Annotated in this window: 54 protein-coding genes (2 of these 54 only partly in view); 9 read left to right on the forward strand and 45 right to left on the reverse strand. The window is 65.4% G+C overall.

Annotated features, from left to right (window positions below; translation table 11 throughout):
• Positions 1–851 carry the 5' portion of a glycerol-3-phosphate dehydrogenase gene (locus BLT60_RS09465; protein WP_090876170.1) on the reverse strand. 661 nt of this gene lie to the left of the window's left edge, so 851 of the gene's 1,512 nt are visible here — the first part of the coding sequence; the start codon lies at positions 849–851; the stop codon falls past the left edge of the window.
• A 14-nt stretch (positions 852–865) separates the two neighbouring features.
• Positions 866–2,446 (reverse strand): FGGY-family carbohydrate kinase, encoded by a 1,581-nt coding sequence (locus BLT60_RS09470; protein WP_090876171.1) that lies wholly within the window; start codon positions 2,444–2,446, stop codon positions 866–868.
• A 452-nt stretch (positions 2,447–2,898) separates the two neighbouring features.
• Between BLT60_RS09470 and BLT60_RS09475 the strand changes: the two genes are divergently transcribed.
• From BLT60_RS09475 to BLT60_RS09490, 4 genes are all read left to right on the forward strand, one after another.
• Entirely contained in the window at positions 2,899–3,552 is a 654-nt protein-coding gene (locus tag BLT60_RS09475) for a DUF2291 family protein (RefSeq protein WP_090876172.1), read from the forward strand.
• Positions 3,552–5,105 carry a sugar ABC transporter ATP-binding protein gene (locus BLT60_RS09480; RefSeq protein ID WP_090876173.1) on the forward strand — a complete coding sequence of 518 codons (1,554 nt, stop codon included), beginning with the start codon at positions 3,552–3,554 and terminating at the stop codon, positions 5,103–5,105. The genes BLT60_RS09475 and BLT60_RS09480 overlap by 1 nt, the downstream gene beginning before the upstream one ends.
• Before the next feature lie 22 nt (positions 5,106–5,127).
• Positions 5,128–6,174, forward strand: coding sequence for an ABC transporter permease (locus BLT60_RS09485; protein ID WP_090876174.1), 1,047 nt, complete (start codon positions 5,128–5,130; stop codon positions 6,172–6,174).
• Positions 6,175–6,269: 95 nt separating this feature from the next.
• Positions 6,270–7,217 carry a D-ribose ABC transporter substrate-binding protein gene (locus tag BLT60_RS09490; protein ID WP_090876175.1) on the forward strand — a complete coding sequence of 316 codons (948 nt, stop codon included), beginning with the start codon at positions 6,270–6,272 and terminating at the stop codon, positions 7,215–7,217.
• Positions 7,218–7,352: 135 nt separating this feature from the next.
• Here the strand turns inward: BLT60_RS09490 and hydA are convergent, their stop codons facing one another.
• The 19 genes from hydA to BLT60_RS09585 form a co-directional block, all read right to left on the reverse strand.
• On the reverse strand, positions 7,353–8,810 hold the full coding sequence (gene hydA, locus BLT60_RS09495; protein WP_090876176.1) for a dihydropyrimidinase: 1,458 nt from the start codon (positions 8,808–8,810) through the stop codon (positions 7,353–7,355).
• Positions 8,811–8,852: 42 nt separating this feature from the next.
• Positions 8,853–9,698, reverse strand: coding sequence for an NHL repeat-containing protein (locus tag BLT60_RS09500; protein WP_090876344.1), 846 nt, complete (start codon positions 9,696–9,698; stop codon positions 8,853–8,855).
• Between the two features lie 14 nt (positions 9,699–9,712).
• On the reverse strand, positions 9,713–10,573 hold the full coding sequence (locus BLT60_RS09505) for an ABC transporter permease (RefSeq protein WP_090876177.1): 861 nt from the start codon (positions 10,571–10,573) through the stop codon (positions 9,713–9,715).
• On the reverse strand, positions 10,570–11,382 hold the full coding sequence (locus tag BLT60_RS09510) for an ABC transporter ATP-binding protein (RefSeq protein WP_090876178.1): 813 nt from the start codon (positions 11,380–11,382) through the stop codon (positions 10,570–10,572). Before BLT60_RS09510 ends, BLT60_RS09505 begins: the two co-directional genes overlap by 4 nt.
• Positions 11,379–12,275, reverse strand: coding sequence for an ABC transporter permease (locus tag BLT60_RS09515; protein ID WP_090876179.1), 897 nt, complete (start codon positions 12,273–12,275; stop codon positions 11,379–11,381). Before BLT60_RS09515 ends, BLT60_RS09510 begins: the two co-directional genes overlap by 4 nt.
• A 24-nt stretch (positions 12,276–12,299) precedes the next feature.
• Positions 12,300–13,628 (reverse strand): ABC transporter substrate-binding protein, encoded by a 1,329-nt coding sequence (locus tag BLT60_RS09520; protein WP_090876180.1) that lies wholly within the window; start codon positions 13,626–13,628, stop codon positions 12,300–12,302.
• A gap of 187 nt (positions 13,629–13,815) precedes the next feature.
• Positions 13,816–14,676, reverse strand: a complete 861-nt coding sequence (locus BLT60_RS09525) for an IclR family transcriptional regulator (RefSeq protein ID WP_175478363.1) — start codon at positions 14,674–14,676, stop codon at positions 13,816–13,818.
• Between the two features lie 429 nt (positions 14,677–15,105).
• Complete coding sequence (locus BLT60_RS09530; RefSeq protein ID WP_090876182.1) at positions 15,106–16,176, reverse strand: ABC transporter ATP-binding protein; 1,071 nt, start codon at positions 16,174–16,176, stop codon at positions 15,106–15,108.
• A gap of 5 nt (positions 16,177–16,181) precedes the next feature.
• Positions 16,182–17,159 carry a glycoside hydrolase family protein gene (locus BLT60_RS09535; RefSeq protein WP_090876183.1) on the reverse strand — a complete coding sequence of 326 codons (978 nt, stop codon included), beginning with the start codon at positions 17,157–17,159 and terminating at the stop codon, positions 16,182–16,184.
• A 5-nt stretch (positions 17,160–17,164) separates the two neighbouring features.
• On the reverse strand, positions 17,165–18,046 hold the full coding sequence (locus tag BLT60_RS09540) for a carbohydrate ABC transporter permease (RefSeq protein WP_090876184.1): 882 nt from the start codon (positions 18,044–18,046) through the stop codon (positions 17,165–17,167).
• Positions 18,046–19,116 carry a carbohydrate ABC transporter permease gene (locus BLT60_RS09545; protein WP_090876185.1) on the reverse strand — a complete coding sequence of 357 codons (1,071 nt, stop codon included), beginning with the start codon at positions 19,114–19,116 and terminating at the stop codon, positions 18,046–18,048. The genes BLT60_RS09540 and BLT60_RS09545 overlap by 1 nt, the downstream gene beginning before the upstream one ends.
• Before the next feature lie 65 nt (positions 19,117–19,181).
• Positions 19,182–20,438, reverse strand: coding sequence for a sugar ABC transporter substrate-binding protein (locus tag BLT60_RS09550; protein ID WP_090876186.1), 1,257 nt, complete (start codon positions 20,436–20,438; stop codon positions 19,182–19,184).
• 28 nt (positions 20,439–20,466) lie between these two features.
• A complete protein-coding gene (locus tag BLT60_RS09555; protein WP_090876187.1) occupies positions 20,467–21,519 on the reverse strand; it encodes a LacI family DNA-binding transcriptional regulator in 1,053 nt (350 codons plus the stop codon).
• 207 nt (positions 21,520–21,726) lie between these two features.
• Positions 21,727–22,563 carry a BtpA/SgcQ family protein gene (locus BLT60_RS09560; RefSeq protein WP_090876188.1) on the reverse strand — a complete coding sequence of 279 codons (837 nt, stop codon included), beginning with the start codon at positions 22,561–22,563 and terminating at the stop codon, positions 21,727–21,729.
• A gap of 22 nt (positions 22,564–22,585) precedes the next feature.
• Positions 22,586–23,377, reverse strand: coding sequence for an amidohydrolase family protein (locus BLT60_RS09565; RefSeq protein ID WP_090876189.1), 792 nt, complete (start codon positions 23,375–23,377; stop codon positions 22,586–22,588).
• Positions 23,374–24,312 (reverse strand): carbohydrate kinase family protein, encoded by a 939-nt coding sequence (locus tag BLT60_RS09570; RefSeq protein ID WP_090876190.1) that lies wholly within the window; start codon positions 24,310–24,312, stop codon positions 23,374–23,376. The genes BLT60_RS09565 and BLT60_RS09570 overlap by 4 nt, the downstream gene beginning before the upstream one ends.
• Positions 24,309–25,175, reverse strand: coding sequence for a carbohydrate ABC transporter permease (locus tag BLT60_RS09575; RefSeq protein ID WP_090876191.1), 867 nt, complete (start codon positions 25,173–25,175; stop codon positions 24,309–24,311). The genes BLT60_RS09570 and BLT60_RS09575 overlap by 4 nt, the downstream gene beginning before the upstream one ends.
• Complete coding sequence (locus BLT60_RS09580) at positions 25,165–26,073, reverse strand: carbohydrate ABC transporter permease (protein ID WP_090876192.1); 909 nt, start codon at positions 26,071–26,073, stop codon at positions 25,165–25,167. Before BLT60_RS09580 ends, BLT60_RS09575 begins: the two co-directional genes overlap by 11 nt.
• 37 nt (positions 26,074–26,110) lie before the next feature.
• Positions 26,111–27,412: an ABC transporter substrate-binding protein gene (locus BLT60_RS09585; protein WP_175478364.1), complete on the reverse strand. Its 1,302-nt coding sequence runs from the start codon at positions 27,410–27,412 to the stop codon at positions 26,111–26,113.
• Between the two features lie 226 nt (positions 27,413–27,638).
• On the opposite strand from BLT60_RS09585, the gene BLT60_RS09590 reads away from it, so the two are divergent.
• On the forward strand, positions 27,639–28,619 hold the full coding sequence (locus BLT60_RS09590) for a sugar-binding transcriptional regulator (RefSeq protein ID WP_090876194.1): 981 nt from the start codon (positions 27,639–27,641) through the stop codon (positions 28,617–28,619).
• A 12-nt stretch (positions 28,620–28,631) separates the two neighbouring features.
• Here BLT60_RS09590 and BLT60_RS09595 read toward each other — a convergent pair whose 3' ends face one another.
• The 10 genes from BLT60_RS09595 to BLT60_RS09640 all read right to left on the reverse strand — a co-directional run bounded on the left by BLT60_RS09595 (position 28,632) and on the right by BLT60_RS09640 (position 38,057).
• Positions 28,632–29,516 (reverse strand): polysaccharide deacetylase family protein, encoded by an 885-nt coding sequence (locus BLT60_RS09595; RefSeq protein WP_090876195.1) that lies wholly within the window; start codon positions 29,514–29,516, stop codon positions 28,632–28,634.
• A 78-nt stretch (positions 29,517–29,594) separates the two neighbouring features.
• The gene (locus tag BLT60_RS09600) at positions 29,595–30,530 is read right to left on the reverse strand and encodes a serine hydrolase (RefSeq protein WP_175478365.1); all 936 of its coding nucleotides are present in this window, start codon (positions 30,528–30,530) and stop codon (positions 29,595–29,597) included.
• A complete protein-coding gene (locus BLT60_RS09605) occupies positions 30,523–31,284 on the reverse strand; it encodes an SDR family NAD(P)-dependent oxidoreductase (RefSeq protein WP_090876197.1) in 762 nt (253 codons plus the stop codon). The genes BLT60_RS09600 and BLT60_RS09605 overlap by 8 nt, the downstream gene beginning before the upstream one ends.
• 33 nt (positions 31,285–31,317) lie before the next feature.
• On the reverse strand, positions 31,318–32,292 hold the full coding sequence (locus tag BLT60_RS09610) for a branched-chain amino acid ABC transporter permease (RefSeq protein WP_090876198.1): 975 nt from the start codon (positions 32,290–32,292) through the stop codon (positions 31,318–31,320).
• Complete coding sequence (locus BLT60_RS09615; RefSeq protein WP_090876199.1) at positions 32,289–33,152, reverse strand: branched-chain amino acid ABC transporter permease; 864 nt, start codon at positions 33,150–33,152, stop codon at positions 32,289–32,291. The genes BLT60_RS09610 and BLT60_RS09615 overlap by 4 nt, the downstream gene beginning before the upstream one ends.
• A complete protein-coding gene (locus BLT60_RS09620; protein WP_244521199.1) occupies positions 33,152–33,865 on the reverse strand; it encodes an ABC transporter ATP-binding protein in 714 nt (237 codons plus the stop codon). The genes BLT60_RS09615 and BLT60_RS09620 overlap by 1 nt, the downstream gene beginning before the upstream one ends.
• Positions 33,855–34,610, reverse strand: coding sequence for an ABC transporter ATP-binding protein (locus BLT60_RS09625; RefSeq protein WP_244521200.1), 756 nt, complete (start codon positions 34,608–34,610; stop codon positions 33,855–33,857). Before BLT60_RS09625 ends, BLT60_RS09620 begins: the two co-directional genes overlap by 11 nt.
• 52 nt (positions 34,611–34,662) lie before the next feature.
• Positions 34,663–35,970, reverse strand: coding sequence for an ABC transporter substrate-binding protein (locus BLT60_RS09630; RefSeq protein ID WP_090876200.1), 1,308 nt, complete (start codon positions 35,968–35,970; stop codon positions 34,663–34,665).
• Between the two features lie 46 nt (positions 35,971–36,016).
• A complete protein-coding gene (locus BLT60_RS09635; protein WP_090876201.1) occupies positions 36,017–37,210 on the reverse strand; it encodes a M20 family metallopeptidase in 1,194 nt (397 codons plus the stop codon).
• Positions 37,203–38,057 (reverse strand): IclR family transcriptional regulator, encoded by an 855-nt coding sequence (locus BLT60_RS09640; RefSeq protein ID WP_090876202.1) that lies wholly within the window; start codon positions 38,055–38,057, stop codon positions 37,203–37,205. Before BLT60_RS09640 ends, BLT60_RS09635 begins: the two co-directional genes overlap by 8 nt.
• Positions 38,058–38,156: 99 nt before the next feature.
• Between BLT60_RS09640 and BLT60_RS09645 the strand changes: the two genes are divergently transcribed.
• On the forward strand, positions 38,157–38,882 hold the full coding sequence (locus BLT60_RS09645; RefSeq protein WP_090876203.1) for an SDR family NAD(P)-dependent oxidoreductase: 726 nt from the start codon (positions 38,157–38,159) through the stop codon (positions 38,880–38,882).
• An 82-nt stretch (positions 38,883–38,964) separates the two neighbouring features.
• Here the strand turns inward: BLT60_RS09645 and BLT60_RS09650 are convergent, their stop codons facing one another.
• On the reverse strand, positions 38,965–39,846 hold the full coding sequence (locus tag BLT60_RS09650; protein ID WP_090876204.1) for an MBL fold metallo-hydrolase: 882 nt from the start codon (positions 39,844–39,846) through the stop codon (positions 38,965–38,967).
• A 236-nt stretch (positions 39,847–40,082) separates the two neighbouring features.
• Here BLT60_RS09650 and BLT60_RS09655 point away from each other — a divergent pair, with 236 nt between their 5' ends.
• Complete coding sequence (locus tag BLT60_RS09655) at positions 40,083–41,009, forward strand: DUF6807 family protein (RefSeq protein WP_175478366.1); 927 nt, start codon at positions 40,083–40,085, stop codon at positions 41,007–41,009.
• A gap of 2 nt (positions 41,010–41,011) precedes the next feature.
• Here BLT60_RS09655 and BLT60_RS09660 read toward each other — a convergent pair whose 3' ends face one another.
• From BLT60_RS09660 to BLT60_RS09695, 8 genes are all read right to left on the reverse strand, one after another.
• Positions 41,012–41,854, reverse strand: coding sequence for a fumarylacetoacetate hydrolase family protein (locus BLT60_RS09660; protein WP_090876206.1), 843 nt, complete (start codon positions 41,852–41,854; stop codon positions 41,012–41,014).
• Entirely contained in the window at positions 41,854–42,663 is an 810-nt protein-coding gene (locus BLT60_RS09665) for a shikimate dehydrogenase family protein (protein WP_090876207.1), read from the reverse strand. The genes BLT60_RS09660 and BLT60_RS09665 overlap by 1 nt, the downstream gene beginning before the upstream one ends.
• Positions 42,664–42,675: 12 nt before the next feature.
• Entirely contained in the window at positions 42,676–43,443 is a 768-nt protein-coding gene (locus BLT60_RS09670; protein ID WP_090876208.1) for a 3-ketoacyl-ACP reductase, read from the reverse strand.
• 151 nt (positions 43,444–43,594) lie between these two features.
• On the reverse strand, positions 43,595–44,179 hold the full coding sequence (locus BLT60_RS09675) for a DUF1349 domain-containing protein (protein WP_090876347.1): 585 nt from the start codon (positions 44,177–44,179) through the stop codon (positions 43,595–43,597).
• A gap of 434 nt (positions 44,180–44,613) precedes the next feature.
• On the reverse strand, positions 44,614–45,075 hold the full coding sequence (locus BLT60_RS24000; protein ID WP_139167791.1) for a hypothetical protein: 462 nt from the start codon (positions 45,073–45,075) through the stop codon (positions 44,614–44,616).
• 102 nt (positions 45,076–45,177) lie between these two features.
• The gene (locus BLT60_RS09685; protein WP_090876210.1) at positions 45,178–45,870 is read right to left on the reverse strand and encodes a hypothetical protein; all 693 of its coding nucleotides are present in this window, start codon (positions 45,868–45,870) and stop codon (positions 45,178–45,180) included.
• Positions 45,777–46,565, reverse strand: coding sequence for a CsgG/HfaB family protein (locus BLT60_RS09690; protein ID WP_210185576.1), 789 nt, complete (start codon positions 46,563–46,565; stop codon positions 45,777–45,779). Before BLT60_RS09690 ends, BLT60_RS09685 begins: the two co-directional genes overlap by 94 nt.
• 412 nt (positions 46,566–46,977) lie before the next feature.
• Positions 46,978–47,625 carry a response regulator transcription factor gene (locus tag BLT60_RS09695; protein WP_090876212.1) on the reverse strand — a complete coding sequence of 216 codons (648 nt, stop codon included), beginning with the start codon at positions 47,623–47,625 and terminating at the stop codon, positions 46,978–46,980.
• Positions 47,626–47,814: 189 nt separating this feature from the next.
• On the opposite strand from BLT60_RS09695, the gene BLT60_RS09700 reads away from it, so the two are divergent.
• Positions 47,815–48,339, forward strand: a complete 525-nt coding sequence (locus BLT60_RS09700) for a putative pterin-binding protein (protein WP_210185577.1) — start codon at positions 47,815–47,817, stop codon at positions 48,337–48,339.
• A gap of 34 nt (positions 48,340–48,373) precedes the next feature.
• On the forward strand, positions 48,374–50,965 hold the full coding sequence (locus tag BLT60_RS09705) for a hybrid sensor histidine kinase/response regulator (protein ID WP_090876213.1): 2,592 nt from the start codon (positions 48,374–48,376) through the stop codon (positions 50,963–50,965).
• Between the two features lie 119 nt (positions 50,966–51,084).
• Here BLT60_RS09705 and BLT60_RS09710 read toward each other — a convergent pair whose 3' ends face one another.
• The 5 genes from BLT60_RS09710 to BLT60_RS09730 all read right to left on the reverse strand — a co-directional run.
• Positions 51,085–52,020: a DUF6963 family protein gene (locus tag BLT60_RS09710; RefSeq protein WP_090876214.1), complete on the reverse strand. Its 936-nt coding sequence runs from the start codon at positions 52,018–52,020 to the stop codon at positions 51,085–51,087.
• Positions 52,017–53,708: an ABC transporter ATP-binding protein gene (locus BLT60_RS09715; RefSeq protein ID WP_090876215.1), complete on the reverse strand. Its 1,692-nt coding sequence runs from the start codon at positions 53,706–53,708 to the stop codon at positions 52,017–52,019. The genes BLT60_RS09710 and BLT60_RS09715 overlap by 4 nt, the downstream gene beginning before the upstream one ends.
• Positions 53,705–54,598 carry an ABC transporter permease gene (locus BLT60_RS09720; RefSeq protein ID WP_090876216.1) on the reverse strand — a complete coding sequence of 298 codons (894 nt, stop codon included), beginning with the start codon at positions 54,596–54,598 and terminating at the stop codon, positions 53,705–53,707. Before BLT60_RS09720 ends, BLT60_RS09715 begins: the two co-directional genes overlap by 4 nt.
• A 1-nt stretch (position 54,599) precedes the next feature.
• Entirely contained in the window at positions 54,600–55,523 is a 924-nt protein-coding gene (locus tag BLT60_RS09725) for an ABC transporter permease (RefSeq protein ID WP_090876217.1), read from the reverse strand.
• A 70-nt stretch (positions 55,524–55,593) separates the two neighbouring features.
• Positions 55,594–57,127, reverse strand: the 3' portion of a protein-coding gene (locus BLT60_RS09730; protein WP_090876218.1) for an ABC transporter substrate-binding protein. Its footprint extends 26 nt past the window's final position; only the last 1,534 of its 1,560 coding nucleotides appear in the window; the start codon falls outside the window, past its right edge; its stop codon occupies positions 55,594–55,596.

The raw sequence follows: 57,127 nt of genomic DNA on the forward strand, positions 1-57,127 counted from the left end.
CGTCCCTCCCAGGGGATATCGGTGGTGCCGATCAGCGCCTTGTCGCGTTCGTAGGGGTTGATGAAGATCACCCGCTTGTCGTGGTTCTGGACCAGGTAGGCGTTGGTGCCGGCCCAGAATTTCGGCACGATGATGTGGGAGCCCTTGACCAGCCGGACGTTGCGGGTCGAGTTCGAGCCGGCGACGCGCGTCACCACGTCGCTGACCCATGGTCCGGCGGCGTTGATCAGGGCCTTCGCCTCGAAGTGTTGCGTCTCGCCGGTCGTCGCGCTGGTCGTGGTCACCCGCCAGACGCCATTCTCGCGTCGCGCGGCGGTGCAGGGCGAGCGGGTGAGGACGATCGCACCGTGTTCGGCGGCGTCGATGGCGTTGAGGATCACCAGTCGGGCGTCATCCACCCAGCAATCCGAGAATTCGAAGCCGCGGGTATACTTGTCGAGAAGCGGCGCGCCTTCCGGATCGCGGGCGAGATCGAGCGTCCGGGTGCCGGGCAGCTTCTTCCGCCCGCCGAGATGGTCGTAGAGAAACAGGCCGAGCCGGACGAGCCAGGCGGGCCGGTCCTCGGGGGAATGGGGCAGCACGAAGCGCATCGGCCAGATGATGTGCGGCGCGTTGGCCATCAGGACCTCGCGCTCGGCCAGAGCCTCGCGGACCAGCCGGAACTCGTAATATTCGAGATAGCGCAATCCGCCATGGACGAGCTTGCCCGAGCGGGACGAGGTGCCTTCGGCGAGATCATCCTTCTCGCACAGGACGACGCTCAGCCCCCGGCCGGCGGCGTCCCGGGCGATGCCGGCACCGTTGATGCCGCCGCCGATGACGAAAAGATCGACCTTGGGGATCTCGGTCACCTGTTTCCTCCCGCCTAGCCGGCCGTGTCGCGGGCCATGGCCGCGCGGTGGCTGGCCATCCCGTTCCAGACCGGGGTCAGGACCTCCCGTGCGAGCCGGTAGGATGCGAAGAGGCTGTCATAGACCCGCACCAGTTCCGGGTCCGGCGCCTCGGTGCGGCCGAGATGCGGGGTCGTCCATTCGGCGATGCAGGCGTCCATGTCGTCATAGGCGCCGATCGCCACCGCCGCCATCATCGCACAGCCCGCGGCGCCGGCCTCGTCGCGGGTGGAGACCCGGATCGGTGTGTTTAGCGTCGCAGCAAGAATCCGCCGCAACGCCACGGATCGGGCGGCGCCGCCGGTCAGGCGCAATTCCGTCGGCATGTCGCCCATGGCGGCGTAACAGTCCCGGGCGGCCATGCCGAGGCCCTCGACCACGGCGCGGATCAGGTCCGGGAAGCGGTGGCCGGTGCTCAGGCCGATGAAGCCAGCCCGCGCGTCGGCGTTGACGAAAGGGCCGCGTTCGCCGGCTTCGGAGATATAGGGATGATAGATCAGGGCGCCCGGCTCCGCGTGGTCAAGCCAGTTGTCCATCCGGGCGACAAGTTCGGCATGGGAGGGTGTCTCACCGCGTTCGGCCAGCAGGTCGCCGGCCAGCGACAGCGCCCAGTCGATGTTGAGGGTGGCCGCCATGTTGGTCTGCACCTGCGTTACCAGATTCGGCACCGGAAGGCAGATCACATAGCCGGTTCCCTCGGCATTGAGGTGGACCTTGTCGGAGGGGACCGCCCGCATGTGAACGCCGGTGGAGCCGATGGTCGAACAGGCGGCGCCGGCGTCTCCGGTATGGACCCCCGCGCCGAGCGCGGTCATCACCATGTCGACATAGCCGAGCGAAACCGGCGTACCGGCCAGCAGTCCGGTGGCTTCGGCCGCGTCGGCCGAAAGCGGCCGGGTTTCCTGCGCGCCGTCGATGATCTCCGGCAGCAGGTGCCGGCGGGCATCGAGACCGAGCGCGGCAATGACCGTGTCGCTGTAGCGACGGTCGCGGAAGTCGCCGAAGGTGAAGCTCGCTTCCGAGGGATCAGTGGCGCGGACCCCGGTGAGGTTGAGGAACAGCCAGTCCTTGCAATGCAGCGCCACCTCGGCGGCATCCAGCAGTTCGGGATAGCGGGCATCCATATGGGCCATCTGGCTGCCCTGCTGGCAGGTGTTGAGCCCGGTGCCGGTCGCCTCGAAACGGGTGCGCTCGTCCGCCCCGCGGGACAGCCGCGAGACCGTCGGGGCGGCGCGGGCGTCGAGCCAGATCCAGGCATCCGAGACGGCTTCGTTGCCCCGGCCGACAAGCCACGTCCCGTCGCCCTGGCCGGTCAATGCGACGGCGGCCGTTCGCACGGCGAGGTCGTCGACTTCTCCGGCAAGGCCACGCACCGCGGCCGCGCAGTCGGCCCAGGTCTGTGGCATCGACTGGGTGGCGGCGCCCTCGGCGCCCATGGTGTATTTGTTGCGGATCGCCGAAGAGGCGACCAGCCGGCCGGACAGATCGAAGGCGACGGCCTTGATCACGGATGTGCCGGCGTCGATCCCGATGATCAGGTCGCCCGTCGCCGTCACCTGCCTGCCCCTGTTTCCCCGGGCCGTCCTTGGCGCCTTCCCATCATTCCTCCCAGAGACCGCGGCGCGATTGTTGTTTGTTTTCAACGCCTAAGGGCTTCGCTCACCGCCTCTGGCAGCCGATTCTCGCCAGGGCGCCCTCATCCGTGGAACCCGCGTGTCTTAGCACAGACTGCTCCAAAGGACTGGATTTTTTTGCAGACAAAGTAATTCATTTCACCTATCATCGTGCTCATCAGTCGCGGCTCCGATCGCTGCGACATGACATTTCGCGGGTCGGGGGATGGAGGAGTCCCCACGCGAAATGCGCTGGGAGGAACCGTTTCATGCCAGCTCCTGAACACGATTCGTCCAGCGAAAACTGCCGTTTTTGACGCGGTAAAGTCATGCGGAGGCCGGCCTGCCGGCATCCGTTCGCTACACCGGCCCGCGGGAGGAGGGGCAACGTTTCGATGGTCACGACAGCCGCCAAGCCGTCCGTCATTGCCAAGCCCAAGCGAACGCGACTCATCGTTGCGCTCGTTGGCGTGGCGGTGCTGGCTGCGATCGCGGTCGACACCAAGGTCGTCCAAATCGGCTCGACCGACGATGTCCGGCAGCAGGCCTTCGATCCCGATGCCTTCGGTACGGCGGAATTCCCGCGGATCCGCGACATGGTCGTCGAGCGGGCACCGGAAGCCGCTGTGCTGGCGAGCGAACTGGCCGCCGACAAGAAAGCAGCAATCGCGAAACATGCGACGATGGCGGGAGCCTTCCCGGTCATTCCGGTGCAGCTGACCGGCGTCGTCGGCGACGGCAAGTCCGGGGTCTTCGAGGTCGCCGTCGATGGCCTGCCCGAGGGCACGCTGGTGCGGGTCCAGACCGGGCCGGCGATCAACGGCACCGAGTTGCGCGATGTCCCCGGCGACATCGAATTCGGCGCCTTCAAGAACCAGATCGAGTTCCAGGATGCCGGCTCGGGCATCAACCGGGCGATGGCGGCCGCGGTGCTGGGCGATCTCGATCGCGACTCGCTGACCGGCAAGACGATGTCGGTGGTCGGGGTCTTCAAGCTGATCAATCCCAAGAACTGGCTCGTCACGCCCGTCCGGCTGGAGGTGGAGTGATGGAGCCCGTCGGTTCGGTCGACATCCCGCAGAGCCATCCCGATACCGCCGAGGTCATCCTGGCGGCGCGCAACGTGTCGAAGTCCTTCGGCGCGGTCCAGGCGCTCAAGGGCGTGGACCTCGACGTTCACCGCGGCCAGGTGACGGCACTGTTCGGCGAGAACGGCGCCGGCAAGTCGACCCTGATGAAGATCCTTTCCGGCGTCATTCGCCCGACCTCCGGCGAGATCCTGCTCGAGGGAGAGCCGGTTTCCATCGGCTCGACCGTCGAAGCGCGCGACCTGGGAATATCGATCATCCACCAGGAACTTTCCCTCGCCCTCAACATGAATGTCCGCGACAACATCTTCATGGGTCGCGAGATCCCGGGGCCGACCGGAGTGAATTTCTCCGAGGAGGAGCGCCAGGCGCGCGACCTGATGCGCGAACTCGAGGAGGAGATCGATCCGCTGACACCGGTTGGCGACCTGCGTCTCGGCCAGCAGCAGATCGTCGAGATTGCCCGGGCGCTTTCGGTCGACTCCAGCATCCTGATCATGGACGAGCCGACATCGGCGCTGTCGGCGACCGAGGTGCAGGTGCTGTTCAACGTCATTCGCGACCTCAAGGCGCGGGGCGTCTCCATCGTCTACATCTCGCACCACCTCGAAGAGGCGCTGCAGATCGCCGACCACGCGGTGGTGCTGCGCGACGGCGAGATGACCGCCTATGCGCCGCGCGCCGACATCGACCTCGAATGGATCGTCCGCAACATGGTGGGCGAGGATTTCGATCTCGGCCACCCGCCGTCGGGCCACGTGATGGGGCCGCCGGCGCTGCAACTCGAGGGGCTGACGGTCGCGGACGCCTCCGACACCGGCAACGTTGTCGATCACCTCGATCTGGAGATCCGGGCGGGCGAGATCGTCTGCGTCTATGGCCTGATGGGAGCCGGGCGGACGGAGATGATGGAATGCGTCGCCGGCCGGCTGCCAGCCATCGGCGGCCGGGTTCTCCTGCATGGCACCGACGTGTCCCACATGACGATCGCCGAACGGATCGAGGCGGGGCTCGTCCTGGTGCCGGAGGACCGGCAGCGCGACGGCCTCGTGCAGACCATGGGCGTCGGCCGGAACCTGTCGCTGGCCTCGATCAGCAAGTTCACGCGCGGGCTGTTCACCAATCGCAGGGCGGAGAGCGACATCATCGCCCGCTCGATCAAGGAAGTGACCGTCAAGACGGATGGCCCGGGCGCGCCGATCGGTTCGCTGTCAGGCGGCAACCAGCAGAAGGTGGTCATCGGCAAGATGCTAATTACCCTGCCATCGGTGATCCTGCTCGACGAGCCGAGCCGCGGCATCGATGTCGGGGCCAAGGCGGAGGTCTTCCGGATCCTGGCCGAACACGCCAGCAAGGGGATGGCCGTCATGTACTCGACATCGGAAGTCGGAGAATGCCTGGCCATCGCGCACCGGGTCATCGTGATGCGGCGCGGGCGGATCGCCGCCGAGTTCACGCACGACACCACCAAGGAAGCCATCATGGCGGCCTCAGGCGAGGCGCTTGCCGCGTGAGACATTTCCACGGAGTTTCGTCATGGCGGACATGACATCGTCGACGACCGGGAGAGCCGGCAAGGCGTCGTCGTTCAGCATCGTGCAGTTGCTGCTCGAGGGGCGGGCCTTCTTCGCGCTGATCGCGATCATCGGCGTCTTCTCCGTGCTGTCGCCACAATATGCCACGCTGTCCAACTTCCTGATCATGGCGAACCACGTCGCCATCTACGGGCTGTTGTCGATCGGCATGCTGCTGGTCATCCTCAACGGCGGCATCGACCTCTCCGTCGGGTCGGTCCTCGGCCTGTCGGGCGTCATCGCCGGCTTCCTGATGCAGGGGATCGAGATTCCGGCGGCGGGCATCATCCTCTATCCCCCGGTCTGGGCGGTGGTCGTGCTGACCATTGCCGTCGGCGGGTTCGTCGGCCTGGTCAACGGCGTCATCGTCGCCTTCTTCAGGGTTCCCGCCTTCGTCGTGACGCTGGGATCGCTCTATGTCGCGCGCGGCATCGCCCTACTGATGACCAACGGCCTGACCTACAACAATCTCTCCGGCCGCCCGGAACTCGGCAATACGGGCTTCGACTGGCTCGGCTTCAACCGCCTCTTCGGCGTGCCGGTCGGCGTCATCATCCTGGCTGTGGTGGCGATCGCCGCCAGCCTGCTATTGGCGCGGACCGCGTTCGGCCGCTGGCTCTATTCCTCCGGCGGCAACGAGCGCGCGGCGGAACTGTCGGGCGTTCCGGTCAAGCGGGTGAAGGTGATCGTCTACATGCTCTCCGGCATGTGCGCGGCGATTGCCGGGCTGGTGCTCAGTTCGCAGCTGACCTCGGCCGGCCCCAACGCCGGCTTTACCTACGAACTCACGGCCATCGCCGCCGTCGTCATCGGCGGCGCGGCGCTGACGGGCGGACGCGGCAACGTGCTCGGCACGCTGCTCGGCGCCTTCGTCATCATCTTCCTCGCGGACGGACTCGTGATCATCGGCGTCTCCTTCTACTGGCAGACCGTCTTTACCGGCGCCGTGATCGTCCTCGCCGTCCTGCTCAACTCGATCCAGTACAGGGGCAAGCGCAGGGCAAGGTAAGCCGCATCAACCATTTCGCGCTCCGGGGGAGAGGAACCCTCGACGCGGGACAAGGCCGGTCACCGGCAAAACAACACCTGAAGGGAGAATACCTCATGATGAAGTTATCCAGACGCGCCGTGCTGGCCGCGGCGGCTTCCCTCCCGCTGATGGCCGGTTCGGCCTGGGCGGAAGGCCTGATTTCCATCATCGTCACCGATCCGGCCAACCCCTACTGGTTCACCGAGGGCGAAGTCGCCAAGCAGACCGCGGAAGAGCTTGGCTATACGGCCACTGTCGCGGCGCACAAGGGCGACACCAACGTTGAATCGAACCTCGTCGACGCGGCCATCACCAATGGTGCCAAGGCGATCATCCTCGATCCGGCCAATGCCGACGGCTCCGTCGGTGTCGTCCGCAAGGCGACCGAAGCCGGGATCCCGGTCTTCCTGGTGAATGCCGAGATCAACGAAAGCGGTATCGCCAAGGGCCAGCTGGTTTCCAACAACGCGCAGGGCGCGGCGATCGGCGCCGTCGCCTGGGTCGACATCGTCGGCGACGAGGCGAAGTATGTCGAGTTCTTCGGCAACCCGGCCGACAACAATGCCGCGACGCGCTCGAACGGCTACGAGACGGTGATCAGCCAGTATCCGGGCCTCGAGAAGGTCGCCGAGGAAGTGGCCAACTGGGATCGGACCCAGGGCTACAACAAGATGCAGTCCATCATCCAGGCCAACCCGGACTTCACCGCGGTGATCTCGGGTAACGACGAAATGGCGCTCGGCGCCATCGCCGCGCTCAAGGAAGCCGGGATGCTCGACAAGGTTACGGTCGGCGGATTCGACGGCTCGCCGGATGCGGTCGAAGCGATCAAGAATGGCGAGATGGCCTACACCGTCCTGCAGCCGGTCGCCGTCTTCTCGCGCGAAGCGGTGATCCAGGCGGACCATTACATCAAGAATGGCGAGCCGATGGTGGCCGAGGAAAAGCAGCTCTTCGATTGCCTGCTGATCACCCCGGACAACGTCGACAACTACACGGCGGCGTTCACGCTGTCCGAGTAGGACCGACAACGACAAGAAGCGAGGGGCGTCGCACTGCGGCGCCCCTCGTTTCGTTTGCGGGTCGGCCCACCGCTCGGCCTGTCATGCTCGCCGGCAGACACGCCAGGAGGGCTGACATGTCTACGCGAACGGGGCCTACGAGACGACCGTGCGCTCGACCGGATTGAAGGGCGTGGGGAACTTTTCGCGCGGTTCGATCATGGGGTATTCGGGCCGGGCAAGATGCTCGCCGCCGCCTTCGACGAGGATCTCGCCCGCCCGGAAGATTTCGCGTCCGCGCAGGTAGGTGGCGACCGGATAGCCGGTCACCTCGACGCCTTCCCAAGGCGTGTAGTCGCTGCCGTGATGCATCATCGCGTTGGTCAGCGTCACCTTCATCCGCGGATCCCACAGAACGAAATCGGCGTCGCTGCCGACGGCAAGGGTTCCCTTGCGCGGATAGAGTCCGAAGAGTTTCGCAGGCGCCGTGCTGACGAGATCGACGAACTTGCTGATGCTGATCCGTCCTTTCGACACACCCTCGGAGAAGAGGACGGGCATCCTTGCCGCGAGGCCCGGAACGCCGTTCGGGATGACGCTGAACGGGGCGGTGTCGCCCGCGACCTTCTTGCCCTTCGGATCATCGTAGCGGGAAGGCGAGTGATCGGAGGAAATGATCGAGATGACGCCACGGCGGATGTAATCCCACAGGGCCTCCTGGTCGGCGCTGGTCCTTGCCGGCGGCCCGAAGATCAGTTTCGCACCCTCGAAGCCGGGCTTGTCGAGATCGTCGGCGACGATGGTGAGATAGTGGGGACAGGTCTCGGCCCAGACCTTGAGGCCTCTTGCCTGCGCCCGCTCGATCTCGGCGGCCGGTCCGGCGCCGGAAACGTGGAAGATTTCGAGCGGAACGTCGAGCGCTTCGCCAAAGGCGATGATCCGCTGGACCGCCTCGCGCTCGGCGACCGAAGGCTTCGACCATGGAAAGTATTTCGGGGCGGAAAGGCCGCCTTCGAGGAGCTTCTCCGTCATGTAGTCGATGAGTGCGTTATTCTCCGCGTGGACGCAGACCAGCGCCTTGTTGCGTCGCGCCGCGTCGAGGACACGCAGGATCTCCCGGTCCTCCAGACCGACGCCCTTGTAGGTCATGAAGATCTTGATCGACCGGTTGCCGGCGGCGACCAGCGCAGGAAGCTCCTTCTCGACGACCTCTTCGGTCGGATCGGTAATGGTGAGGTGGAAGGCATAGTCGACCCGGGACACCCTGGCGCGCTCCGCGTAGTCGGCGGCGACCGCGGCCAGGGATTCGCCGGGCGACTGCCAGGCGAAACAGATGACGCTGGTCGTGCCGCCCGCGGCAGCCGAGGCGCTCGCCGTATCGAAAGTGTCGCACATTTCCGCGGCGGAGCCGGAAGGCTGATCGATATGAACGTGGCTGTCGACGCCGCCCGGCAGGACAAGAAGCCCGGATGCGTCAACGGTTTCTCTTGCCGAAGCCTCCAGTCCCGCCCCGACCACGGTGACGATGCCATCCTTGATGCCGATATCGGCCTTGACCACGTCCTGGCCAATGACGGCCTCGCCTCCCTTCACCAGAAGGTCCAGTTCACTCATCCTCAGTCTCCTTGAAACGCTGTTCGGTTCGCGGCGCGGGCGTCAAACGGGCACCATGCGCGTGACGCGGCTCGGCGATGGTTCGGCGAGGTAGAGATTGCCGGCCGCATCGCCGCTTATGCCGTGCGCGGCGTTCAGGACCGGCCGGCAGCGACCGAGCCGTTCGCCCCGTGGCGAGAGCAGGGTCAGCGCGGGGACGAGGTCGGTGACATAGAGACGGCCATCGGCATCGCCCCAGAGGTCGAGGGGCTTGGCGAAGCCGGTCCAGATCTCGATGAAGGCCCCCTCGGGCGAGAACACCTGGAGCCGGTCATTCTCGCGGTCGACGACGACCACACGGCCATCGGGGAGGACCCAGACCGCGTGCGGGTTCATGAATTCGCCCGGGCCGTCGCCGAGCTCGCCCCATGAGCCGAGCGGCGTCCCGTCGGGCGCGAAGCGATGGACCTTGTGATTGGCGTAGCCGTCGGAGACATAGATGGTGCCGTCGGGCGCGAAGGCGACGGCGGTCGGATGGTTGAATGGCGAAAGCGGCTCGTTCCGCCGGCCAATGCCGCCGACCCGGCGTTCGCCCTCCGCGATCACCACCTCGTGGCAGTCGCGATCGACGATGAACAGGCGGCCGTCGGGCGCCGCCGTCAGCATGTGGGCGTCGGCGATCAGGTCGCCGCCCCAGAGCGCCTTGATCCGGCCCTCCGGGTCGAGGCTCGCAACGGCCGGACCCCCGGCATCGACGAGTGGATCTCGCCGAACGAGGACATGAACATCTCCCGACGGATCCACGGCGACATCGGTCACGCCGCCGGGGCCCGCGGCGTGGACATAGAAGGGACGATCGACGCGGTATCGCTGGTCGCCGAGCGCAACGGTGAGCGCGGTATTGGTCATGGTGCGGTTCCTTCCTACGCCACACGCGCCGGCGCGCTGGCGCGGGGAACCCATCGCGTCAGCCGCGCCGAGACCCGGTTGAACACCGCGTAGCTGATCGACGCGTAGACGATGAAGAGAAGGGCGACGAAGAACATGCGGTCGACGTAGCCGTATTGCTGGGAGTAGACGAGGATGTAGCCGAGGCCCGACTGGGCGCCGAGATATTCCGCGCCGATCACCGTCGCCCAGGCGACGCCGAGGCTCAGCAGGATGGTTGCGCGAAGCTCCGGAAAGATCGCGGGAATGATGATCGTGCGATAGACCTCGAGCTTGCTGGCGCCGAGGGTCAACGCATTGTCGATGTAGATCTGCGGGACGTTCCTGACGGCATTCAGCGTGCCGGCGACGAAGAGCACGCCGACGCCGTAGCCGATGAACGCGATCTTGCCGATGAAATATGTGCCGAACCAGAGCTGGAAAAGCGGCACCATGGCCAGCAACGGCAGGCCCTGAATGAGCTGCATCGGCAGGCCGATGAGCCGCCGGGACCAGACGGACCAGGAGATGGCGAGCCCGAGCGCGGTGCCGCCGATCGCGCCGATGGCCAGCCCGACATAAAGGCGAAGCAGCGTATCCCAGGAGTGGGTGACGACCGAGAGGGCCGCGGCGGCGTAGGACCGCTCGGCGCCTTCGCCGACCGAGGCGACGCCGAGGCCGCCGCCCCAGTAATCGGCCATGGACAGGAATGTCCGCGAGACCAGAACGTCCCAGCCGGGAACGAGCGGGACGCCCGGGATGATCTCTGCCGTGTAGATGCGCGAAAGGAGTTGCCAGAAGAGGATGAGCCCGACGAACACGGCCAGTGAGATCCAGCGCTCGGCCGTCCGGGTCATGACGCCGCGCTCCGTCGGGACCCGTGTTCGAGACCCAGATGTGCCAGCAGCTTGTGCTTCACCGTCATCATGTCGGGCCGGGTCAGAGTATCGACGTCGCGCGGCCGGGTGGCGTCGATGGCGATGTCGTCGACGAGCCGTCCGTCACGGATGACGATGATCCGATCGGCGAGGAGCAGCGACTCGTCGACGTCATGGGTAACGAAGAGGATCGTCCGCCGCGGGGCGTCGGTGCTGCGCCAGAGATCGAGAAGGACGTCGTGGAGCTGGTGCTTGGTGACGTAGTCGAGCGCCGCGAAGGGCTCGTCGAGCAGGAGAACGTCCGAACCGTTGGCAAAGACGGTCGCGATGGCGACGCGCTTCAGCATCCCGCCGGACAGTTCCTTTGGCCAGGCGCGCGCCACATGCGACAGGCTGACGAGTTCGAGGTACCGGTTGGCGATGTCGCGTCGTTCGGCGGCGGGGACGCCGCGACGTTTCATGCCGTATTCGACATTGTCGATCACCCGGAACCACGGGAAGACGCTGTCCTTCTGGAAGACGACGCCACGATCGGGGCCGGGGCCGGTCACCTGCTTCGCGCCGACCGTGATCGCGCCGCCGCTGGTCGGCAGGAGGCCCGAGACCATCTGCAGGAGGGTCGTCTTGCCGCAGCCGGACGGGCCGACCAGGCAGACGAATTCGCCCTCGCGGATATGGGCGCTGACGCCATCGACGGCGGTCACCTCCTGTCCGTCGCCGCGGACGAAGGTGCGGGTCACGTCGGTGAAGGTAATGTCGTTCGGCTTGCCCTGGCTGCTGTCGGTCATGTGGTTCCCACCCGGGCAGAGACGCTCCAGCGCGTGACATAGCGAACGAGGGCGCCGGCGATCCAGTCGGCGATGACGGCGACAATGCCGAGGACGAGGAGGGCGGCGAAGATGCCCTCGATATCGAGGCTGCCGGCGAGCACTTCGATGATCTTGCCGATGCCCTGCTGCGCGCCGAGAAGCTCGGCGATCGCTTCGAGACCCCAGGCGCCGGCAAGCGCGATGCGGATACCACCGAGCACCTGCGGAAGGGTGCCCGGGATCAGGATGTCGCGGAGGATATCACCGGTGCCGGCCCCGAAGGTTCGCGCCGAGCTTTCGTAGACCGGATCGAGATTCTCGGCCGCCCGCTGGGCGAAGAGATAGAGGATGACGAGCACGTAGACGGTGACGAGGAGCACGGCGCTCCAGCGACCCGTTCCGAACCAGATCAGGAAGAAGGGCGCCATCACCAGGATGGGGATGGTGCCGACGGTATTGAGGATCGGATCGGATATGGCGCGCGCGACGGGAACACGCGCGGCGAAAAGGCCGAGGACGGTCCCGATCAGGCCGCCGACCACGACCGCGATCAGAACGTTGGCCGCCGTATAGGCCATGCTTCCCATCAGCCCCGTCTCCGGCAGGCCATAGTAGGAAAGCATGTCCGCGACGACAAAATCGTCGGCGATGCGGCGGAAGACATTGAGGGGGGAAGGCAGCGAGGAGCGCGGGACGACAAAGGTCAGTCCCCACCAGAAGACGACCAGCAGGACGAGGCCGATCGCTCCGAAGATGTCGATGCGGAAGGAGCGCAACGTCGCCCACACAGTCACACCCCGCTGGTCGGCCGCGCGCGGACGGGACGGCAGCACTGCCGTCGTCCCGTCGATCATGCTGGTATCGGACGCCATGGTCCAGCCGGGATTGCTACGCGATCACGCGCCGGCCGCGGTCGCCAGCCTGTAGGCGTCGAGATAGTTGAACTTCTCGTAGTAGGACTTCGCCTGGTCGAGCAGCGCCTTCTTGTCGTCGGACAACGTCTGGCCATCGAGATCGCCGATCATCTTCTCCGACTGCACCCGATAGTCCTCCATCTGCTTCCAGATCGCCGCCGCCCAGATGATGTCATCGGGCGTGAGTCCCTCATCCGGAAGGATGCCGTTGTCGACGAACTCTTTGATCATCGCGCCCCAGGCGTTGCCGTAATAGAGCACGCTGTCGGGATTGTTGAAGTAGGTCTCGCCGTAGTCGAACGGCGCGAAGGGATGGAGCGAGTCGACGGTGCCCTGGACACCCTTGCCGTCGAGGTCCGTGCCGGCAACGCTGTTCAGGTAGGGCGCCTGCAGATCATAGAGGGACGGGTCTTTCTTCACCGCGTCGATCGTGCGCCAGACCACCGAGAGAAAGCGGAGCACCGTGTTCTGGTTGGCGTTGACGAAATCGGCATTGGCGCCGATGCCGACGATCGCGACCAGCGGAGCAACCGGCGAACCAGCGCCGCCGGGGGCGTATTCGAACAGGTCGCCAATGCCGAGGAGCTTGGTCCAGCCGGCCTGTTCCAGCGTGAACACGACCGGGGCGCCCTCGGGGTTGAGGAAGTCAATCTGCCCCGACTTGGCGAGCACCAGCGACTTGGAGTCCTCAAGCACCTGGGTGTCCCACTTCACGCCGCTGAATTCGGCGGCGGCATCGGTAAAGGGGCGGTTGCTCAGTTGCGGCGGGGTGACCAGGGTCTTGCCGGCCATCGGCTCGAGGGCCGTCTTGATGGCTTCGTCGAAGTCCATTCCCTCCGCGATGTAGTCGCGGAACGACTTCAATCCGAGCTCCGGATTGGCGAGGATCGCCTGCCCGAGGAAGGTGTCGGTGAAGGCGATGCATTTCAGCTTCTCGGTGCTCTTGTAGGTCGGCAGCATCAGCGGGCAGTACTGGCTCGCGATGTCGATCTGGCCGTTCAGAAGGAGTGCGGTCCCGTTGGTGTCATTGATCTTCATGCCGAGCTCTTCGGGGCCGATGGCAATTCCGGCTTCCTCGAACCAGCCCTTCTTCATCGCGATGACGTAGAAGGTATTGTCGGCATAGGGCCGCATGCCGAAATTCACCGCGGCCTCGGGGAGTTCTGTCCCTGCTTCAGGTTCAGCCGGCTGATATTCCGTGTACTGAGCCTCGGCGATACCGAAGCTCGCCATCCAGAGCACCGCGGCGCCCGCCATCAGGCTGGCCCGGCTCCAGAAGAAGCGATGCCGTTCCGTCTTCGAATTGACCATGAGTCCCGTCCCAGGTTGCGCTTCGGCCCATCTGCCGGAGCAATCCGACCTTAGCCAGCGTTCTCCATAAAGAACGACAGGCTATACCCAGAACAATTTGATGCCCAGGAGCCGCAAGAGTCAATTCTTGGGCAGCCTCAAACACGAACAATGTTTGAGCAGGGACCGGCTGAAATGCCGGCACGCCTCAGCCGGCGTCGTCGAGAAAGTGAGCCGGCGGCTTTGCCATGATCGATTGATGGATATCGCGGCAGGTCCTTTTCATGAGCTGCGCAACGGATCGCTCGTGCCTGCGCAGGTCATTGACGAAGCCCATCACGCAGAAGACGTAACTGACGTCACCGCCACGGTCATAAATCGGCAGGCCAAAAGCCATCATGCCCTCGAAATGCTCGCCGACGCTGCGCGAGTATCCCCGTTCCCGGGTCATCTCGACCTCGCCGATCAGGGCGTCCGGCGTCGTGATCGACCGCGGCGTGTAGGCGTTGGGCTTCCAGTTCGCCATCCATTTCCGCAATCGGTCATCACCCTGCCAGGCGATGTAGGCCCGCATCTGTGCGGGTGCATCCCGCGGAAAAGGAAAGCCGACCGGATGGGACACTTCCATCTGGCGGGTCGTGGTGAAGTTTTCGATGACGACAAAGGAGTCGTCCGTCTGCGGCTGGGTCAGGACGCAGGAATAGCCGGTCTGCTTGACGAGATTGTCGAGCCGCTCGCGGATCCGCGACAGAACGGGCGAGGCCATCAGCGACGAGGCGCTGGCCAGGAGACCGGAATGCAACTGATAGGTCTTCGTCCGCTCGTCGAAACGGACCCAGCCGAACTGCACGAGGGTCATCAGGATCGAGCGGCAATGGCTCTTGGTAATGTTCAGCGTGCCCGAAATCTCGGCTAGGCTCACTGCCTCCGCCGTATGTTCGTTCAGGAAATTCACGACGGCGATGGCGTGTTCCAGCGCAGGAACGAGCTTCAGCCTCGGCGTCGACGTTGTCGACGGCCGCTGCTGCGCCTGCGCTCCCTCGGTGGATGAAATGCCGGTATCGGACAAGATCGAACCTTCACGGATTCCAGAGACGACGAATGTCCCGATGGTGGCTTTTATGGCAGCGGGATCAGGAGTCAAAGGGCGGGTATCGAGCAGCCAGCATGAATCCTGTCTCGCTCCCTTCATAGCGGAAGAATGAAAGTCCGTGGATTCCCCGAGGGGCCTGGCCGCGGCGAAGACCGGAAAGCGCAGGACTTTTCCGCCATGGGCAGATGTCCTCGTCCGGCGGCAAGGCCTGCCGTTTCCGGTCGGTGAAGCCGAACTCCCGGCGTCCTGCGACGCGTCGATCTGTCCGGTGCGGCCGCTGCCATGGTAACCAGCGCCAGCCTTTTCGCCGCGTCGCCGGTCCACGCTCCGACAGTCGCAACTGCCGTGCCTCAGGTCAGGACGATGGATGCGTTGAAGACGCCGGGGCGCCGATAGAGAAGGCGTTCAGGCTTCGGCGAAGAGGTGCGCCTGGGCGGGATCGAAGCCGAGGCCGATCTCGATACCCGGTTCGAGCACCCGGTCCTCGCCAAGCGCCGCGATCACGCGGGTTCCGTCCTTCAGTCCGACCTCGACCACCGTCTCGGCGCCGAGGCGCTCGGTCAGGAGCACGTTGCCATGCAGCATGCCCTCGGACGGTGTCGCGCTCGGGACGAGGTATTGCGGGCGTACGCCAAGGATCGCCTTGCTTCCCGTCTGAATATCGCGGCCCGTGGTGGAGACCTCGATCGGATCGAGTGCGGCGTTTGTCACCCGCGCGCGACCGTCGCTCACCGCCTGGGTCTCGACGGAAATGAAGTTCATCGACGGCGCGCCGAGGAAGCCGGCAACGAACAGGTTGGCCGGGTGATGGTAGAGTTCCATCGGCGAGCCGACCTGCATGACCTCGCCGTCCTTCAAGACGACGATCTTGTCGGCCAGCGTCATTGCCTCGACCTGGTCGTGGGTGACATAGACCATCGTCGCGCCGAGGTCCTGATGGAGCTTTCCGATCTCGAGGCGCATGTCCATCCGCAGCGCGGCGTCGAGATTGGAGAGCGGCTCGTCGAACAGGAAGACGGCCGGATCGCGGACGATGGCCCGGCCGATGGCGACACGCTGGCGCTGGCCGCCGGACAACTCCGACGGGCGACGGTCGAGCAGGTGTTCCATCTGGAGGATGCGGGCGGCCTCGGCGACCTTCTCGGCCTTCTCGGCTTTCGGAACCCCGTTGATCGTCAAGCCGAAGGCGACATTCTCGCGCACCGTCATATGGGGGAAGATGGCGTAGGTCTGGAAAACCATCGCGATCCCGCGGTCCTTCGGCGGCACGTCGTTGACGACCTTGCCGGCGATCTCCAGCGTCCCGGCGGTGATATCCTCGAGGCCGGCGATCATGCGGAGCAGGGTCGACTTGCCGCAACCGGACGGCCCGACGAAGACGACGAATTCGCCGTCCTCGATCTCGATGTCGACGCCCTTGATAACTTCGGTGCGTCCGAAGCTCTTGCAGACGCCTTTCAGGGAAACATGAGCCATTCGACTTACTCCGCCATTGAGCCCGTTGCGACGCGCAACAGGCCATCCGGTTCGACATTGACCGGGTCGGGATCGCTGATCTCGCCGACGAACTCTCCCTCCGGCCGATCGATGAACCCGATGATCTGGAGGCCTTCCCCGGTGTCGAGGATGCGTGACGCGTAACGCCGGCAGGGCAGGGATCCGTCGAGGAACGGGCCGGGGGCGACTGACCATGGCCCGCGCGGACCTTCGCCGATCAGGTAGTGGCTGCCGGAAACCGGGCCTCCCGGCGTTGCCTGAGCCTGGGCGGCCGAGAAATGCTGTGCGGCGGTGCAGAACAGGCAGTACCAGCGTCCGTCATGCTCGAACACCTGCGGCACCTCGAGCTGGCCGAAGCCGCCGCGGAAGACCGGCGGCCGCAGCGTCCAGTTGGCCAGGTCCGGCGATGTCGCAAGTCCGATGGCGCCGCCGGCGTTGGGCTCCGTGACGCCCGAGGCGCGCGCCGTGAAATACATGAGCCAGCCATCACCCTCGGGATCGCGCATCACCCACGGGTCGCGCATGGCGCGGTCGTGCCAGAAGCCGGGCCGGAACTGCTCGTAGTCGTCGCCACTGAGATCGAGGCAGAGGCCGTCGCCAACCCGCTTCCAGCTGTGGAGATCGTCGCTCGTCGCGTGACCGATCCGCTGGATCAGGCCGTCCTCGGCGTGGCATGTGCCGGTATAGAAGAGATGCCAGTGGCCGTCGGATTCCTGGACGACCGATCCGGTCCAGGTCGTGTAGTCGTCCCAGGCGCCGCGTTCCGCCGGCCCGAAACAGGTGCCGAGATGGGTCCACTTGATCAGGTCGTCGCTGACCGCGTGGCCCTGGCTGACGTTCCAGTGCCGCAGTTCGGGTTCCTCGATCGACCGGGGCGCCTGGAGGAAGAAAGCATGCCAGCGCCCGTCGTCATGGACGTACCAGCTGTCCCAGAGCCATTTGTCGTCGAGTCGCAGAACCATTGTCTCTATCCCTTCACCCCGGTGGAGGCGATCGACGCGATGAAAGCGCGCTGGAGTATGAGGTAGAAGGCCAGCACCGGTACGGTGATCAGGGACAGGTAGGCCATGACCTCGCCCCAGACCACGTTGAGCTGGAAGAAGTAGCCGAGTCCGACCATGATCGGCCGGTGCGCCTCGTCCTGCACGACGATCAGCGGCCACAGATACTGTTCGTTGTACATCTTGAGCGACTTGAGGATCGCCGCCGTTGCGATCACTGGGCCGGCGAGCGGCATCACCACCCTGCGATAGATCTGCCACCAGGTCGCGCCTTCCACCCGCGCCGCCTCGATGAGCTCGCGGGGCAGGTCCTTGAAATACTGGACGAAGAGGAAAACCGTCAGGGCGTCGGCGATCCACGGGATGATCTGCACCCGGTAGGTATTGAGCCATCCGAATTCCAGGCCGTCGAGGCCGATCCATGGCAGTCGCGACACGAACAGGAGCAGCGGAATCGCGATCGTCTCGAACGGGATGATCAGCGTCGCGAGCATGATGGAGAGCAGCAATCCGCTCCCCTTCCAGTTCATGTAGACGAAGGAGAACGCCGCCAGCGAGCAGAGGAACAGCGAGGCGACCACCGTGACGACGGTGATGAAGACGGAGTTGAAGACGAACAGCCCGATCGGCGCGCGCCGGAAGGCGGCGAAATAGTTGTCGAGGCTGATGTCGCCGACCGGCAGGAAGGCACGCAGCGACGAGGTGTCGCTGAGAAGCTGGGCGGTCGGCTTGAAGGACGACATCACCATGAAGATCAGCGGGAACAGGAAGATGGTTCCGACCAGCGCCAGAACCAGGTAGCGCACCGCCAGTCGAAGTCCCCGGGAGTCGCCTGTGACCACTGCCATCACCGTCTCTCCCGCGTCAGGTAGCGCTGGACCAGCGAGATCGACAGCACCAGCAGGAAGAGGATCACCGAGATGGTCGCGCCACCGGAGATGTCCTGCTTGCCATAGCCGCGTTCGACCGCCTGGAAGACCAGCGTCTGGGTGCTGTCGAGGGGGCCGCCGCCAGTCATCACGTCGATCTGGGCGAAGACCGCGAAGGCCTGCATGGTGATGACGATCAGGATCAGCACGGCGGTGTTGCGCAGTCCGGGCCAGGTGACGTAGCGGAACGTCTGCCACTTCGACGCGCCTTCGATCTTCGCCACCTCGTAGAGGGTCGGGCTGATCGTCTGGAGGCCGGCAAGCCAGATCACCATGTGGAACCCGACGGCCTGCCAGATCGACATCGCCATGATCGATCCGAGCGCCGTGTCGGTATTGCCCAGCCAGTCGATCGGCTGCCAGGCGCCGAAGGTCATGGCGCCGAGGAGGTTGTTCAGGAGCCCGTCATTGCCGGAATAGATGAACCGCCAGAGAAGCGAGACGACGACGATCGAGACGACGACCGGCATGAAATAGATGGTGCGGAACAGGTTGATGCCGCGCAGTCGCTGGTTGATCAGCAGCGCCAGAAGCAGGGCGAAGGCCGCCTGGACCGGCGCCACCACGACGACGAATGCCAGCGTGTTGACCACCGACTTCATGAAGACGACATCGCTGGCGACGACCACCTTGGCAATGTCGCCGGAATGCCAGCGGAACCACTCCCGCATGCCTGAATATTGCGGGTAGTCGTCGCTGCGGGTGATCTCGCGAACCCGGGGGTATTCGAGATTGCCGTCGTCGTCGCGGAGGAGCGCGCCGGCCTCGTCGCGTTCCGGCTCCAGCGTGATGACGCCGAGGTCGAGCAGTTCGCGGTAGTTGTCGAGGCCGACATACTGGGTCGGATTGGGGGAGACCAGGCGCTGATTGGTCAGCGACAGGCCGAAGGCAAAGAAGAAGGGCAAGATGATGAAGAGCGCGATCAGGCTGAAGCCCGGTAGCGCGAAGGTCCATCCCGCCCGATTGGACGTGGTCAGTCTGGACGCCATGGCCGGCCCCTCCCAGAGCCGGCCCCGCGGGTTCCCACCGCGGGGCCGATGCCGTTTTTTCGGGCCTAGTGGCCGTAGCCCTGGTTCTTCTCGATGTCGCTGTCGATCTCATCGACCGCCGCATCGAGGGTGTCGGCAACGTCGGCGCCGTTGGCGATGTCGGCCATCGCCTTCTCGAAGACCTTCGCCTGGACGACGTATCCCGGCGAGACCGGGCGAAGCACCGCCTGCTGCTTGCTGAGTTCGAAGAACACGGCGAGCGGTCCGCCTTCCTTGTAGTTCTCGGTCATGGCGGCTGCGCCCGGGGTCGCCGGTATCAGCCCGATGCCGTCGGAAAAGGCGGCCAGGTACTTGTCCTGCAGCGCGAACTCGATGAAGGCGGCAGCACCCTCGGGATGCTCGGACGCGGCCGAGACGCCGAACTGCCACGAGGCGGCACCGATCTTCGGTCCGTTGCCCAGATCGGGCGCTGGCAGGAAGAGAAGGTCGTCGCCATACACCTCCAGCATGCCGGCGGCCGCCCAGTTGCCGTTCCAGGAGATCGCGTATTTGCCTTCGTTGAAGCCGTTGTCGCGGTCGGCGGGGTCCTGGCTGGTGCCCGGCGCCATGCCGTCCTCGAACAGTGACTGCCACCATTCGCCAAAGGCGATGGCCTCGTCTCCGTTGAGCTTGCCCTCGGCGCTGGCATAAGTGTCGCGATCGACGATATCGCCGCCGAAGGACTGCAGAAGCGGGCTGAAGGCATAGGGATACCATTCGCCCGTCCAGGCCATTCCGAGATCCAGCGGATAGTCGAAGTCGCCGGAGTCCTTCAGCGTCGCAAGGGCGGCGCCGAGCTCTTCAGCGGTCCACGGCTCGTCGAGCGTCGGCGTGCGGATGTCGTATTTCTCGAGCGTCGACTTCAGCGTCACCATGGCGACCGCGGCGTCCCACAGGCCCACCGAATAGAGCTTCCCGTCCCAGTAGCCCTTGGTGCCCGGGAGATACTCGGCGATGAGGGATTCGTCGATCGGCAGGGGCTGCAGGTAGCCAGCCCAGGCCCAGTTCGGCATTACCGGCCCGTCGACATCGAGAATGTCCGGCAGGTTTCCCGCCAGCGCCGCGGCGACAACCGAATCGTTGTAGGCGCCTTGCGGAAAGCTCTCGATCGACACCGACCAGTCGTCCTGGCTCGCGTTGAAGTCGTCGATGATCTGGTTGATGAGCTTGCTTTCAACCTCATTGCCGGCGCCGTGGTACCACATCGTCAGCTCGGTCTGAGCCGCGGCGGGGCCGGCCAGGCCGACCAAGATCGTGCCGGCCAAGACTGCTAATCTGTTCATCTGTATCCTCCCTGGTTCAGTCACAGCATCAAGAATGGCGGGTCCGATCCACGACGGAATCGCGCCACACAACGTCTCCGGCAATCCGCTCGGGATCGCCCTGAGCCGGGTCCGACCCCCCGATCAGCGACAACAGCCGGTCGGACCCGCGTTCGCCCATGGCGACGTAGGGGAGCTCGACTGTTGTCAGCGGGGGAAAAAGTGTCTCGGTGATCAGCCGGTAATCGTCATAGCCGGCGACGGAAACCTGTCGCGGGACCTCGTATCCGCTCGACCGCAGCACGCCGTAGAGGCGCATCGCCATCCGGTCGTTGCCGCAACAGATGACGCTTGGCGGCTCGGCCAGCGAGAACAGCCGCTCGACTTCCTGGCGCATGATTTCCGAGCTTGGATCGTCGGCGGATGTCTCGCCGACGGCCACGAGATCGGGATCGTAGGGAAGCCCGGCTTCGTCCAGCGCGGTCCGGTATCCCTCTTTCCGGAGCGTCGTCGCGACCAGCGACGGGCTCAGCGAGAGGTAGGCGATGCGGGTGTGACCGCGTGCGGCGATCTCCCTGACGAGACGGCGCTGACCCTCGCGGTCGTCCGGCACGACGGCCGGGGTCTGCCGGTCGTCGAAACAGTTGACGAGCACCAGCCTGGTGGACTGCGGCAAGTCCGGAAGCACGACACTCTGGTGATGAGACGCAACATAGATCAGGCCTTCGACACGATGCTCGGTGAAGGTCCGGATCAGCGGTGGAACCCGCTCGGAACGGCCGCCGGTATCGGATATCAGCAGGGTCATTCCGAACAGCTCCATGCTGCGCTGGATGCCCTGGACGATGAAGATCTCCGGGAGCCCCGCCACGTCCGTCGACTGGGGGGCAAGGCTGATCGCACCGGTCACCAGGCCAACAAGACCGGACCGGTTCGAGCGCATCGTCCGGGCGGCGCTGGACGGGACATAGCCGAGCAGCCGGATGGCTTCCTCGACGGCGTCCCGCGTCTCCGCCTTGACCGGCGCGTCGCCGTTGAGGACGCGGCTGACCGTCTTCGGAGAAACGCTCGCGGCCTTGGCTACATCGTAGATCGTCGTCATCGAGACCCTATGACACCGATGTCATGACATCGATGTCAAAGGCGAGGCGATTTCAATTGTCAATTTTGGCAACGGCGGGTTGCTGTCGGATTATCATCGCCGGGAAGGCGCGAGCGGTCCGATTTGGACCGTCTCAGCCTTCCCCGACTTCGCCGTGAGGCGTGTCGTGGCTTGAAATGACAGCCGTCGCGGATCCGCCCGGCGGGCTCAGCCTTGCCTGAGTTCGGCGACCACGGTCATCAGGTCGCGCACCTTGTCGACCTCGACCGAGCCCGACATCCGGCCATTGTCCTTGAACCAGACGCCGACGATCGCGCCGTCCGCCACGCGCATCAGGTCCGCGGCGTTCTCCGGCCGCAGGCCGCTGCCGACGAGGATCGGCCGCTCGGCGCCCGCCCGGATCTCCGAGATCTCGGTTCCCTCGGTGGCATGGCCGGTCCGCGAGCCCGTGGCGATCAGCACGTCGGCGCCGAAGAACTCGACGTCCCGCGCCTGCTCGGCGACTTCGCGGTCGGCGACGATGGCGTGGCTGCCATGCTTGACATGGACGTCGGCGAAGACGGCGATGTCGTCGGCGTCGATCAGGGAGCGGTATCGGAGCGCCGTGGCGGCGGCGCCTTCGACGATGCCCTCGTTGGCGACATAGGCATTGGCCCACTGGTTAACCCGAACAAAGCTGGCGCCGCTCATGCGTGCGCAGGCGAGTGAGGCCTTCGCTGCGTTGGCGACGATGTTGTAGCCGAAGGGCAGGCGGGTCGCCTGCCGGATGCGATCGCCGATGACGGTCATCGCCGCGACCGTTTCGAAGCCGATCTCGTCCGGCTTCAAGAACGGGATATCGCCGGCGTTTTCCATCAGCAGGCCGTCGACACCGCCATCCTCAAGCCGCCTGGCCTCGTCGAGGGCGTGTCCGTAGATGGCTGCAAGGTCGCAGTTCCGTCCGCGCGGCGAGCCGGGAAGCGGCCGGACATGGATCATGCCGATCACCGGCTTCCGCACGCCGAACAGGGTCTCAAGTATTCCGGTATCCGCCCGGGTTTCCATTTTCTTCTGTCTCCTTGGATCGTCAGCTCTGGCGATCGATGCGCCAGATGCGGGCGGCGTTGCGCCAAAAGACTTTCTCGAGTTCCTCGTCGCTGAGGCCGATCACCTTGAGCTTGAGCTGTTCGACGGCGGGCGACTGGTAGGGGACGTCGGTTCCGTATTGCAGGCGGTCGACCGAGACGTTGCGAATGAATGTCATGATGTCGAAGGGGTAGGCCTGCGACATGTCGACGAAGATGTTCGGGTATTCCTGGCAGGCGAGGATCGCTTCCCAGAGGAAGGTGTGCATGCCGATATGGGCGAGGACGAAACGCACCTTGGGATAGGCCTTGGCGGCCTGTGCCTGCAGGTAGGGCAGGTCACGCGGCGCGTCGCCTGAATGGAAGAGAACGGTGAGATCGTGCTTCTCGGCCTGGTCGAGGAGGGGGCCCATCACCTTCATGTCGTTCGGCCGGTAGAAGTCGTAGCCGGCGACCAGCTTCAGGCCGCGGCAACCCCATTCGCCGACATAACGTTCGATCAGGTTCGTCGTGTGCTCGGCCCCGAATGTCGGATCGATGCGGGCGACGCCGACGATACGATCGGGGTAGCGGCGCGCCGCTTCGCCGACCTCAGCATTCGCCTTGTCGTAATCCGCATCCCAGGGCGGGCTCTTGCGGCGGTCGTGCGGAAAGAGCACGCCGTGCGACGCATCCTCTTCGTCCAGCAGGCGGATGACGCTGTCGGGATCACCGCTGATCAGGTAGGGGACACAGGTATTGGCCGCGACGTTCCGGTCGGTGCCGTAGTGCATGTGAGCGTCGATCACTCTCATGGCGCTTCTCCGAATGTGGCGCGATGACGTTCGCGCATCTGTTGTTCTGTTGGCAGGTTGGTCTGGCAGCCCCAGGCCTCGACGACGAAGCTCGCGACCGTCGCCGCGTAGCGCCCGGAGGCGAGCGTGGACATGCCGCGGGTGAGCCCGTAGAGGGCGCCGGCTACAAAGGAGTCGCCGGCGCCGGTGGAGTCGACGAAGCGGGTTGCCGGCACGGCCGGGATCCGGATTGTCCCGTTGGTCTCGTGCCACAGGCTGCCGTCGCTGCCTTCCGTGACCACGACGAGGCGGGGACCGAGCGCGTGCAGGTCGCCGGGCGCGGCAAGACCCTGTCCGTCGAGAAGGGCCGCGCATTCGCCGCGACTGAGGAACAGGATGTCGGCGGCGGCGAGGAACCGTGTCGCCCGAGGGCCGGCGGTCGCGACCATCCCGTTGATCGCCGTCAGCAGGCCGTTGGCACGGGCATGTTCGAGCGCGACGAGGGTGTAGTCGGAAAACATCTCGCTGACCACCAGCGCCTTCGCCCTGGAGATGACGGCAAGCGGGGGTGCGAAATCGCCTTGCTCCGCGGCGACGCCGAGATGCGAGACGCAGAAGCTTCCATTGTCGGCGTCGAAGAAATTGAAGCTGTGGCCGGATGTCTCGCCCGGGCGGATTTCGACGCCCGACAGGTCGATGTCCAGCGCTTCGAGATGGCCCCGATAGCCGGAGGTCTCGAAATCGTCGCCGACCACCATGCCGAGGCCGGTGCGCAGTCCCAACCGGGCGGCGGCGGCGGCGATATTGGCGCTGCAATCGCCAAAGTGGATCTTCTCGACCTCACCGATCGGCATGTCGAGGGGAACCGTCTCGCCGTTGCGCGGCAGTTTCTCCATGCGAAGACAGTGGTCGAAGATCGTCCACGACCCGATGGAGAAAAGCTCGAGCCCGCTCATTTCACGGCTCCGAGCGTCAGGCCGCGGATGATCTGTTTCTGGAACCAGACGGCGGCGATCATGCCGGGGACGGCGGCGACCATCGCGGCGGCTGCCATGAGGCCCCACTTGATCTGGTCGAATGTCATCGCCTGGAGAATTCCCACCGTCACCGGACGGGTCTCGCCGCCAGCCAGCACCAGCCCGAAGACCAGATTGTTCCAGCTGAAGATGAAGGCGATGATCATCGCACTGGCGATGCCGGGCATGACGATCGGCACCAGCACCTTGGTCAGGGTCATCCAGATGCCGGCGCCGTCGAGCACCGCCGCTTCCTCGATTTCGATCGGGATCTCGCGGAAGAAGCCGGTGGTGATGAGGATGACCAGCGGCAGCGTAATCAGCTGGTTGACGAGGATCATCCCGACATAACTGTCGTAGAGCCCGACCTGCTTGTAGATGACGAAGAGCGGCAGGATGATCGCCAGTTCCGGCGCAAAGCGGAAGGACAGGAAGGTGAAGCGGATGTGCACTGAGCCGCGCAGCACGCCGCGCGCCAGGGCGAAGGCCGCCGGAACGCCGATCAGCGCCGAGACGATGACCGCGCCACCGGAAATGATGATCGAGTTGAGCAGGTTATGCAGGAACTCCGGCGTTTCCCCCGCCGCCTGTTCGGCGGCTGAGCCAAGCAGGATTTCCTCGAAATTGGCGAGTGTCGGCGTGAACAGGAAGCGCGGCGGATAGGCAATGATGTCGCCGAAGTCCTTGAACGACATCATCAGGATCCAGACGATCGGAAACAGCACGAAGAACGCCAGTGCAGCGTATGCCACGGCAAGCAGCGCCGATCGGCCGAGGCGCGGGAGTGCCCTCTCAAGCCGCATGACGCGCCTTCTCCTGCTTGTGCCAAAATCCGAGGAGGAGCCCGCTGATCAGGTAGCAGATCACCCACAGGACGAAGACGATCGCCATCGCCTTGCCGAGACTGGACCAGCGATAGGCCTCCTCATAGGCCATGATGTGCAGCGTCCGTGTCGCGTTGAGCGGACCGCCGCGCGTGGTCGCGTAGATGATCTCCAGCGCCTTGAGCGAGTCGGCGACCCGGAACAGCGCGACCAGCACGATATAGGGAAGCAGCCATGGCAGCCGGATCAGGCGGAACACCTGCCAGGCGTTGGCGCCGTCGACCCGCGCCGCTTCCTCGATATCCGTCGGCACCGACTGAAGGCCGGCAAGCAGGATGATCACGGCGAAGGGCGTGAAGACCCATGTGTCGATCAGCACCACCGAGATCATCGCCGTCGCGGGATCGGTCAGCCACGAGAAGGGCGGCAGGCCGACCGACTGAAGCAGCCAGTTGAGGACGCCGCTCTGCGGCTGCATCATGGTCTTCCACATCAGGCCCGCGACCACCGGTGGGACCAGCAGCGGCAGGACGACCGTGGTGCGGAAAAAGCCGCGGAGGCGGGTCGGGACGTCGAGCAGCAGTGCGATGCCGAGGCCCAGAGGAATCTGGATGATCACCACCAGCGCCGTGTAGATCAGCGTGTTGGAAAGCGCCGTCCAGAAGACGGCGGTATTGGCCAGCGCCTCGAAATTTCCAAGCCCGATGAATTTCGCGTCCGGCAGGTAGAGCTTGCGGTTGGTGAGCGCCGTCAGGATGCCCTGCAGGAACGGGTAGAGGGAGGCGAACAGCAGGAGGAGGGCGGGCACAAGCATGACGACATATGTCAGCTTCGCCCGCCGTCCGAAGTGGAAGCTTGGTGCGTCTTCCCGGGTCATGTGTGGTTGTCCGGGCTGAGCCGCACCTGCTGTTGTCCTAGTTGCCGATCATCTGCTCGACGTCGGCCTGCGCCGCGCAGAGGTTTTCCTCGACATTGCCTTCGTCGAAGTAGGACTGCTGGATCGCCTCGGCCCAACGGTCGAGCATACGGGTCAGCTCCGGATGCGGCGGGAAGCGGACCGCGGCGACCTTCGCCATCTCCTCGGCCACTTCGCGATACTGGCCGGGATACTCGCCCCAGGTCTCGACCAGCGCCGCGACCTCGGGATCGGCCCAGGCCGAGCTCCGCACGGGGTTCATGTTGCCGCCGAGGTGGGTCTTGATCATCGTCTCCTTCGAGGTCAGCCACTCAAGGAACAGCCAGGTCGCGGCCTTGTCGCCCGAGTTGGCGTTCATCGACATCGACCAGACCCAGGCGCCCGCCGCCCGCTCGCCATCGGGGCCAAGCGGGGTCGGGGCGTAGCCGACATCGTCGGAGATCGCCGACTGGTCCGGGTCCTCATAGACGGGCGCGAAGAGATTGGCCTCGTCAACCGACATGATGTACTGGCCGGCGGCGAAGCCCTGCATCGCCTGGTCCCAGGTGAAGGCCCCGGCGCCTTCCGGCGACGCGGTGCGGATCAGCTCGATGAAGTCGGTGGTCGCGGCAATGCTCTCGGGCGAACAGATCTGCAGCTTGCCATCGGCATCGATCATCTCGACGCCGTAGGACTGGAGCATCGTGCCGAAGGTCAGGTAGGGGAGGTCCCAGTACTTGTCGAACCGGGTGATGACCCCGTAGATCGGGCCGTTCGGACCCTCGGCCGAAAGCTTCGGCGCCATTTCGAGGAGTTCGGCATAGGTCTTGGGCACTTCGAGGCCGAGTTCCTTCATGATGCTCGGCCGGTAGGCGATCTGGTAGGTCTCGAAGTTGATCGGCAGCCCCCAGAGCGGGCCCTCGCCCATGCCTGCCATCGGTTCGCGGGTCCAGCGCCCGGAGGCGAGAATGCCCGGGGCGAAATCGGCCATGTCGTAGGCCGCGGCGTCGGTCAGGGCCGGATCGTCGATATAGGCGTCCAGCGGCTCGAGCCAGTCGCCGGTCGCATATTGCCAGTTGTTGAGCGGCGAGGTCATGAAGGCGTCATAGGTGCCGGTGCCCGATGACAGGTCGGCCAGCAGCTTCTCGAAACCCGGCTGTTCGGCGAATTCCTCGAAATCCACCTCGATACCGGTCAGTTCGGTGAATTCGGGCAGCAGCGGCTTCAATGCATCGACGAATGGATGCGAGATCAGCAGGAGATTGATCTTGCTGCCGCTCTCCTGTTTCCAGTCGATCTCCGCATGGGCGGACGTCGCCATGGCAAGGGCAATCGCTGACGCGACACCCAGGCCTGCTAGGCGCTTGGAAAGTGACAGATGCCCGGCGTCACGTGAATCTTGGCTTTTCATGAGAACCCCTCCGGTCCAGAAGACAGGCACCCAAAAGCCTGTCTTGCACGATTGTGCATTATTTGCACATATGATTGTGCAGGCCGACAACGAGGCGGTCAATGCTCCTTCCTGATGAAATTGCGGACACCAGCCGATGGATATGAATGCACCCGGTGAGGAGAGCCTTCTGGTCAGGCTCGCCTGGCTCTATTACGTCGCGGGGCTCAACCAGGAGGAGATCGCCCGACGCCTTCAGTTGTCCCGCTTCAAGGTGACGCGGATGCTGGCCCAGGCGCGTGAGAAGGGGATCGTCAAGATTTCGCTGGATCAGCGGTCCAGCGAAACATTGGACCTCGGCCATCAGCTTTCGGAGTCGTTCGGGCTGACCGAATGCATCGTGACGCCGCCGCTCGGTAGTGAAGGCGACGAGGTCGACGCGACGGCGCGGCGCGCCGTCGGAATTGCGGCCGCGGCTCTCCTCGGCCGCCGGCTGCAAACGCCGCATCCCGTCACCGTCGGCCTGAGCTGGGGGCGAACGGTCGCGTCGCTCGTCGCGGCCTTTCCGGCGACCTCGAAGCCCGATGTCCGCTTCGTCTCGTTGATGGGCTCGCTGAGCCGGACGGCGCGTTCCAATCCGTTCGACATGGTCCATGCCCTGGCGCAGGCCTGCGGCGGCGAAGCCTATGTCCTGCCGACGCCGTATCTCGTCGACTCGGAGTCCGATTTCGACGTTGTGATGAACCAGTCGATCGTCCGGGAGGCGCTGGCCATCGGCTCGGGGGCAGACTTCTACATTTCCAGTTTCGGCGTCTGCTCCCGCGAGTCCTTCATCTATGACTATGGTCTGATCGGCGACGCGGAGATCGACGAATTGATCAATGCCGGCGCGGTTGGGGACATGCTCGGCAAGTTCTTCGACGCCGAGGGCAACCTCGTCGCCAGCAGCCTCAACCGGCGCACGCCGAGCGTCTCGCTCGAGGCGATCCGCGACAGGGACCTCGTGCTTCTTGCCGCCGGCCTTTCCAAGAGCGAAGCGCTCCGGGCGGTGCTGCGGACAGGCCTGGTCAACCGGCTGGTGATTGACGGCGACCTCGCGAGGTCCCTTCTTCCGCATGCCCCGGCGCCGAGCGCCTAGCGGACGGCAGCGCTAGCTGGCCCGGTTCGGGCCGGCGTCGCGGGGGAGCGCGGGTGATTTGCCGACCCGCCAGTCGCGGACGTAGTCGCCGAGGGTGGTGAAACCGACGCCGGGCCGATCGGCAACATGCCGGATGAATTCTTCCAGGAAGAGCAGGCGATGGCCCCGGCCGATCACCTGCGGGTGCATGGTGATGTTGAGGATTCCCTTGCCGACCTTGCCGTAGAGGTAGTCGAACTCGCCCTTCCAGATTTCAAGCAGATCGCTTGGCGGCCGGTAGCCCGGCAAGACGCCCGCCTTGCTCCAGACGTACTCGAAGTGGGGGAAGTCATCGAGATGCCAGGCGACGGGCACCTCGACGAGGTCGACCGGCTTGCCCCAGGTGAACTCGTCGGTGGCGTTGAAGGCGTCGCCGAGGCGGCACCAGTAAGGCTCGTAGTCGTTGCCCATCAGGCTGCTCTCGTAGTCGAAGCCAAACTCGAGGAGCAGCGGAATGGTCTGCGGGCTGTTGTCCCAGGCCGGTGAGCGATAGCCGACCGGCCTGACGCCGGCGATCCGGTCGAGGGCTTCAAGCCCCTTTTCCATCACCCAGCGCTCCCTGTCGGCATCCAGCGACAAAGGGTTCTCGTGGACCCAGCCGTGATGGCCGATCTCGTGGCCCGCCTCGCGGATCGCGACGACCGTATCGGGAAAGGCGAGGGCGGTGTGACCGGGCACGAAGAAGGTCGACTTGATGTTGTAGTCGGCGAGCAATTTCAGGATGCGCCGCAGCGCGATCGGCCCGAACTCGCCGCGCGACACCATGCTCGGCGACGTCGCCTCGAAGCTGCCGATCCAGACGCTGAGGGCGTCATAGTCGAAGGTCAGGGCGATCCGGACATCGCGGGCGTCATCCATGGTTCTGAAGTCCTCTTCTGTCGATTTCTGGCCATCGGGCCCGACCGCCCGTGGCAAGGCGGGCCGCCGGACCGTGGCTTAGTCCGGGATGCCTTCCGCGGCGTGGATGATCAGTTCGCCCATCCGCGCCACCGTGTCCTCGACCAGCGCGCGCTGGCCGCGATGCTGCTGGGTCATGATGGAGATGATCACGGGGCTGCCGGCGGCCGGGGTGAAAATGCCGAGGTCTGACGAGATGAAGGGGGGAAAGTTGCCGGTCTTGTGGGCCGCCGTGACGCCCCACATGTATTTCGGCAGCATCGAATGGAGCTGCTGCCCGCGCAACATGGCGAGCATCGTCTCGCAGCTTTCGGGGCTGGCGCAGCGGTGGTCGTGAATCTGCAGCATCAGCAAGCCGAGCGAACGCGCGGTCGCCAGCGCGAAGGGTCGGTCCTCGCCGAAGTGGTAGCGTTCGCGCGCCGCGGCGAAGCTCACCGGCGTCTTGAAAGGATAGCCGCGCCGCGCCAGTTCGCCGGGAGCGACGGTGGCAAGTTCGGGGTCCATGCTGCCGGCGAGCGCCCGGAACCAGGCAAGTGCGTTGCCGGTCATCGTGATCTGGTCGAGGCCAAGCGCGGCCATTGTCTGGTTGACGGCTTCCGGGCCGCCGACGGCGTCGAGGACGATGTCGGTCGCACTGTTGTCGCTGATGACGATCATCAGCCATGCCGCGTCCTTGAGCGTGAAGGTCGCCCCGGCGTCGAACAGGAACAGGACACCCGTGCCGAGGCGCTTGTCGTCGTCGCCGAGGGTAACCCGCGTGGCAAGGTCGACCTCGCCGGTCTCGACCTTGCGCATCAGCGTCACCAGCAACGCCACCTTGATGAGGCTCATCGTGTCCTGTTGGCGATCGGCGTTGATGGCGATCTCGCCGCCGCCGTTGACGAAATGTACGAAGATGCCCCAGTCGGCCCGCAGGCTGTCGGCGAGGTGCGTGAGGCGATGCTCGAGGACCTGAATCCAGTTGAGTTCAGACACAGAGATACCCTCCATCGACGATCAGCTGCGTGCCGGTGATATAGGACGCGTCCCCGGAGGCGAGGAAGCAGACAGCCTTGGCGACCTCCTCGGGTCGGCCGAGGCGCGCCATCGGTACGCGGGCGTCGAGCCAGGCGCGCCCCGCGTCAGGATCGTCCATGAGGCGCACCATGGTGGTGTCGATCACGCCCGGAACCACGACATTGACGCGGACATTCTCCTTCGCCCAATCGGCGGCCATGCCGGTGGTCAGGCCGAGGAGCCCCGCCTTGCTGGCGCCGTAGGAGAGGGCGGCATCCCCTGTACCCATGCGCAGGGCGCCGGTCGAGGAAATGTTGACGATGGCCATCGGCGATGTGTCGCCGGCCGCCTTCCGCGCCCGAACCGCGGCCTGGGCGACGAAGAAGCTGCCCCGCAGGTTGATCGCCTGGTTGAATTCCCAGTCGGTTGCCTCGACCTCCAGCGCCGGCGCGAGCGCGTAGACGCCGGCGCCGTTGACGACCACCTGTGGTGGACCGCCGAGTTTTTCCACCGCGGCGGCGACGCATTGGCGCGCAGCGTCGGTGTCCGCCAGATCGCCGGTAACGGCGAAGAAGCGCCCCGGATGCCCGGCCTCCATCTCGCCCAGCGGTGTCGCGTCGCGGTCGATGCCGGCGACCGTCGCGCCTTCGTCGAGGAGCTGCGCGACGATGGCGCGACCGATGCCGCCGGCGGCGCCGGTGACCACGGCCTTTTGTCCCGAAAACCGGCCCATTCTACGCTCCCCCTGCTAAGGCCGCCGCGCTGTTCATCGCGCCGACTCCTCGCCCTTCGCGCCGCGCCGTGCCGTGAAGATCTCCCCCAGCGACCACAATCCGCCGGGAACAAACCGCAGCGTCAGCACGATCAGCACGGCGATGATCATGAAACGGACCACGCCGAAGGAGGCGAGCTGCTCGGTGACGACCGTCAGGGCGATGGCGGCGACGATCGGTCCGAAGATGGTCGCCGTGCCGCCGAGCAGCACCATCGACAGGATGAGGGTCGTCAGGGAGAAGGAGAAGACGTCGGGCGAGGCGACAATCAGGTAGTGGGCGTAAACCGCGCCGGCCGCGGAGGTGAAGAGCGAACTCGCGACCATCGCCAGGACGCGCTGGCGGGTGGCGGACATGCCGCGACTGACCGCATAGGCCTCGTTGTCGCGCAAGGCGACCAGGCTGAGCCCGAAGTCGGATCGGACCAGCCAGCGGAGAAAAAGCGTCGAGCCGATCAGCAGGGCCTCCGCGAGGTAGAAATAGCTCATCGCGGACGAACCAAACCGGAAGCCGAAAAGCTCGAGATCGGGCACGCCGACCAGACCGACCGCGCCGCCGGTCAGCCATTTCTGGCTGATGATCAGGGCGACGCAGAGCTGGACGAAGGCGAAGGTGACCAGCGCGACATAGATTCCGCGGAGCCGGACCGCGAGCGCTGCGGTGACGGCCGCCAGCACCGCGACGAAGGCGACGGCGAGCAGGATGTCGAGCCAGATCGGGATGCCGAAATGGATCGTGGCGATGGCGCTGACATAGCCGCCGATGCCGAAGAAGGCGACATGCGCGAAGTTGAAGATTCCCGCGTAGCCGAGGGTCAGGTCCCAGTTCGATGCGACGACGGCGAAGAGCAGCGCAAGGATCGCAAGATTGCGCGAGACGCCTCCGGTGAAGACCAGCGGCGCGACGATCGCCGCCGCGATCGCGAGCATCCAGAGGAAGAGGCCGATCCGGCCGCCGAATACGGTCATGCCGATCTCCCCAGCAGGCCGTTGGGCCGAACGAGCAGGATGACGATCAGCACCGTGAACAGCGCGACGGGGGTCCAGTAGATACCGATATAGTAGGAGCTCGCCGCCTCGATGAGCCCGATCAGGTAGGCTGCGATGATCGTTCCCGGCAGGCTTCCCAGGCCGCCGAAGACGACGACCAGGAAGGCCCGCAGCAGCGGCTCATTGCCCATCGACGGGGTGATGTTGAACAGGCCGCCGATCATGACGCCCGCCACGCCGGCCAGAAGCGCGCTGACAGCGAAGGTCACCAGGTAGGTCACCTCGACCCGGATGCCGAGCAGCCGTGCCGCCTCGTCATTCTGGGCGATTGCCCGGATGGCCAGCCCGTGCTTGCTGAGCTTGAGGAAGAGCGCCAGCGCGCCAAGCAGCACCGGTGCGAGGATGATCACCAGCAGGTTTTGGGCCTGCATCGCGGTGCCGGCGATCTTGACGGTGCCGGTCACTACCTGGTCGAGCGCCTTGAGGCGGGCGCCGAAGATCAGGAGAGCGAGGTTTTCGAGGAACATCGCGCCGGCGACCGTCGTCATGATGACGGTCAGCTCGACGGCCGGCGTTCCGATCCACGGGCGCACCAGGAGCACGTAGAGCACGGCGCCTGCCGCGACCATGAAGATCATGCAGGCCAGGATCCCGGCGAAGAGACCGAGCCCGAGGCCGGCGGGATCCGACACCCACCAGGCGACGAAGGCGCCCACCATGAGCAGCGCGCCATGGGCGAAGTTGAAGACGCCAAGCGCCCCCCAGACGAGCGAGAGACCGCTTGCGATCAGCGCATAGATCGAACCGGAAACGAGACCCGCGACGATGACGGCGCCCATCAGGCAGCACTCCCGAAATACCGCTGGAGAATGTCCTGGTGATTGAGCTGGCTGCGGTCCTTGATCTCCAGGGCGACCCGGCCCTTCTCGATCAGGTAGAGCCGCGGACAGAGACCGAGCAGGAGGTCGACATCCTGGTCGACGACGACGAGGCTGGCGCCGGTTTCCGCCACCAGGCCGATCTGGTGCGCCAGTTCCTGGCGGATCTTCGGGGCAAGGCCGAGCGTCGGTTCGTCGAGAATGAGCAGGCGGGGCATCGCCATCAGGCCGACGCCGATCGCGGCCATCTGGCGCTCGCCGCCGGAGAGCGTCTTGCAGTGCTGCGACCGCCGCTCCGCCAGCCGCGGGAAGATGGCGAAGACCTTGTCGAGCGTCTCGCGGCGGTGCGACCAGGCCGCGTTGCGATAGGCGCCAAGGGTCAGCGCCTCGAGCACGGTCATGCGTGGAAACAGCGTGCTGGCCTGGGCGACCTGGATCAGCCCCTTGCCAACGATCGCGTCGGTGCTGGCGCCGGTGATGTCGTCGCCTTCGAAGCGCACCCTCCCTTCGCGGACCGGCACCAGGCCGGAGATGGTGCGCAGGAGCGTCGACTTGCCGTGTCCGTTCGGCCCGAAGAGCCCTACCGATTCTCCGGCACCGACCGCCATCGAGATGCCGTGCAGGACCTCGATCCGTCCGTAGCCCGAATGGAGGTCCTCGACCTCAAGTCGCATGGAGATTCTCCATGGCCTTGCCGCCAAGATAGGCCTCGATCACCTGCGGGTCGCGGGCAATTTCCGAGGGCGGTCCCTCGGTGAGCTTTTTGCCGAAATCCATCACCATGACTCGCTCGGACACGCCGAAAAGCAGCGGCAGGATATGCTCGATGAGCAGGATGGAGGTGCCGCTGTCGCGCAGACGGAGGATGAGCCGCTGCAGGTCCGCCTGCTCGATCGAGTTGAGGCCCGATGCCGGCTCGTCGAGCAGCAACAGCCTGGGGCGCGCCACCATCGCGGAGGCGATCATGAGGTGCTTCGTCTGGAAGACGGGGAGCGATCCCGCGAGCTCGTTGCGAAGCGGCGCGAGCTCCAGCATTTCCAGCGTCGCCTCGATCGCCGCCTGCAAGGCCGCGCCGCGCAGTCCTGCGCCATAGACGCCACCGAGGCGGATATTCTGTTCGACGGTCAACTTGGCGAAGGAGGTTTCCTTCTGGAATGTCCGCGCCAGTCCGAGGCGCATGATCCGGTGCGGCTTCAGCCGGTCGATCCGATGCCCGTCGAAAACCACCTCGCCGCGATCCGGGCCGAAGGGGTTCCGGGTGATCAGGTTGAAAAGCGTCGTCTTGCCGGCACCGTTCGGCCCGGCGATGCCGAGGATCTCGCCCCGGCGGATGGTGAAGGACACGTCGTCGACCGCGACAAGGGAGCCGAACGACTTGCCCAGCCCCCTGACCTCAATGATGGTTTCGGTCGTTGTCACAACGCGTCCTGTGAGCGAAAGCGCCGCCGCACGATGCGGCGGCGCCGTCAGCCTATTCGGCCCAGGGCGAGGTGAGGAACGGCGCCTGGGCAACCGCCTCGGGCGCGATCAGCGCCGGCTTGCCGTCTTCCTGGAGCTGGTAGAACAGGGTCGGCATGTAGTCGTCGCCCTGCTTCGCCAGGTGGGTGGCGGGATCGAAGGCGAGGCGGCCCGAGGGCGTGTCGACATCGAGATTGCCGAAGCACGCGCCGATCGCCAGCCGGTCGGCCGGGTCATTGCCCTGGTTGATGCACAGCGCATAGAGCTGCGCGGCGTTATAGCCGGCGACTGAGAAGTAACCGCCGGGGCCGTATTTCTCGGCGAACTTGGCCGAGATCGCCTTGGTGTCGTCGCGGCTGTCGATGGCGCCGCCCAGCATGTTGTACATCACGCCGACGGCCTGGTTCCGGGTCACGGTCTGGAACTCGGGGATCGACGGGGCGTATTGCAGGAAGACGAGCGACTCGGTCGGCTGCTCGAAGAACTGGTTGAAGAAGGTCGCGGAGCCGGAGGCCGACCATTCCGTGTTGACGATCACCGCCGGATTGACCTCCCGGATCTTGGCGATCTGGGTCCGCCAGTCGGTCACCGACTGGAAGGGCACGGTCTCCTCGCCGACGACCTCCCAGCCGACCTCCTTGAACACCCGCGCCAGGCCGGTGGCGATGGTCGTCCCATAGGGATCGTCCGAGCCGATGATGTAGACGGTCTTGGCCGGCACGGTCAGGTCGCCGGCGTCGATCAGCTTGTTGAGAAGCGGCGGCAGGTCGGTGAAGTAGCCGCTGTAATCCGGCACCCGCGACCAGACGGTCGGGTACTTGTCGGGGTCCTTCTCGATGATCGCTTTGGTCGATTCGGCGCCGCCCGAGATCAGGTAGGGCATGTTCTCCTGCGCCATCAGGTCGATCTCGAAGTTCGAGGTGCTGGCATAGGGCGTCAGGATGACGTTGAGGTCTTCGGTCGAATTGAGCCGGCGGAACGCGGTCACGACCGCGTCGTTACGCATTTCGGTGGCGTCGGCCTCGACGATTTCCAGCATGTAGCGCTTGTCCTTGCCGCAGACACCGCCGGCGGCGTTGATCTCCTCGATCGCGATCCCGGCCGCGCGCGAGTAGTCGCTGGCGTCCGCGGCGGTCGGCCCCGTCATCGGCGCCATGATGCCGACCTTGATGGTCTCGGTATCCGTAATGTCGCAGGTCGTAAGGCTTTCGACCGTCGGCGCCGGCATCATGTCGGCCCGAGCCGCCGTCGCGGCCAGGAGGACCGTCGACGTTATCGCTGCGCATTTCAGTGTGCTGAGAGTTCCCGACTTACCAGTCATCACCTGTCTCCCGTTGTGACTTCCGCGCTCACGATTGATGCGGAAGCTAGTTTCGATCGCTCACCGCGGTCTTCCGCCGCTCCGAGCGATGTCGCAAAATGACGAGTGCGAGAGCCTGGGCCCGCGTCACCAGCGAGTCGCGCTCGATATACTCGTCGTCGGTATGGGCATTTCCCCCGACCGGCCCCGTGCCGCAGAGGGTCGGCACGCCGAGCGAGGCGGTCAGCCCGGCGTCGGAGCAGCCACCGGTCGCCTCGCCCTCGACGCCGAGGCCGAGGCTGGCGGAGGCTTCCCGATACGATTTCAGAAGCGCCAACGAGTCCGCCGTCGGCATCATCGGCAGGAATTCGCCGATGATTTCGAGCCGCGCTGTCGTCCCGGGAACATCCATTGCGTCGACGATTCCGCCGACCTTCTCGAGAATGGAAGCGCGCTGCTCTTCCCGGGCATAGCGGATGTCGACGCTCGCTCCGGCGCGCGGCGCGACCGTGTTGATCGATTGCCCGCCGCTCACCAGGCCGACATTGACGGTGATCTCATCGGGGATGTCGGTCAGGGCACCGAGGGCGACGATCTTGTGGGCGAGTTCGCTGATCGCGCTGACGCCGCTGACGAAATCGACGCCGGCATGGGCCGACTTGCCCGATACTTCGATGCGCAGGAACAAGCCGCCCTTGCGCTCGATGACGACGTTGCCGTTCTTGCGGGCCGGTTCGGCGTTGAGGACGAAGGCCGCATCGCGCGCCGCATCGAGGATGAAGTCGCGGGAGACCGGCGAGGCGATCTCCTCGTCGATCGTGAACAGTCCGTCGAGTGGTTGTCCGTCTCCGAATTGCGCGAACGCGGCCAGCACGAAAGCGTTCATCACCAGACCGGATTTCATGTCCGCCACGCCAGGGCCGTGCAGCCGGTCTCCGCGCGCCTCGAACGGACGGGCGGGCGCGGTGCCCAGCGGGAAGACGGTATCCATGTGGCCCATGAGGAGAATTGGCGGGGCGTCGGCGTTGCCGTTGACGCTCACCTTGAGGAGCCGGGCGCTTCCCTCGTTGCCAGCGCGTTCGACGGCGATGCCGTGCTCGGTCAGGAACGACGCGATTTCGTCGCCGACCGCATTGATGCCGGCGACGTGGCTGCTTGGGCTGTCGATGTCGACGATCCGGCCAAGCAGCGATTCCATCGCCGCCTGGCTCGTGCCGAGCCAATCGACGATCCGTGCATCGGCCGGTGCGCGACTATCCATCGACGCTGCCTCCGCGCGGGGTGCGGCGCCCGCCGAAACTCGGCATCGGCAGCGCGCCGTTGCTGTGGCTGAGGAAATGCGCCGCTTCCATCGCCTGGGGCGCGAAGGTTTTCTCGAAATCGTCGGGCTGCCATTTGGTGATGCTGCCGGCGATATGGACCGCGGCCACCGGGCGTCCCGAGAAATCGATGATCGGCGCGGCGACGACCAGCTCGCCCGGCGAGCTTTCGCCATTGACGAAACCGTACCCGACGCGTCGTCCTTCCTCGATCTTCTCCATGATCGCGTCAGGGTCGGTCAGGGTCTGCGGGGTCAGCGGCCGCAGGTCGGAGCGATCGAGAATCTCACGCACTTCCTCGTCGGGCAGTCGCGCCAGCGTCGCCCGTCCCCCGGCCGAGCAGAAGGTCGGCATGCGGCGGCCGATGAGGGTCGAATATTGCGGATATTCCTGCTTGCCGTGGAGCCGGATGGCGTAGACGACCGTGGTGTCGTCGAACAGGCTGAGGTTGGTGCGCTCGCCGCAATCGCGCCGAAGCTGGAGAAGCACCGGCGTCGCCGCGACCACCAGGGGATGCGCCCTGAGGAAATGGAAGCTCAGGTCGAGGACCTTCTTGCCGAGTGAGAAGCGACCGGACTGCGGATCCTTCTCGAGGTAGCCCGACTGGACGAGGGTGTGGACACACCGCTGGGCGGACGCCTTGTCGAGGCCGGAAATCCTGACGATCTCGGCGAGCCCCAGAAACTGCTCGGCGGCGCTGAAAGCCTCAAGCACGAACAGCGCTTTTTCAAGCGACTGGATGAAGAGCGGCGACCGCTCCGGCGAGGTCTGCGGCGAACGTGCGCCCATGCGAAACTCCAATTCCAAGTATTGCAATACGATACGGTGTATGTGATTTCAATATGATAAATCGCCTGGGGCGTGAAAAACCAGCGGAAGGCTCGAAATATGCGGTTTGCAAACAGGATTGCGCTCGTCACTGGTGGCTATCGGGGAATGGGCGGAGAGAGCGCCAGGGCGCTGGCGCGGGAGGGAGCAATCGTGATTGCTGCCGACATCATCGCGGGGTCGCCGCCGGACGCCGAGCCCGGCGTTATCTATCGCCACCTCGACGTGACATCGCCCGAGCAGTGGTCGGACGTTGTCGCGGCGGTCATCGCCGATCACGGCCGGATCGACATTCTGGTCAACGCGGCCGGCGTCACCCAGGAACGATCCGAGCCGCACAGCACCGACCTCGAGGAATGGGAGCGCGTCATCGCGGTCAACCAGACCGGGGTGATGCTCGGCATGAAGACGGTCTCCGCCGCGATGCTGGGCAAGGCCGACGTCTCGATCGTCAACATCTCGTCGATCTGGGGCCTGGTGGCGGGATCCGGCCAGCTCGCCTATCACGCCAGCAAGGGCGCGGTGACTCTGATGACCCTCAACGCCGCCATCACCTACGCCGATCGCGGTATCCGCGTGAACGCCGTCCTGCCCGGCCTCATCGATACCGAGATGGTCCGCGACCAGGACCCGGCGATGCGCGCCGAAACGATCGCCAATACGCCGATGAAGCGGATCGGAATGCCTGGGGAAGTAGCGCGGGCCATTCTCTTTCTCGCCAGCGACGAGGCGAGTTACATCACCGGCGCCCTGCTACCCGTCGACGGCGGCTATACGGCGCGATAAGGCCGCCCGGGCGTTCGACGCTCGAGCCAAGACCCCGAACCGTTGCGAAGGCAAGCGAGCGACGCCTCGCGCCGCCCCCTGGTCACAGGGTCGGTTGCCAGACCTCGGGCAGAAACCCGTAGCCATTTCCCTTTCGGACGATACGCCCGACCGACGGATGGTCGAGGTGAACGCCGGCAACGCGCATGCGGTCGCTGGTTACCTGATCAAGGACACGCTTGCGGGTGACGGCGGCCGCGTTCGAGTCGATGTCAAAGGCGACGCCCGCGTCGGGCAGCGCCAGCTGGATTCCCGGCAGGTGGACGACATCGCCCCAGATGAGCATCGATTCGTCACCGGAATGGACGTGCCAGGCGGTATGGCCGGGGGTATGTCCCGGCGTCGGGAAGACCCGGATGCCCGGCACCGGTTCGTCGTCGCCACCGACCTGGGTCGTGCGCCCCTCATACGCCGTGAGCCCGGTGCGGGCGAGACGAAAATAGCCCTGCACCGTTTCGCTCGCCCGCGAATAGGCGCCTTCGTCCATCCAGAAGGAGACTTCATCCTCGTGAACGATCAGTTCCGCATTCGGATAGATGGCCTTGCCATTCTCGTCGGTGAGACCCGCTTCGTGATCGGGATGCATGTGGGTCATCAGGATCGCGTCGATGTCGGATGGCTCGACGCCGATGGAGGCGAGGTTCGGCAGGAGACGACCGACCGTCGGGAACTCGCCGATGAAGCCTGTATCGACGAGGAGCAGTCGCTCCGGTGTCTGGATCAGAAACGAGTTGACGGTGAGCAACGGCGGTATGGGGCGGAAGTCGCTCGTCTGCGCCGCCTCGATGTCGTCGCGCGGAACGCCGACGATGTCGTCGAGCGAGATATTGAAGACGCCGTCATTCACGGCGCTCACCACCACGTCGCCGACGGTCGTGTGTGAGACGGCGCTTGGCTGGGCCGTCGGCCGGGGTCGCTTGGTCATGTCAGTCCCTTCTTCTCACTCACTGGCGCGGATTTCCTGGCGGGACGACTCGCCGACGGGCGCAAGCGCGGCATCCCCTGTCTTCGTGACGGGTCATCCCTGCATCGCTTGAAGATCATCCAGAGCCCCCCGGCGGGTCGGGAGAGCCCCGACCGCTTTTTTGTTGTGATCATAGATCACGCTATACGATTATGCACCTCCATCCCGTCCCCGATCCGACCATTCAAGGCTTTCCCATGACCGCACGATTCGTCCTAGAAGAAGATCCGATCGCCCTGCCGCGCGGTGCCTGGGCGGCGACGGAGCGGCGGACGCTCCGGCTGGACGGACGCCCGGTCTTCAGCCTGACCCAGGGGCGCTTCCGGTCCTACCTCTACCCGCTCTGCACGCCCAAGGGCTTCGCGGTCACCAGTGAAGCGCCCGCCGACCATCCGCATCACAACTCGTTCTGGATCGCAGCCGATCACGTCCATTGCCAGATGCCGGCGGCGGACGACCGGATCGAGGAATACACCTACAATTTCTACAATGACGACGTGTTCCAGGGCCGCTCCCCCGGCCGCATCGTCGCCGTCCGCTCGACTGGCGAGGCCGACGGAGACGCCGCGTTCCGCATCCACCAGAGCCTCGAATGGCGGGGGCCGTCGGAATGGGCGGCGCCCCAGGGGCGGATCGCGGCGACGGAGGATCGGCGGATCCGCATTTCCCTCGATCGGGAAGCGTATGTGATCGACGTCGAATCGACGCTCGCCGCCGCCGACTGGGATTTCGTCATCGGCCCGACCCGGCATTCCTATTTTAACGTCAGGCTGGTCGAGGGGATTGCGGCGACCTCGGGCGGCGCGGTGACGGACGATGCGGGCCGCTCCGGCGGCGCGGCGATCACCGGTTCGGCCGCGCGCTGGGTCGACTATTCCGGCCCGGTCGGCGGGGGCAATCGCGCGGGCGTCGCCGTCATGCCCGACCCTCGCGATCACCAGGATGTGTCGTGGTTCGTCACCGACTGGGGCGTGGTGACGGTCGGTCCGTTCCGCAAGGAAGGGCGTCGGGTCGCGAAGGGCCAGTCGGTCACCGTCCGGTATCGGACCATCGTCCATGACGGCGATACCGGCACTGCGGACATCGCCGCCCGCTACGCCGATTACGTCGCGGGTCTCGGCTAGGCTCAGCCGTCCTCGGCGACGACCGGGTTCCGCAGGACGCCGATCCTCTCGACCTCGATCTCGACCACGTCGCCGGGTTTCAGGAAGATGGGCGGCGTGCGGAGGAATCCGACGCCTTCCGGCGTGCCGGTCGAGATGATGTCCCCCGGCGACAGCGGCGTGAACCCGGACACATAGGCGATGATGGCCGGGATATCGAAGATCAGGTCGCGGGTATTGCCGTGCTGGAGCTCGACACCGTTCAGCCGGGTGCAGAGATCGAGGGCGCCGGGGTCGGGGATTTCGTCGGCGGAGACCAGCCACGGCCCGAAGCCGCCGGTTGCATGGAAATTCTTGCCGGCCGGCAGGGAATGCTTCTCCTGGTAGTCGCGGACCGAGGCATCGTTGAAGCAGCTATAGCCGAAGACATGATCCATGGCTTGCGCCACCGGGATATGTCGCCCGCCGCGGCCAATGACCAGTGCCAGCTCGCATTCATAGTCGAGTTCATGCGACACCTTCGGCACGATCAGGTCGCCACCATCGGGGACCAGCGTGTCGGTGAAGCGGGTGAAGAGGGACGGGAAGTCCGGCAGGGCGCCGCCACCCTCGCCGACATGGGCACCGTAATTCAGGCCGACGCAGACGATCTTCCGCGGGTCCGGGATCGGGGGCAGCAGTCGCACGTCGTCCAGCCGCACCACAGGCGATCCGGATTCGGCGAGATCGGAGAGGACACCCGCGTCGAGGGCGGCGCGCAGGGTCGGATAGCGGTCGCCATGCCGTGATCCGAGATCGACGACTTCGTCGCCCCTGACGATCCCGTAGCTTTCGCGGCCATCCTTCTCGAAGCTGACGTACTTCATTACGCTTCCTTTGTGTTGAGCGCGTCGCGCTCGGTTCGGGCGTCGCCAAGCAGGAAGCGCCGGAAGAGCGCTATCTGGCCTGCGACCATGGCATCGCCGATCAGCACCGGCTTGTTCAGATCCGCCGCGAGCCGCTTGAGCGCGGTGTCGGGGACCGTCACGATGTCGGCAACGATCCCGGCCGACGCGACGGTTTCGGCGGGTATCGGCGAGGGGTCGCCGGGATGCATCCCGACGGTCGAGGCATTGATCACCAGATCGAAGGCGCCGGCCGGGGCCAGCGTGGTTGCGATCCGCGCCGTGGGCGCGAATGCGACCAGGCGCCGGGCAAATGCCGCGGCCCGATCGTGGTCGATGTCGCACAGCGTCAATGCGATATCCGCCTCCTCGACGAGGCTCGCGGCGATCGCCGAGCCGGCGCCGCCGCATCCGACCAGCAGGACGCGCTTGCCGCCCATGCCTGAGCCGTCGATCGCGGCGTGAGCGGCAACGAAGCCGAACCCGTCGAAGTTGACGCCGACCCAGCCATCTTCCCCGAAGCGGATGCAGTTGCACGCACCCAGCAGGGAGACGAGGGTGGACTGCTCGTCGAGATGGGCCAACACGGCCTGCTTCAATGGCGTCGTGACGATCGCGCCGATCGCCTCGCGGTCCTGTCTGACGCCGGCGGCGTAGGCGGCGAGATCGTCCGGCGCGAGTTCCCGCCTGACCACCGTGATCGCCTCGCCGCGGTCGCGGAAGCTGCGGTTGAGCAGGTCCGGGCTCCGCGCGTGGTCGAGCGGCGTCCCGATCATGTCGATGTGGCGCATGGCCTTGTCCGGTCAGAGACGAGAGACGAGCAGTCCGCCGTCCACGTTGATCGGCTGGCCGACGCTGTAGGGCAGCGCCCCGGTGGCGAGGCTGGCCACGGTCCGCCCGACGTCCTCGGCCTCGCCCCAGCGGCGGATCGGCGTCGCGCCGGCCTCGATCATCGTGGTGAAGCGTTCGCGGACCGGAGCCGACATGTCGGTGCGGATGAAACCCGGCCTGATCTCGAACGATGCGATGCCGTGCTCCGCGAGGCGTATGCCGAAGAGCTGCACCACCATCGACAACGCCGATTTCGATATGCAGTAGGGCGTCTTCTCGGGGGAGACCATCACGGAATTGGCGGAGGTGATGGTGACGATGCAGCGCCCCTCGCGCCTGTCTTCCTCGGCGATCATGCGACGGGCCGCCGCCTGGGTCAGGAAGAAGGTGCCGCGCAGGTTGATGCCGAGAACCCGATCGAAGTCCTCCGGCGTCGCCTCCAGCATGTCGCCGCGGACACACATCGCGCCGGCATTGTTGGCGAGGCAGTCGAGCCGTCCGAAACGCTGATAGACCCGATCGACCATCGCTTCATGCCCGTCGACGTTAGCTATGTCGCCGTCGACGAAATCGCCCGTCCCTCCGGCCTCGGCGATCAGCCGGATGGTCTCGTCCGCGTCCTCGCCCCCGACGATATCGTTGATCATCACATCGAAGCCCGACGTGGCGAGTGCCAGGGCAATACCGCGCCCTATCCCTCGACGACCGCCGGTCACCAGCGCTACTCTCCGCTCACTCACCTAGGATCCCCCCAATTTTTGATTTGTCGGCCGGGCGAGTGAACCGTTTCCATTCGCGGGCCGCAACCGGAAATCAGATGTATCAGGTGCCCTCCGCGCCCGACCAGCCACCTGGTGAGCGAGAACCGGGATCGGCTCCGGGTCATCCCGTTCAGTGCAGCGGAGACGCTATGGGCGGCCCGACGGTGAAGTCGTTGAACAGCACCCGGAAGCCGGATCTCTGCGGCGAGCAGGCCATGATTCCAATCGTCGCCTCGCCGTCAGCGGGAAAATCCGCCACCCGCATGAGATGCCAGGACCCGCCTGCATCCTTGAAATGCAACAGGACTGCTTCGCCGATCCGGGTCAGCCGTACACTCTGCGGACCTGTAACCCGCGGCACGCTGATCACCGCCCAGTCGGATCGTCCGCGCGTCACGACGGAACTGAAATTCGTGACGCCATCGGAAAACTCGATACCCGCCTTCAGCCATCGCTGTTCATCAAGGCGCAGCATCAGACCTGCCTGATCGTAGAGCGTCTCATAGGCACCATCGAACGTCACGATCGCGGTGAAATCGCCTTGGACCGGCGCGCCGAGGAAGTGGCCGCTATCCCGCTGGAAGCCGTAGTAGGTCTCGCGCCAGAAATCGGTTTCGTGGCCCGTCGTGACCGACAGCCCACTGTCGTCGTGGCGCCACTCCGGCGGTGGATTGAGCCATGTCGCTTTGGTCAGGTCGTTCAGATCGGATGCCATGATGCGGTCCAGAATCTCGCCATACCCGAGCTTTACAGGAATAATCATCTAAGCGTGTCGCACGTTGGCGACGGGCACCAGAATCCGGTGTCCGGATGACCCGCGGATCGGCGGATTTCGGCCCTTCTCGATTGTTGGGAAAATGGGCGCGGACGAAGGGATCTGAACCCTCGACCTCATGGTCCGTCGAGCGGACCGTGACTTGAACGCCAGAGAAACACAGAGAACCCTAACGAGGCAGGTGAGGCAGGTGACCATCACCGCGAGTGATCCGTATGGAGGTGGCAGGAGAGCTTGGCGCCTTCCGTCCGGTGTCTTGTGGCGAGCCGGCGAACCAGGCTGACTGGCGTCGGTCCAGTTCCGCCCCGCTTCATGGGGGCCAGCGGCAGGCGGGCGGTGGAGCGTCGTGCATCTCGTGACGCCCACCGCTCCGCCTAGTCGTCGTCGTTCTTTGCCTTGTTGTTCTTCTTCTGCTTGTTGACCAGCCGGATGCTCTCAAGCACGACGTCCGATGTCGATTTCTGGTCACCGGAATTGTCCTGGTGGTTCTCGGTCATGATCAGGCCTTCGGCGCCCTTGCCGAGAGTCATCTCGATCTGCTGCCAGTTGCCCACAGCCATGGAATTCGAGTTGATGATCAAAGGCACGCCGTTGGCGGCGGCAACGCCGGCCGCGCCGATCAGCTCGCCGCCCGTGCCGCGATCCTCGGCCCGCTGGTAGGCAAGCGCCACTTCTGGGCGTCTTTCGGAGAAGTCCCAGGGATGGGGACCGACGAGCGGCTCTCGTCCTCCGGCGGTTGCAGAGACGATCGATGCCTGGACCGCAACTGCGAGGCCAGCGGAGACCAGGGCAAGGCGGATGAGGAAATAGTGACGATGTGTGACGATCCTGTTCACGGGGGAACTCCATTGTTCGCATGGGGTGGCGGCGGGCCGGATGGGGGCCGGTCCGCCGCCGTGAGCGGGGCCGCGGGCCGGTCCCGCCCGGTTAGGGGCTCGTCAGTTGATGCCGTCGACCGAAACGCTGAAGTTGTTGCCGATCGCGGTCGCGGCCGAGTTGACCGCGGGATTGTCGAGGGTGCCGAGGTCGGCGAAGCCACCGAAGCTGACGACGTCCACCAGCGACGTGGAGGTGATCGTCGCGAGGGCGGTCTGCTCGTTGTTGCCGATGGCGAACGCATCCTGGTCGGACGTGGTCTCGAGATCGACGCTGAGGCTGTTGCCCACCCCAATCGCCTGGCTGTCGACGGAAGCATTCAAGATGCCGATGGCCGACGAGCTTGCGGTGACGGCACCCGGGATTGACAGATCCGCGATGTCACCGAGGAGCGGAGCGGCCAGCGCGACGTCGACCCCGCCGAAGACCTGAACCGAGTCGTAGTTGATGGCGACGTCGGAGTTGATCGCTCCGCTGTTGCCCATTGCGGTGGCCGTCGTATCGACCGCCGCGAGGTCGGTGATCGGCGCACCCCCGGTCAGGCCGCCCAGCAGGGCGTTGTCGATGCCGGTGATGTTGCTAGTTGCCGTCGCGGCGCCTAGGGTCTGCTGCTCATTCTCCGCCTGATTGAGGCCGGTGGGGACGAGATCGGTTGCGGCGCTCACCGCGGTCGAGATGTTCGTCGTGACGTCGGCATTCCAGATCCAGGTGACCTCGTCGAAGGCTTGTGCCGGATAAGAGACCCCCGCCAGCATCGCCGCGAGAGGCCTTCGGTGAGGATCTGGTATGTGGCCAGTTCCACGACCGATCGAACGCCGAGCTGCAGCGGCTCATTCTTGACAGCACCGGATTCGAATTCGACGAGATGATCCCCGAAGAAGCGGTAGACGCCGGTTTCGATCTCGTAGCCGACGATCTGCTTCTGGAGGCTGGTGACGTAGAGTGTCTTGTAGGTGCGGACATCGACCAGCCTCAGGTCGAGGCCGACGTTGACAACGGCTTTGCGGACGCCGCCACCGATCCCGGCGACGAACAACCGTGAGCCACCACTGACGATGTTGTAGTTCAGTTCGGTCAGGGCCCCGAGAACCACGAAATTGGCCGGGGTCACCGACAGATCGCGGACTGGCGCGACAATGGCGTCGGCCTCGACGAATTGTTGCTCGGCGATCGGAACGCGCACGTCCAGTCGCTCGGTCAGGGTTACCTGCCTTGTCTTGAAGAAGGCGCTGATCACCATCTCCGAGACACCCTGGGTCAACTCGGCGCTGTCGTTGTATTTGGCGTATGTCCGCTGGCCGGTCTTGTCGCTGATCTGGCCGATGGCGACGACCGGCTTCCGGTTCGTGGGCATCGTCGCAAGTTCGACGAGGCACGCGGTGTAGGGCGTGTCATTGGTCTGGACCGGTGCGCCTGCCAGCGGTTTGACAATCGCCTCCGGCGTATACATCGACTGGCATCCGGCAAGGGCCGTGAGGCCAAGGCCAATGGCTGTCAGCCGAGGCATCAGCCGGTGGCGACGGCGTCCGGCTGACTCAGTAGAAAAGGCTGAAATGCGCCCTGGCATGGTATCCCCCATCTTTCTCGCTGCGACCCTGATGCGCGCCACTTCTCGATTGTTCGAGAACTGGCCGCTGTCGTTCGGCGACGTGATCAATAGAGATGAGTTCTCGCCAAGGATCGAGCGAGAGAAAGGATAGAATTAAAGACGTTCGGCTACAGATATAGACGTTAGATGCCCGATCTATTCAGACAGGGTGCTTGCGTCTATTCGTACGTATAGTTTGCCCCGCTGGGACACCGCATCCGCAGATTGTGAGGGTCTTGGCGGTCGGCCGAATCAGAGCAGTCGCAGGAGGGGATCATCCGTCGGAGGCGACGACGGGACCTGCCTCCGGAAGAAGCGCCATCTCCTTGGCGAGCATGGCCGCATGGGTGCGATTGCGGGCGCCGAGCTTGCGCGTAAGCGTCTTGACGTGGAGCTTGACGGTCACTTCTTTCAGGTCGAGCCGCAGCCCGATTTCCTTGTTCGATAATCCCTCGCAAAGCCCTCCGAGGACCTCGATCTCCCGCGTCGTCAGGCCCAGGGCGCGCGCGCCAACCGACACGGTGTTGGTCGCGGTCATGAAATCGACCGGAACGAAAATCTCGCCCGACGCCATGAAGCGGATCGCGTTGATCAGGGATTTCGCCTTCATCGTCTTTGGAATGAAGCCGGCGGCGCCGGCGGCTAACGCCTTTTCGGCGATCTGCCGGTTCGCGACTCCGGAGATCAGCGCGACCGGCGTCCCCCTGCTTGCCTCAAGCACGGCCTTCATGCCGCGCAACTCATTCATTCCCGGCATGTGATAGTCGAGCAGGATCAGGTCGAACCGCTCATGATAGGCCAGGACGCGCAGCACTTCGTCTATCGCTGATGCCGCCACCACCTCGCACTGGGCTTCCCGGCTGAGGACATCGCCGATCATGTCGCGCACCAGGTCGTGGTCGTCGGCGATAAGAATCTTCATCGGGGCTCCATTCACGGCGGTCTGTGGAACTCATACTGCGGCGAGTCCCGAAAACTAGAGCGGGCTATACGAAAGGATAGCCGGAATCTCCAATGAACCGGTGCATCGCGTGCCTGCGAGGCTAAAGTGCGGACAATGTCCGGTTCCATTCTCCGGTCCGCACAACCCAAACAGGAGATCGAAAGAGCGATGATCACCCGCGCTTCGTTTCGCGTCGTCGGCGTCGTAGCCGCGTTGCTTGCCTTCGGGGTCGTGGTTCGCGCCGCCGAAATGCCGTCGGCTTCACCCGAGGGCGATGTGATCCTCACGGTGACCGGTCTGATCGGCGAAAAGAATGCCGGCGAGGCAGCCGCATTCGATCGCGCCATGCTGGAATCTCTGCCGACGGAGCGGTTTTCCACCAACACGATCTGGACCGAAGGTGAGCAGAGCTTCACGGGCGTGCCGCTGACTGCACTCCTGACCATTGTCGGCGCGGAGGGGCGTGTCGTCAGGGCGACGGCCCTGAACGACTACGCCGTCGACATTCCAATGTCGGATCCCACGTCGCAGAGCGCCCTGATCGCCTATGAAGTCAATGGCCAACCCATGTCCATTCGCGAAAAAGGACCGTTGTGGATCGTCTATCCCTACGATGCCGACAATCGGTTCCAGACCGAAACCCTCTATTCGAGGAGTATCTGGCAATTGAACCGGATCGAGGTTCTCGAATGAGACCCAAAGAGATGGATTGAGCGGCAGGGCGGCGATGGCCACTTCCAGACGATTTCGCAGTGTTCGGAACGGCTCGTTTCTGGCGCTCGCGGCCGCTGCCCTGACCGGACTCCTGTTCCTCGGCATCGAGGTCAATCGCGAACTCACCCAACTGCAAAGCGCTCCGCGCGACAACGTTCACTGGACGCTGTCGCAGATGGAGGTCGACCTCCTGTTGCTTACGTCGGCGGGCGATGCGGCCCTCGGCTCCGGGGAACTTGCCCCTTTCCGGCAGCGGTTCGATCTCTTCTACAGCCGGGTGAGTTCGCTACGCGACGGCACATTCGTCCGATCGCTGGACGAGGACAGCGCGGTCACCCGTTCCCTCGACGAGATTCGCCGGCATCTCGACCGGGCCACACCACTGATTGACGGGCCCGACCAGGCGCTGGAAGCGAGCCTTGCCGAACTGGTCGAGATTTTTCGTGGGATGCGGAGCGATGTCCGTGGATTGTCGCTGGAGGGGGTCAGAATCTTCGCCGAGATGTCGGACACACGGCGCAAGGTGCTCTCCGATCTCCTGACCCAGGCGGCCGCGGTCGCCGCCGGACTGATTATCGCGCTGGTTGCGTCAATCTTCTTCCTGCTTCGTCAGTACCGAATTTCGATGCGCAAGACCGAGGAAGCCGCCGGTGTCGCGGACCGGCTGAAACGGACCATCGATGCCTCGCTGGACGCGATCGTCGTCGCGGATATGGAAGGGCGGATCGTCGAGTATAACCCCGCGGCGGAGCAGACCTTCGGCTTTGCCCGGGACGATGTCCTCGGGTGCCCTCTTGGCGACCTGATGGTTCCCGAGCGCTACCGCGACGCCCATGCGGCGGGATTGAAGCGGTTCCTCGACACCGGCGAGAAGCGCGTCGTCGATCAGGGGCGGGTGCATCTCGAAGCGCTTCGCGAGGACGGCACCGAATTTCCGATCGAGATGTCCATAGGCGTGGCGGGTGGGCCGTCGGAGCCGATGTTTATCGCCTATATCCGCGATATCTCCAGTCGCCTCGAAGTCGAGAATGCGCTGACGGAGGCGCGTGATGACGCTCTCGCTGCCGATCGCGCCAAGTCCAGCTTCCTCGCCGTGATGAGCCATGAGATGCGAACGCCGCTCAATGGCGTGATCGGAACCCTGGAGTTGCTCCGCGAAACGCCGCTCGACGCCGAACAGCGACGTATTGTCGAAATCGCTCAGCTGTCGAGTGACATCCTGCTTCGCCACATCGACGATGTGCTCGATATCGCAAAGATCGAAGCCAACAAGTTCGAACTTGCCCCTCTGCCGTTCGATCTCAACCAGGTGATCGAACACGTTGTCGACCTCAACAGGCCGATCGCCGCCGCCCGCGGGACGTCGATCGCAATCGCATCGCGCGTGCCCGAGCCCGCGACATATGTGGCAGACCGGCTGCGCATCCAGCAGATCATGCTCAACCTTGTCGGCAATGCGGTGAAGTTCACCGAGAATGGCCGGATCGGCGTCTCGGCGATCGAGACGAATACCGGCGAGGGACAATCGACCCTGGAACTGGCGGTCGAGGACACGGGCATCGGTATCCATGCCAGCGACCAGCAGAAGATTTTCGAAGATTTCGTCGCGCTCGACCCCTCCTACAGCAGGGATACGACGGGATCTGGCCTCGGCCTCAGCATTACGCGGCGGATCGTCGAGGCGATGTCAGGGACTTTCGGCGTTGTCAGTGCGCCCGGTGCGGGCAGCCGTTTCTGGATCAGGCTGCCGCTGCGTCGCTCGCCAGAGGTGAAAGCACTGCCGCCCGAGCCGCTATCGCTGTCGGCGGCACCGCTCAAGACGCTCCGTCCCTGCACCGTCCTGGTCGTCGAGGACAACGACGTCAACCGGTTCGTCATCAAGAAGATGCTTCAATCGCAGGGCTGCAGCGTCACCGAAGCTTCGGACGGGCGGCAAGGCGTCTCGCTCGCTGCCGGTCGATGTTTCGATCTGATCTTCATGGATATCAGCATGCCGGGAATGGACGGATTGCAGGCCTGCGAGGCGATCCGCGCCGGGACCGGCGCGTCGCGCGAATCTGCCATCGTGGGCCTGACCGCCCATGCGTTGCCGGAGGAGCACCGCCGATACCTTGCTGCCGGCATGAACGCATGTCTCGTTAAGCCGCTTCGGCGGGCGGATCTCGAAAGGGTCCTCGACATCCATGGCAAGGCTTTTCCACGGAGCGGGGTGGCCCCCTTTGTCGCCAGCGCCAACGACAACCGCGGGAGCATTGTCGACAGGGAAACGTTTGACGAATTGTCCGAGATCCTGACGGCCCCGGTGATGCAGACGAAGATCAGCACATTCGGCACAGATCTCGAAACAGGGCTGGATGATGTGGACACGGCGCTCCGGCGCCACGACCACCACGCCGCCGGCGAGCGCGCGCACGCACTGTCCGGCGCGGCGGCGTTTTTCGGGGCGACCCGGCTGCGGAGCCTCCTCCTGGAAATCGAACGCCATTGCAGGGACGGCAGCACGGTCGAGGCCCTGGACGCCCATGCCAGGACTGTCGTCCAGGTGCCGCTGACGATGGACGCGCTGAACACGCTTTCAACCCCGGGTGAACGCTCGGCCGACTAGCCAGAACCGTCTCTCCGGTGCGCAGGCTCGCCGGCCAGGCCAACGCCGACGTGTGACGCCGTCGCGGCTCTGGCGCCTTGCTCATCGGAAAGACATCCGGCCGAGGCAAGTCCTCGGATTCAAGAGCTCCGAACCGGGATCCTGAATTCGGTCTGGCCGTCGATGGTGCGCAGGACACCGTCGTTGACCACCATGTAGGGCTCATAGAGCATCACGGCGATCTGCTCCGCCCGGCGGATGACGCCGGTCTCGTAGCCGATGCCGAGGCTCCAGCAACCGCTCAGGAACCTGGCGTCGGCGACGACGATCGCTTCGACCGCTCCGTCGGCGTCGATCTCGACGGCGTTGACGGCGCCGGCCGCCAGGCGCACGCCTTCGTGCAGGGTGATCCAGCCGTCGGGACGGTCGTCCGGCTGCATCACGTCCATGGCGACCTCGGCGGCGAGCGACGCCAGCGGCCGGTGCGGATGAATCGCGTTGTGCAGGACCGCGACCACCGCTCCGGACTCGCGCGCGTCGATAAGTGCCCGTCCGGTATCGCCGCGCTTTTCGACGAGAGCGGTGTTGGCGGCGTGAATGCGGCCGTCGGCGGCGAGCGCGATGATCCCGGCGTCGACATCCGGGTTGGCGCGGACCACCTGCTCCACCGCTTCCGCCGGCGCCATCCCCGTTCGCATCAGGGCCAGCACCTCGTCGTTGAGGTTGACGCCGTTGACGCCGATGGTGTTCGGCATCCGGTGTCCGGTGACCAGCCCGACGCCGGCTTCGGCCGGGGTGAACTGGCTCAGCGGTTCCGGCCGGTCGGGGCCGCTCGACATCAGACCGGCGGTCGTCGCCGATGCAATCGCCGCGGGGATCGCCGCCTCGCCGTTGGCCCAGAGCGCCGCAATGCCGCCGCGCTGCGCCGTCGCCCGGGCGACCGATCCGTCGGCGGTCAACGCCGCGAGGCTGACGAAACCGCCGATCGCCCCCCGCCCGACAGCCTCGACCGCGGCAAGGGCGCGGAAAACGGCGAGCCCGGCATTCGGACCGTGGGCGGCGATTCCGATCGTCACGACGCGACCCAGTGGCCCGGCGCCGCCTCGACCAGCGGTCCGTCCGGATAGGACCCGGCCGCCACGGTCACCCGCACGCGGCCGCGCTTCGCCGGGTCGGGCACCGGCGCGGCGGAGAGCAGCGCCCGGGTGTAGGCGTGGCGCGGCGATCCGAGGACGGCCTCGGTCGGTCCCGTTTCGAGCAACCGCCCGCTTCGCATCACCGCGACCCGGCTCGAAATCTGGCGGACGACGGCGAGGTCATGCGAGATGAACAGCAGCGCGATGCCCTGCTCGTCGCGGAGTTCGGCGAGAAGGTCGAGGACCTGTGCCTGGATCGTCACGTCCAGCGCCGAGGTCGGCTCGTCGGCGACGATGATCTTCGGGCCGGCGGCAAGCGCCCGCGCGATCGCCACCCGCTGCCGCTGGCCTCCGGAAAACTCGTGCGGAAACCGCCGCGCCATCGGACGGTCGAGGCCGACGCGCTGGAGCAGTGCAGCCGCCCGCTCCGATGCCTCCCGCCGGCCGCCGCCGCCGTGGATGAGGATCGGCTCGGCCACCGTCCGGCCGATTGAGAATCGCGGATCGAGGGAGGCATAGGGATCCTGGAAGATCATCTGGACCCGGGCCCGCGCCCGCCTGAGCGTCGCGCCGCGCATCTCGGCCATGTTGTGGCCGTCGACGAGAATGGCGCCGTCATCGACATCGAGAAGCCGGGCCACCGCGCGGCCGAGCGTCGACTTGCCCGAGCCGCTCTCGCCGACCAGCGCGACCACCTCGCCGGCCATCACGTCGAGGCTGACGCCATCGAGCGCGCGCGTTCCCGTCCGGCCGCCGAAGGTCTTCGATACCGAGTCGATCCGCACCACCGGTTCGCGGCCCGCCGGACGCGCGACCGCGCCGGCCACGGCGCCATCGAGGCGCGGCACTGCGGCGAGCAGCGCCCTGGTATAGGCCTGCCCGGGCATCGCGAAGAGCGTCTTGGCATCGGCTTCCTCGACCACCCGGCCATCGTGCATTACCACCACCCGGTCGGCGGTCTCGGCGACGACCCCCATGTCGTGGGTGATCAGGATCAGGCTCGTCCCGGTCTCGGCGATCAGCGTGCGCATCAGGTCGAGAATCTGCGCCTGGATGGTGACGTCGAGCGCGGTGGTCGGCTCGTCGGCGATCAGCAGCGCCGGCTTCATCATCATCGCCATGGCGATCATCACCCGCTGGCGCATGCCGCCGGAAAACTCGTGCGGATACTGGCCGAGACGGCGCCGCCCATCGTCGATACCGACCCGCTCGAGCATGGCGATGGCGGCCTCGCGGGCCTGCCGCTCGCTGACGCGGCCATGCGCCATCATTCCCTCGGTCATCTGGCGGCCAATGGTCAGCACCGGATTGAGAGAGGTCATCGGCTCCTGGAAGACCATGCCGATCCGCGCGCCCCGGATGCGGCGAAGAGGCTCCGGCGCAAGCGTGATGAGGTCGGTTTCCTCGAAATGCGCCGACCCGCCGGTCACCGCGCCATGGCCTCTTGGCAGCAATCCCATCAGAGACAGCGCGGTGACGCTCTTGCCGGAACCGGATTCGCCGACAATGGCGACGACCTCGCCGCGCTGCACGGTGAAGGAGACCCCGTGGACCACCTCCCGCGCCTTGCGGCCGGCGCCGAAGGCAATCCTGAGATCGCGCACGTCGAGGACCGGCGTATCGGTCATTCGCTCCCCTCGCGGGGGTCGAGCGCTGTGCGGATCGCGTCGCCGAGCAGGTTGAAGCCGAGCACCGTCACGGCGATGGCGAGACCGGGGATGACCATCAGATACGGCGCGCGATTGAAATAGTCGCGGGCCCCGGACAGCATGGCGCCCCATTCCGGATCCGGCGGCTGCGCGCCGAGGCCGAGAAAGCTGAGGCCGGCCGCCGCCAGGATGGCGGCCGAGAGGCCGAGCGTCGCGACGACGATCATCGTCGGCAGGACGTTCGGCAGGAGGTGCAGGAAGAGAAGGCGCAGCGGCCCGGCTCCGGCGGCGATCGTCGCCTCGAAATAGGGCTTCGAGCGTTCGACCAGCGCCGCCGAATAGCAGGTGCGCGCATAGAACGGGATGCCGGCGATGCCGACGGCGATCATCGCGTTCTTGAGGCTGGGACCGAGAACGGCGACGCAGGCCAGCGCAATCAGTGTCTCGGTGAAGGAGAACAGAACGTCGGTGCCGCGCATCAGGATTGTCTCGGTCCAGCCGCCGCGATAGGCGGCGATCAGCCCGACCAGAATGCCGACGGTCAGCGAGATGCCGACGGCGATCGCCCCGATCATCAGCGTCAGCCGGCTGCCGTAGACGATGCGGGTGAACAGGTCGCGGCCGAACTCGTCGGTGCCGAGGAGATAGGCCCCGTTCGGCGGCAGGAAGCGCGGTCCGACCCCCATCTTGATCGGCGAATAGGGGGTGATCAGGTCGGCAAGTCCGGCGCTGGCGATCAGGACGATGACGACGGCGAGGCCGAAGGCGCCATTCGGAGTGAAAGCCACCCGCCGCCAGAAATGCGCGCGGCGGCCGGGCGGCACGATCTCGTGGTCGTAGTCGGGGACGGCGCCGGAGAGTTCCGCCATCTCAGGACCTCCTGATCCGCGGATCGACCAGCGCATAGACCCCGTCGAGCAGGATCGACACGAACACCACCACCACCGCGAAGGTGAGGATGAAGCCCTGGATGACCGGATAGTCGCGCTGGAAAATCGCCTCGACGGCCATCCGGCCGACGCCGTTCCAGGCGAAGATGTTCTCGACCACGATCGCCCCGCCCATCATGAAGGCGAATTGCAGGCCCATCATGGTGATCACCGGGATGAGCCCGGCGCGCAGGACGTGGCGAGAGAGAATGACGGACTTGGGCAGGCCCTTGGCTTCGGCGGTGCGCACGAAGTCCTGGCGCATGATGTCCATCATCGAGGATCGCGTCATCCGGGCGACGATCGCGGCGTTCGACAGGCCGAGCGTCACCGCCGGCAGGACGAGATTGAGCGGTCCGGTGCCGCTGACCGGCAGCCAGCCGAGCTCGACCGCGAAGAAGAGCAGGAGCACCAGGCCAAGCCAGAAATGCGGGACCGACACGCCGGCGATCGCCACGACCATCAGGCCGGTGTCGACCATGGTGCCGCGCTTGTAGGCGGCGAAGAACCCGATCGGCAGGCCGATGAGGATGGCGACCGCCATGGCCGCGACGGCCAGGGCGATGGTGTTCGGGAGTCGCTGGAGAATGACGTCGAGGACCGGCTGGTGGCCGCGAATCGTGTAGCCGAGATCGCCTTGGAAGAGCCGCCCGACGAAGCGGACATACTGGATGTAGATCGGCTGGTCGAGGCCGAGATTGTGCCGGATTTCCTCGAGTTGCTCCGGCGTGGTGCCCTGGCTCTGGGCGTACATGATCTGCACGGGATCGCCGGGAACCAGGTGGATGAGCAGCGTCACGGCAATGGTGGTCACGAAGATCGTGAGCGCTCCCATCGCAATGCGTCCGCCGAGAAACCGCCACATGAAACGAATGCCTGAAAGAGGAGCGAGAGGTCCGGCTTCGCGCGCCGGACCCCCCGCGGTCTGGAGAGGACTAGTCCTCGGCGATCTTCACGTCATTGAAGACGGGGTAGACAAAGGGCGCAACGTGGAAGCCCTCGACCTCGGGCCTGACCGCGAACACCCACTCCCAGCCCGGCGTATAGAGCGGGATGTGGATGCCGTCCTCGAGCAGGACCTTGAACACCGCCTGCACCGCCGCCTTGCGCTCGTCCGGATCGGTGAGGACGCGGGTCTTTTCGAGCATCGCGTCGAGCTCGGGCGTCGTGTAGCCGCGATAGGCGCCCGGCGAATGCCACAGGGCATAGAGGATGTCCGGGTCGTACCAGGACCAGGTCATCATATCCATGCTTCCCTTGCCCTCGGCGGTCTCGTTCTCCTGGCGGACGCGGGCGTTCATCGTGCCGATGTCCATCATCTCGATGTCGGCCTTGATGCCGACCTCGGCCAGTTGCGCCTGGAACACCTCGGCAAGTTTCTGGCGGTTGCCGCCGGTCCACACGAGCATGGCCGTCTCGAGCGGCTTGTCCGGGCCGTAGCCGAGTTCGGCGAGCAGCGCCCTGGCCTTTTCCGGATCGTAGTTGGTGCGGTATTCCAAGCAGACGTCCTGGTCGTTGCCGAAGACGCCGCGCGAGACCGGGCAGGCTTCCGGCAACGACAGGTCGCCGTAGATCAGGTTGATCGCGGCGGCGGCATCGGTGGCGTGGCCCACCGCCTGGCGCGCGCGCTTGTCGTTGAACGGCGGACGGTGCACCGCGAATTCCCAGAAGACGTTCTGGCCGGTGTTCTCGGCGACGACGATGTCGAGTTCGCCTGAGTCCTTCAGCATCGCGACGTCGTCGAAGGGAGGCTCGGCGATGTCGACCTCACCGGTCTTCAGCGCCGCGAGTCGCGTCTGGGGCTCGGGAACGACGGTGATGACGAGGCCGTCCATATACGGCGCGCCCTTGTTCTCCGCGAGCTTGCCGAAATTGGTGTAGTCGTCGTTCCTGGCCAGCGTGATCTTGTCGCCCTTGGTCCAGGAGACCAGTTTCCACGGGCCCGAGCCGATCGCCGTCGTGGTGCCGAAGCCCTCGGCGCCCTCGTTGGAATCGCAGAGGATCGAGGAGAAGCTGTCGGCAAGGAATGGCACCAGCGCGACGAAGGGCGTCTCCAGCGTCAGCTTGACGGTGAGCGGATCGACGACCTCGGCGCTGGTGATCGGTCCCCAGCTGGCCTTGGTGACGCTCGGGTCGGCGTCGTCGAAGGCGCGGTCGACGGTGTATTTCACGTCGGTGGCGTCGAGCGGCGAACCGTCGTGGCAGGTGATGCCGTCGTGGAGCTTGAAGGTGTATTCGGTGCCGGCGTCGTTCACGGTCCATGACTCGGCCATGTTCGGTACCGGATTGCCGTCCTTGTCGGTGGCCAGCAGGGTGTCGAAGATCAGGCTCCAGGTCTGGAGCGAGAGCGTGCTGGTCGCCTTGTGCGGATCGAGCGTGTCGATGTCGCCATAGCGCGCCCACACGATGTCGCGCGCCTCGGCGGCCGCGCTGCAAAGGCCGATCGCGGCAACTGCCGCCAGCGTCCTG

The sequence above is a fragment of the Bauldia litoralis genome (assembly GCF_900104485.1).
In the GTDB taxonomy this organism is placed as follows: domain Bacteria; phylum Pseudomonadota; class Alphaproteobacteria; order Rhizobiales; family Kaistiaceae; genus Bauldia; species Bauldia litoralis.

Coding starts and splice junctions, on each gene's coding strand:
- BLT60_RS09475 (WP_090876172.1), top strand. CDS start 2,899: ATGGTCACGACAGCCGCCAAGCCGTCCGTCATTGCCAAGCCCAAGCGA.
- BLT60_RS09480 (WP_090876173.1), top strand. CDS start 3,552: ATGGAGCCCGTCGGTTCGGTCGACATCCCGCAGAGCCATCCCGATACC.
- BLT60_RS09485 (WP_090876174.1), top strand. CDS start 5,128: ATGGCGGACATGACATCGTCGACGACCGGGAGAGCCGGCAAGGCGTCG.
- BLT60_RS09490 (WP_090876175.1), top strand. CDS start 6,270: ATGATGAAGTTATCCAGACGCGCCGTGCTGGCCGCGGCGGCTTCCCTC.
- hydA (WP_090876176.1), bottom strand. CDS start 8,810: ATGAGTGAACTGGACCTTCTGGTGAAGGGAGGCGAGGCCGTCATTGGC.
- BLT60_RS09500 (WP_090876344.1), bottom strand. CDS start 9,698: ATGACCAATACCGCGCTCACCGTTGCGCTCGGCGACCAGCGATACCGC.
- BLT60_RS09505 (WP_090876177.1), bottom strand. CDS start 10,573: ATGACCCGGACGGCCGAGCGCTGGATCTCACTGGCCGTGTTCGTCGGG.
- BLT60_RS09510 (WP_090876178.1), bottom strand. CDS start 11,382: ATGACCGACAGCAGCCAGGGCAAGCCGAACGACATTACCTTCACCGAC.
- BLT60_RS09515 (WP_090876179.1), bottom strand. CDS start 12,275: ATGGCGTCCGATACCAGCATGATCGACGGGACGACGGCAGTGCTGCCG.
- BLT60_RS09520 (WP_090876180.1), bottom strand. CDS start 13,628: ATGGTCAATTCGAAGACGGAACGGCATCGCTTCTTCTGGAGCCGGGCC.
- BLT60_RS09530 (WP_090876182.1), bottom strand. CDS start 16,176: ATGGCTCATGTTTCCCTGAAAGGCGTCTGCAAGAGCTTCGGACGCACC.
- BLT60_RS09535 (WP_090876183.1), bottom strand. CDS start 17,159: ATGGTTCTGCGACTCGACGACAAATGGCTCTGGGACAGCTGGTACGTC.
- BLT60_RS09540 (WP_090876184.1), bottom strand. CDS start 18,046: ATGGCAGTGGTCACAGGCGACTCCCGGGGACTTCGACTGGCGGTGCGC.
- BLT60_RS09545 (WP_090876185.1), bottom strand. CDS start 19,116: ATGGCGTCCAGACTGACCACGTCCAATCGGGCGGGATGGACCTTCGCG.
- BLT60_RS09550 (WP_090876186.1), bottom strand. CDS start 20,438: ATGAACAGATTAGCAGTCTTGGCCGGCACGATCTTGGTCGGCCTGGCC.
- BLT60_RS09555 (WP_090876187.1), bottom strand. CDS start 21,519: ATGACGACGATCTACGATGTAGCCAAGGCCGCGAGCGTTTCTCCGAAG.
- BLT60_RS09560 (WP_090876188.1), bottom strand. CDS start 22,563: ATGGAAACCCGGGCGGATACCGGAATACTTGAGACCCTGTTCGGCGTG.
- BLT60_RS09565 (WP_090876189.1), bottom strand. CDS start 23,377: ATGAGAGTGATCGACGCTCACATGCACTACGGCACCGACCGGAACGTC.
- BLT60_RS09570 (WP_090876190.1), bottom strand. CDS start 24,312: ATGAGCGGGCTCGAGCTTTTCTCCATCGGGTCGTGGACGATCTTCGAC.
- BLT60_RS09575 (WP_090876191.1), bottom strand. CDS start 25,175: ATGCGGCTTGAGAGGGCACTCCCGCGCCTCGGCCGATCGGCGCTGCTT.
- BLT60_RS09580 (WP_090876192.1), bottom strand. CDS start 26,073: ATGACCCGGGAAGACGCACCAAGCTTCCACTTCGGACGGCGGGCGAAG.
- BLT60_RS09585 (WP_175478364.1), bottom strand. CDS start 27,412: ATGGCGACGTCCGCCCATGCGGAGATCGACTGGAAACAGGAGAGCGGC.
- BLT60_RS09590 (WP_090876194.1), top strand. CDS start 27,639: ATGGATATGAATGCACCCGGTGAGGAGAGCCTTCTGGTCAGGCTCGCC.
- BLT60_RS09595 (WP_090876195.1), bottom strand. CDS start 29,516: ATGGATGACGCCCGCGATGTCCGGATCGCCCTGACCTTCGACTATGAC.
- BLT60_RS09605 (WP_090876197.1), bottom strand. CDS start 31,284: ATGGGCCGGTTTTCGGGACAAAAGGCCGTGGTCACCGGCGCCGCCGGC.
- BLT60_RS09610 (WP_090876198.1), bottom strand. CDS start 32,292: ATGACCGTATTCGGCGGCCGGATCGGCCTCTTCCTCTGGATGCTCGCG.
- BLT60_RS09615 (WP_090876199.1), bottom strand. CDS start 33,152: ATGGGCGCCGTCATCGTCGCGGGTCTCGTTTCCGGTTCGATCTATGCG.
- BLT60_RS09620 (WP_244521199.1), bottom strand. CDS start 33,865: ATGCGACTTGAGGTCGAGGACCTCCATTCGGGCTACGGACGGATCGAG.
- BLT60_RS09630 (WP_090876200.1), bottom strand. CDS start 35,970: ATGACTGGTAAGTCGGGAACTCTCAGCACACTGAAATGCGCAGCGATA.
- BLT60_RS09635 (WP_090876201.1), bottom strand. CDS start 37,210: ATGGATAGTCGCGCACCGGCCGATGCACGGATCGTCGATTGGCTCGGC.
- BLT60_RS09640 (WP_090876202.1), bottom strand. CDS start 38,057: ATGGGCGCACGTTCGCCGCAGACCTCGCCGGAGCGGTCGCCGCTCTTC.
- BLT60_RS09645 (WP_090876203.1), top strand. CDS start 38,157: ATGCGGTTTGCAAACAGGATTGCGCTCGTCACTGGTGGCTATCGGGGA.
- BLT60_RS09650 (WP_090876204.1), bottom strand. CDS start 39,846: ATGACCAAGCGACCCCGGCCGACGGCCCAGCCAAGCGCCGTCTCACAC.
- BLT60_RS09655 (WP_175478366.1), top strand. CDS start 40,083: ATGACCGCACGATTCGTCCTAGAAGAAGATCCGATCGCCCTGCCGCGC.
- BLT60_RS09660 (WP_090876206.1), bottom strand. CDS start 41,854: ATGAAGTACGTCAGCTTCGAGAAGGATGGCCGCGAAAGCTACGGGATC.
- BLT60_RS09665 (WP_090876207.1), bottom strand. CDS start 42,663: ATGCGCCACATCGACATGATCGGGACGCCGCTCGACCACGCGCGGAGC.
- BLT60_RS09675 (WP_090876347.1), bottom strand. CDS start 44,179: ATGGCATCCGATCTGAACGACCTGACCAAAGCGACATGGCTCAATCCA.
- BLT60_RS09685 (WP_090876210.1), bottom strand. CDS start 45,870: ATGCTGGCGGGGGTCTCTTATCCGGCACAAGCCTTCGACGAGGTCACC.
- BLT60_RS09690 (WP_210185576.1), bottom strand. CDS start 46,565: ATGTATACGCCGGAGGCGATTGTCAAACCGCTGGCAGGCGCACCGGTC.
- BLT60_RS09695 (WP_090876212.1), bottom strand. CDS start 47,625: ATGAAGATTCTTATCGCCGACGACCACGACCTGGTGCGCGACATGATC.
- BLT60_RS09700 (WP_210185577.1), top strand. CDS start 47,815: ATGATCACCCGCGCTTCGTTTCGCGTCGTCGGCGTCGTAGCCGCGTTG.
- BLT60_RS09705 (WP_090876213.1), top strand. CDS start 48,374: ATGGCCACTTCCAGACGATTTCGCAGTGTTCGGAACGGCTCGTTTCTG.
- BLT60_RS09715 (WP_090876215.1), bottom strand. CDS start 53,708: ATGACCGATACGCCGGTCCTCGACGTGCGCGATCTCAGGATTGCCTTC.
- BLT60_RS09720 (WP_090876216.1), bottom strand. CDS start 54,598: ATGGCGGAACTCTCCGGCGCCGTCCCCGACTACGACCACGAGATCGTG.
- BLT60_RS09725 (WP_090876217.1), bottom strand. CDS start 55,523: ATGTGGCGGTTTCTCGGCGGACGCATTGCGATGGGAGCGCTCACGATC.